Here is a 56,319-nt window from a genome sequence, read left to right as displayed (position 1 = left end):
CCTCGGCGGAGCCGATCGAGACGAAGGAGAAGGTCGAGAGCTCTTCGTCCGGGTAGTACTTGTGGATCATCTCGCCCCACGGCTGCATCAGCGGGCCGTCGAGATTGTCGACGTAGGAGTGGATCACGTAGTAGTTCTTCACCGTGTCGAAATCGCCGGTGCGCTTGAGCGTGTTCTCGAGGTCGGTGCCCGCCGTGCCCATGACCGGGATGTCACCCATGCCGTATTTCTTCAGGTCCCGCAGGAAGATGGCGGTCTCGGCCTCGTAGAGCGCCGCGATGATGAAATCGGGCTTCTCCTGCCGCAGCTTCAACACCTGGGCGGTGGCGTCGGTCTGGCCGCGCTCCATGGTCAGCTCGAGCGAGGGGGCGACGCCGTTCTCTTCAAGGTATTCGCGTGCCGGGTTCGAGTAGGAATGCGCCCAGTCGTTCGAGTGCTCGATGATCGCCACGTTGCTGGTGTCGGGCTTCGAGAGCACGAAGGCGGCCATGGCGCGCCCGTTGGCGCCGCCGGTGGGCACGCCGTGGAAGATGTTCGCGGCCAGCGGATCGGAGATCGAGTCGCTCACCGCATGGGCGACGATCCACGGCAGGCCCGCCTCCTCGATGGTCGGCCGCAGCGCCAGGGCCACGCCCGAGCAGGAGTTGCCCTGCAGCATGAAGACCTCGTCCTGCGAGATCAGCTTCTTGGCGGCGGCGAGCCCCTTGGCGCTGTCGCAGGCGGTGTCTTCCTGCACCGCCACGAGCTTGCGCCCGTGCACGCCGCCCTCTTCGTTGACCTTGTCGTAATAGGCCATCATGCCGATCAGCGCCTTGCTGTAGGACGAGGCGTTGCCCGAGAACGGCCCCATCACGCCGATGGTGATGGCATCGTCGGACAGGCCCTCGGTTTCCCACTCCGCGTCCTGCGCAAGGAGCGGGCTTGCCGCGAGGCCGGCCGCGGCCAGTAGGGAGATGTACTTCTTCATCGTGGTCTCCTGTTGGATCTCAGTTGGGGTGGTGCGATCTGACGCCGCATTGGGGCAGGATATGCCCGTATAAATAAAACCGACTGGCTTGTTTGTTTTTGTCTCAGCCGTTTTCCGCCGGTCGGACGTGCACCGCGATCACCGCCTTCAGCGCCGCGAGCATCTCGAGGAAATAGGCTTCGTCCCGGCGCAGAACCGCCTGCACCGCCATGCCGCGGAAGACGTTCATCGCGAGGTTCAGCGCGACCCGCGACGACACCACGGCGGGATCGACCGCCACGAAGGTGCGCGACCACGTGGCCTCGAAGCGCTCGTGCAGGTCGAGGATCAGAGGCGCGAGCTGGCGACGCAGCTCGTCATCGCCGCGGGCGGCAACGATGATCTCGAGCGAGGAATAGAACCAGTCGCCGTTCACAACGCCGTCCCAGATCGCATCGAAGAAGGCATCATAGCTCAGCCGCCCGGCCCGCAGCTCGCCGGCGAGGGTTTCGAGGCCGGTGGCGAAATTCGCGAACATCTCTTCGGTGGCCGCGACAATGAGGTCCATCTTGCCGGGATAATGATGGGTCTGCGCCCCGCGCGAGACCCCTGCCCGCTTCGCGATCCCTGCGGTGCTGGTGTTGGCATAGCCAACCTCCATCAGCGACTGGATCGTCGCATCGAGCAACAGCCTCCGGGTCTTGGCGCTGCGCTGATCCTGGGTTCTGCGTGTGGTCACGGTCATGTTGCCTCCATATACAAACAGGTCGGTTTGTTTTTATGATTCTGTCAAGTGTGGCGTACGCTCTCCTGCAAGGGAAGACCGTCAGCCCCCCGGCATGCCCAAGAAAACGGCACCGGACACGGAAATCCCTGACGATCCGGCGTGTGACCCGCGTCAACACCCTGCGCCGGCCGAACGCAGCGGCACCCATGCCCAGCTATCGCCTCGGCCCCTGCCGGCAGCTTCCATCGGCTCGTGATCCGGAACATCGTGCAGCGTCTCGAAGCCGAAGGCCACGAGACGCCGATCGGTGCTCAGCTAGGCATAAGGCACCCCGCAACGGCGGCTGCGGGGATCTGACCCCATCAGTCCGGATCCGTGCAGCCGCCCGGTCAGCTGGCGGCAATTCCCCTCGCCGAAAATCTCTTGCAGCGAAATTGCCAAGCTCTTCTCACCGGGGAGAACCAAGACCAAGCGCGCCGCATCAGGCTGTCATGTCTGCAGCATAGCCCTGCCGGCGGTCAAAAGCGTCCGCGGGGGCCGTTCGCACTGAGCTGGCGGAGGGCTGACAAAGTCGCCGACCAAACACGACAGTGATCTCAGCTGACCCCGCCAAGAGGCCCGAGCACCACGATTTGGCGGATCTCGGCCATGTCGGCGATGCCCGCAAAGACCGTCACGCTCTCCCTCAGCGATCAGACCGCGAGGAAGCCGCCATCAACAGGCACCACCGCGCCGGTCATCATCTTCGCGTCGTCCGAGAGCATCATGGCGATCGTCTCGGCCACCTCGTCTGCCTCGGCGAACCGCGCCATCGGGTGGCGCACCATCATCGGCTGCGACTTGACCGGATCGGACCAGGCTTCGGCCGCAAGCTCGGTGAGGGTGATCGTGGGCGCGACGCAATTGACCCGAATGCCATGCGGACCGAACTCCTTGGCCATGACCCGGCTCGCGCCTTCCAGCCCCGCTTTGGAGGCGGCGTAGCAGAGATGTTCGGCAAAGCCGCGATGCCCCGCGATCGAGGTGATGTTGACGATGGCCCCTCCGCCGCCCGCGTCGACCCGCTTGCGGGCGAACTCCTGGCAGGTGATCAGCGCGGCGCGCAGGTTGATCCCCATGACCGCCTCGTAGCCCGCCTCGGTCATCTCGAAACTCGACTCGAGTACGTTGATGCCCGCGCTGTTGATCAGCAGCTCCGCAGGTCCGGCCTGGGCCATCGCGGCGCGCGTCGCGGCGGCATCGCCGAGGTCGGCCTGCACGGTGGCGCAGCCGATCTCGGACGCGAGGCTGTCGAGGTCGGCCTGGGTGCGGGTGATCGCAACGACATCGGCGCCACGTGCGGCCATGACACGCGCGCAGGCGTGCCCGATGCCCTTGCCCGCGCCAGTGATGATGACGGTCTTGCCAGTGAAATCCATCGCGGTTCTGTCCTTGTGTTTGCGTCTCTATTCGGTGAGCGCCGCCATCCGCGCGCGGCTCTCCCGCGCGAGCGTCTGGAAGGCGAGGAACGTGTCGTAGCGCGCGCCGTGCAGCGTTGCGGTCCGCCCTCCCGAGGGGGTGGAGCGGGTCGCGACGCGCGACATGGCGGTCATGGCGGTGGGCAGGTCGTCAAAGCCGCCGGCGGCCACGGCACCCAGCATTGCCGAGCCCAGCAGAACCGGCTCCGTGCAGGCGATGATCTCAACCACGCGGCCGGTCGCATCGGCCAGCATCTGCCGCGTGAGCGCATGCGCCCCGGCACCGCCCGAGACCGAGATCGTCAGCGTCGGCGCGCCGTTGGCGTCCTGCGTCTCGATGATCTGCCGCAGCCCGTAGCACAGCCCGCACAGCCCCGCGACATAGAGCGCCACGAGCGCGTCAACGCCCTGCTCCATGCCCTGCCCCACGATGATCGCGCGCGCCTCGGGGTCGGCAAACGGCGCGCGGTTGCCGAGAAACTCGGGCACAACGTGCAGATCGTCAGCCAAGCGCAGCGCGCCCCCTGCGTCGCCACCAAGCGCCAGCGCGCGGTCGGCGAGAAAGGTCATCAGCCCCTTGCCCTCGGCGCGCGCCATCCGATCTGCATCGGCATGGGCGGGATGCAGCGTCACGAGATGCGCGAGCGCGGCCCCGGCGGCACTTTGCCCGCCTTCGTTGAGCCACATGCCCGGGACCATCGCGGAATAATAGGGCCCCCAGACCCCGGGCACGAAGGCCGGCTCGGCGGTCGTGGTCATGGTGCAGGACGAGGTGCCGAAGACGTAGCCGAGGCATGCTGTCGCCTCGCCTCCCCCGCCCTCGGCGGCGACCGTGGCGATGCCGCCCGCGTGCGCATCTATCAGCCCCGCCGCCACGGAGGTGCCGGGCCGCAGCCCCATCTGCCGAGCCGCTGCCCCGGTCAGCCCCTGCCCGAGCGCCGTGCCGGGGGTCACCACCGACGCCCCGATCCGGGCAAAGCCCTGCTCTGCGAGATCGCCAAGCCCGATGGCATGAAAATAGGCGGGGTCGAAGCGCCCCTCGTGGGCCAGGTAGGTCCATTTGCAGGTCAGCGTGCAGGACGAGCGGTCAAGCGCTCCGCTGGCTTTCCAGGTCAGGAAATCGGTCAGGTCGAAGAACTGCTCCGCCGCCGCGTAGGTCTCGGGCCTGGTCTCCTTGAGCCACAGCAGCTTCGGTGTCTGCATCTCGGGCGAAATCCGCCCGCCGACATATTTCAGGACGCCGTGGGAGCCCGCGTTGATGCGCGCCGCCTGATCCGTCGCGCGATGGTCCATCCAGACGATGATATCGCGTTCGGGCGCGGCGTCGTCGCTGACCGGCAGCCCCCCCTCCGGCCCCATCACAACCAGCGAACAGGTGGCGTCGAAGCCGATGCCCTTCACCCGCGCCGCGTCGAAACCCGCGGCTGCCTCCTGCACCGAGGCGCAGACCGCGTCCCAGACCTGCGCCGAGCTCTGCTCGACGAGGCCGGCGTCGTCGCGGTGCATGGCGATTTCGCGCTTGGCGGTGGCCAGAAGCGCGCCGTCGCGGTCGAAGACGCCCGCCCGTGCCGAGCCAGTGCCCACATCGACGCCGATGAAGAGATCCGTCATGGTCATTCCTTCCCTTCCGGTGCCCGGTGAAGAGCTGATGCGGCGGCCCCCATGGGAGGACGGGCGCCGCCGCGCTTGCTCACATCCGCTCGAAGGCCGACGGCATCACGATCAGGTCGCGCACCGTCACCTGCCGCTTGCGGGTGAGCATGTATTCCAGCGCGTCGGCGACCTCCTCCGGGTCCATGAGCGCGCCGGCTTCCTTGGCCTTGCGCAGGTTTTCTTCCGGCCAGTCGGCCAGCAGCGCCGAGACCACGGGCCCGGGCGAGACCTGCGCCACCTTCACGCCGTAGGGGATCATCTGCCGGCGAACGCCCTGCATGAAGCTGGTGATTGCCCATTTCGAGGCGGAATAGACCGGCTCCCAGTAGGCCGGGTAATGCCCGGCGATGGAGTTCGTCACCACGATGTCGCCGGTCCGGCGCTCCATCATGTGGGGCAGCACGGCGTGAATGTTCTTCATCACCGCGTTGACGTTGAGGTTCAGCATCCGGTCGATGGTGGCCGGATCGCTCTCCCACAGGTCACCGCCGATATAGCTGCCCGCGTTGCAGTAGAGGATGTCGATCTGCCCGGTCTTGGCGAGGATCTCGGGGACCATGGCGTCGCAGCTCTGCGGGTCCAGGAGGTCTGTCACCTGCGCCACGGCCTTGTCGCCGTATCGGGCGGTCAGCTCGGCGAGGGCCGCCTCGTTGCGGTCGGTCATGACCACGGTGCAGCCGTTCTGCAGCAGCATCTCGGTGGCGGCAAGGCCGATGCCCGAGGCCGCGCCGGTGACGACGGCGACCTTGCCGTTCAGCTTCTCAGACATGTCTGTCTCTCCTTGGTAGGTGCGGGGACGGCGGAGGTGAGGGCCCTGCGGCCCGTCACCATTCGCGGCCGATGTAGATGGCGAGCAGGATGATCAGGCCCTTGATGACGTCCTGAAGGTACGGGTTGATCCCCATGAGGTTCAGACCGTTGTTGAGGATGCCCAGGAGCACCGCGCCGATCAGCGTGCCGAGGATCAGCCCGCGCCCTCCGGCGATGGCGGTGCCGCCCAGCACGACCGCCGCGATGGCGTCGAGCTCGAAGCCGACCCCGGCATTGGGCTGGCCGGACATCAGGCGTCCGGTGAGGATCAGCGCGGCGAAGGCCGAGGTCAGGCCCGAGATCGCGTAGACCGTGAGCTTGACCATCTGGGTCTTCACGCCGGAGAGCTTGGCCGCCAGCTCGTTTCCGCCGATGGCGTAGACGTGACGCCCGAAGGGGGTGCGCTGAAGCAGAACCCAGGCGAGGGCGTAGATGATGACCATCGCGATGACGGGCACCGGCACGATGCCGATGCGGCCGATGCCGAACCACGAGATCCACGACGGGATGCCCGAGATCGGGTAGCCGCCCGAGTAGAGCAGCCCGAGGCCGCGGGCGATGCCCATGGTCGCCAGCGTCACGATGATGGCGGGCATCCGGCCCCAGGCCACCATGACCCCGTTGAAGATGCCGAGCCCGACACCGACCCCGAGCCCCGCCAGCAGGCCGACCCACCCGGACAGCCCCATGTTGACCATGAGCCCCGCCGCGATGGTGCCCGACAGCGCCATGACCGCGCCGACCGACAGGTCGATGCCGCCGGTAAGGATCACGAAGGTCATGCCCACGGCGAGGATCGCCACGATGGACACCTGCCGCAGCACGTTCATGATATTGCCCACCGAGAAGAAGTTCTCGGACGCGAAGCCCATCAGGATCGACACCACGATCAGGCCGATCAGCGGCAGCGCCAGCGGCGAGTGCAGCACCCAGCGCAGGCTGACCCCGCCACCCTGCTTGCCGTCCTCTGCGGTGTTTGTTGCGTTATGCGACATGACGAACCCTCCCGGTCGTGGCGTGTGTCATGATCTCCTCGGCATTGATCGCGTCGCCCTCGACGGTGGCGACGATGCCGCCCTGCCGAAACACGCAGACCCGGTCGGACATGCCGATGACTTCGGGCAGCTCCGAGGAAATCATGATGATGGCGTAGCCCTGCGCGGTGAACGCGCGCATCAGCTGGTAGATCTCGGCCTTGGCGCCGACGTCGATGCCCCGCGTGGGCTCGTCGAAGATCAGCACCTTCATCTGGTGGTTCAGCCAGCGGGCGATGACCACCTTCTGCTGGTTGCCTCCCGACAGCGTGTCGACCCGCGCCATCGGCCCCTGCGCCTTGACCCGGACCTGCCCCATGGCGGTCTCGGTGTCCTGGCGTTCTTTCTTGAGGTCGATGAGCCAGTGGCCCTTGCGGTACTTGCCGTAATTGTTGAGCGAGATGTTCTGCAGGATCGAGAAGCTGGTGATCAGCCCCTGTTCCTTGCGGCTTTCGGGCAGCAGGCCGATGCCGTGGGCCAGCGCCTCTGCAGGCTCCTTGAAGCGGGTCTCCTCGCCGTCGACCATGACCTTGCACCTGGCCGCCGGGTAGGCGCCGAGCATGGCCAGCGCCGTCTCGGTGCGGCCGGAGCCCACGAGCCCGGCAAAGCCGAGGATCTCGCCCTCGCGCAGCACGAAATCGGAGATCGGCCCGCCCTTGCGCAGCTGCACCTCCTCGCATTCGAGCATGACCCTGGCTCCGGGGCGAGGGCCGGGCTTCTCGGGGAAGCTGTTCTCGATCCGGCGTCCGACCATCATCTCGACCAGCCGGTCATTGTCAGTCTCGGATACCAGGCAATCGCCGACATATTCCCCGTCGCGCAGCACGGTGATGCGGTCGCAGATCTCGAAGATCTCCTCGAGGTGGTGCGAGATGAAGATGATGGCCACGCCCTGCTTGCGCAGCTCGCGCATGACCTTGAAGAGATGCTCGACCTCCGATGGGGTGAGCGTGGCGGTGGGTTCGTCCAGCACGAGGATGCGCGCGTTGAGCGACAGCGCCTTGGCGATCTCGACGAACTGCTGCTCGGCCACCGAGAGCTTGGCAATCGGCACGTCGAGCGGCACGTTGACCTCGAGCCGGGCGAGGATCTCCCTGGCGCGCTTGCGCATGGCCTTGCGGTCCAGCAGGCCGAACGGGCCGCGGATCTCGCGGGCGAGGAACATGTTCTCGACCGCCGTCAGGTAGGGGATGAGGCTGAATTCCTGGAACACGATGCCGATTCCGGCCTCGATGGCCTCGTCGTAATCGGCGAATTGGCGGGTCTCACCCTCGATGGTGATGGTGCCCTCGCTGGGCTGCAGGATGCCGGTGAGGATCTTCATCAGGGTCGACTTGCCGGCCCCGTTCTCGCCCAGCAGCGCGTGGACCTCGCCGGCGCGCACGTCGAGGTCGACCCCGTGCAGCACCTGGATGGTGCCGAAGCGTTTCTTGATGCCGGTCAGTTGCAACATGGGAACGGTCCTTGGTCCTGAGGGGAAGCCCCGGGGGCTTGGTCCGGCCAACCCCGCGCGGGGATGGCCGGGAAAGCGGCTTACCAGCTGAAGTCGGCGGCGTTCTCGGCGTCGATCACGCTCACGTCGATCGGCACCTCGGAGGGCACCACGCGCGCGCCCCACTTCTGCGCCAGCGCCATGGCGAGGCCGACGCGCACCTGATCCCGCGGGAACTGGGCCGTGGTCTCGATGAACGGACCGCCTTCCGCGATCGCGGCCACCGCTTCGGGGGCACCGTCGACCGAGGTCAGCTTGATGTCGCGGCCGGAGCCCTGGATCGCGGCCAGCGCGCCCATCGCGCCACCGTCGTTGACCGAGAAGATCCCGGCGAGATTCTGGTGCGACTGGATCATGTTCTCGACCACGCCGAGTGCCACCGAGCGGTCCTGACGACCGTTCTGGGTGTCGACGAGGGTGACGCCGTCGAACTCGTCCAGCGCCGCCTTGCAGCCCTCGACCCGCTCGAGGATCGGCACCACCGGGATGCCGTCGAGGATCGCCACCTCGCCCTCGCCACCGATGGCCTCGGCCAGGTACTTGCAGGACTGGTAGCCGGCGTCGCGGTTCTTCGAGCCGACGAAGGTGTCAACCGGGCCGTTCGCGTTGGCATCCACGGCGACGACGATGACGTCCTGCGCCTTGGCCATGTGCACGGCGCTCTCGATGCCGGCGCTGTCAGTCGGGTTGAGCAGCAGAATGTCGATGCCCTGGGTCAGCATGTCCTCGACATCCGAGATCTGCTTGGCCACGTCATGGCCCGCATCGGTCACCACGACCTCGGCGCCGAGATCCTCGGCGGCGGCCATCAGGGCCTCCTGCATCGAGACGAAATAGGGGTTGTTCATCTCCTGGAAGGTCATGCCGATCTTCAGCCCGTCCTCCTGGGCAGTGGCTGGCACGGCCAGGGCGAGGGAAAGTGCGACCGCGGATGCGGCTCCGAGCAGATGTTTCATCAAAGGGTTCCTCCCGTTTTAATGTGACAGGCAAGGCCTGCCCGTTTCCAGACGGCAGCACGCCGTCCGAATTCCTGAAATTCTGATTGTCCGCCGGGGATCAGTCCGCTTCGGAGAACACTCCGTTGGCGGCGAATGTCGCGCGGAACTGCGAGGGCGACATGCCCTTCAGCCGCACGAAATGTCGGTTGAAGTTCGAGAGGTTGGAGAAGCCGACATCAAAGCAGATCTCGGCCACCTTGGCCTCCGGTTGGGTCAGGAGCATCTGGCAGGCCAGATCCACCCGAAGCTGGTTCTTGTAGCGCACGAGGGTCGAGCCAGTATGCCGCTTGAACGCGCGCGAAAAGGCACTCGGGCTTTGATTGACCATCTCGGCCAGGTCCTTTTCGTCGATGTTCTCGGTCAGGTTCTCGCGCAGATGCGCGATCGCCTTGTTCACGCCGACATCCTTGAGCGCGTCGAGGTCCAGCTCGTAGCTGAGGCTGGCCAGGACCTCGGGCTCGGGCGCAGTGGCGAGCTGGTCGAGAATGTCCCAGAACAGCGCCAGGCGGCGCAGGCCGCGGGCCTCGAAGAGCTCGGTCATCAGCGGCTTGACCGCCTCGGCGGTGGCGGCGCTGAACAGCAGCCCGCGGTGGCTGCGCTCGAGCAGCGGGCGGATCGCGTCCATCTCGGGCATCGCGGCGGCGGCATCCTCGATGAACGCTTCCGGAAACTGGAGCACGAAGGACCGCGCCGGTACGATCTCGTCAGGCGCGATGTCCGAAATCCAGTTCTGCGGCAGGTTCGGCCCGGTCATGATGAGCTGGCCGGGGCCAAACTCGCCGATGTGGTCGCCGATGTAGAAGGTGCCGTGGGTGTCCACCACGAGATGGATCTCGTACTCGGGATGATAGTGCCAGCGCACCGTGCGGAACGGGTAGCCGTGCATCCAGGCAGCGAAGCTTTCGCCCTTGCGGATATGGACCAGTTCCAGGTCGGGTTGCATGACAGTCTCTCCTCCGTGCGGTGCCCCCTCCCGTCTCCACCCGGAAGTGCCGCTTTTCCTGACGCTACCCTGCGCCGAAGTGGCGCTCTACCTCAGATCGGGTTTTTGACCGATACTTTTTTGACGCGCTGCGCGCCGCGAGTGCAAAAAAGATCCGCGGGAACACGCTGCAGCGCGGAGATGACGGCGCCGCAACGCAGCATCATCGGCCATGTATACGTGGCTTCATTGGCGCAAGCGCACGGAAGCGCTCAGAATTCCGGCGGTTTGAGAGCGGTATATCCGCGCATCCAGGCATCATACTTTTTCGCATATGAAGCGGCCAGATCGGTATCGGGGAGGAGCGCCTCCGCCCACTTCAGGTTGTGCAAACACGGCTTGCCCGTTGTCGACCCTTGCTGCCGCCACGGCGAGTCGCGCGGGCCCGAACGCCGTCGCGCCGGGGCGCGCGCAAAGCGCGTCCGGCACCGCCCAGGTGGCGGCAATCCGGTCTGTTAGGTCCTGTTCTGAGCAGCATGACTGCGGGTGCGAGGCGGTACGCGGCTCAAGCGCCATGGCGGCGGCAAAGCCGTCGTCCACCGGCATCGCCTCGATGCCGGTGGTGCCGGGATCGATCCCGGGAGACGCGGCTTACTCGGGCATCACGATCTGAAGCTTCACGTCCGTGTCCCGCGCCTCGACCGCGCGGTCAAACCCCGCAATGCTGTCGGCAAAGGGGATGCTGGCCGAGATCAACGGCTTGAGATCCACCTTGCCCGACGCCATGAGGGCAATGGCGCGGTCATAGACATTGGCATAGCGAAACACGGTCTCGACCCGCAACTCCTTGGCCTGCAAGCCGACGATGTCGACGGGAACCGGATCAACCGGCATGCCGACCAGCACGATCGTGCCGCCGGGCCTCGCCAGTTGGTGCATCCCCAGAACCGCAGGCGCGGCCCCGGAGCATTCGAAGACCACGTCCGCGCCCCATCCGCCGGTGCTCGCTGCCACGGCTTCGGCGACGGGCGTCTCACGGATATTGACCACCTCGACCCCGTCGTATCCGGCGATGATGTCGAGCTTCTGCTGGGCCAGATCCGCGACGATCACCTTGGCGCAGCCCCCGGCGAGCGCCGCAAGCGCCACCATCATGCCGATCGGCCCCGCCCCCGTGACCACGGCGATATCGCCCGGCTGGATGCGGGCGCGCAGCGCGGCCTGCATGCCGATGGCGAAGGGCTCGACCATGGCGCCCTCGGCAAAGCTCACATTGTCCGGCAACTTGTAGGTAAAGGCGGCGGGATGAATGACCTCCGGCGTGAGGCAGCCATGCACCGGCGGCGTCGCCCAGAAGCGCACCGCCGGATCGACGTTGTAAATGCCCAGCTTGCTGGCCCGGCTCTCGGGGTCGGGAATGCCCGGTTCCATGCAGACCCGGTCGCCGGGATTGAGATCGGTCACCTTGGCGCCGCACTCGATCACGACCCCCGACGCCTCGTGGCCGAGAACCATCGGTTCGTTCACGACGAAATGGCCGATCTTCCCGTGCGTGTAATAATGCACGTCAGAGCCGCAGATGCCGACCGTGTGCGTCTTGATGCGCACGTCACGCGGCCCCAGCTCACCGGGAATGTCGAACTCGCGCAGGGCAAGCTTGCCCTTCTCTTCCAGAACCAGCGCCTTCATCTCTTGCTCCTCCATCGGATGACCGTTCCTCTGCAGACCTCCCTTGGCCCGGCCTCTGTGCTGTGCGCGCCGAAAGGCGAAGTAAATCAAAACCTGTAACTCGGCCTGCATTTGGCGCTACGGCGGAAAAATAGTATCGGCCTCCTGTCGGGAACCGCCCGAACGCCAGGATATGCTGACGCTCACGCCGAACTCCGCGAAGCGCAGCGCAGCCGATTCGGACGCCCTCCAGGGCACGGCGATCGACGGCCGTCTCGTAAGCTGGGGGCTCGGAAGGTCCGTCAGCATAGGCCTGACGCCCTGCCCGATCGGGCTTCGCGACCAGTGCGAAACGTGCTGACACGTCTGCTTTGCGGCGCCAGTGCGATTACAACGCAGCAGCACCGCCTGCCGCGACGCGCGCGTGCGGTGGCTGCGCAGCCTCCTCCCGGCCCGCCTCGCGCCCGAGGACAGGCCGCCCCCGGCGATCAGGCCGGCGGCAAGGGCGCCGTGCTCTGCCGGATCACCAGCTCGACCGGCAGGATCAGCTCTTCCTGAAGCTTCGGCGCGGCGCGGTGCTTCAGCAGCATCTCGGCGGCGCTGCGTCCCAGATGTGCCCGCTTCTGGCGGATCGTGGTCAGCGGCACGTTGGCATAGGCGGCGATCTCGATATTGTCGAAGCCAACGATCGAGATGTCGTCGGGCACCCGCAGCCCGCGCGCCTGCAGGCCGGCCATCAGGCCGATCGCCATCTCGTCATTGTCGCAGAACACCGCGGTCGGCCGCTCCAGCTCGGCCATCAGCGCCGCCGCCGCCGCGTGGCCCGAGGCCAGGGTGAAGGCCCCCTCCATGCGCGCCACCGGCGCAAGCCCCAGGGGTTCGAGCGCCTGCGCCACGCCCGCGGCGCGCGATTGCGACAGGGTGTTCTCCATTGGGCCGGTCACATGCATGATCCTGCGGTGCCCGAGCCCGAGCAGATGCTCGACCGCGAGCCGCGCTCCGGCCTCGTTGTCGGCCAGCACCCGCGGCCCGGCCAGCCCGTCGATCCACTCGCAGGCCTGCACCACCGGCGGGCAGGAGGGCTGGCTGAACAGCTCCGGGTCGAGGCTGCCGTCGAGCACGATCAGCCCGTCGGCGCGCGAGCGCGTCAGGTAGGAGCGAATTCCCCCGGTGGCGGAGCCGGTATCAGCGCGACGGGTGTCGAGCACCAGCAGGCTCAGCCCCTCCTCGCGCAGCGCGTCAGCGATGCCTGCAAGGATCGCCGAGAAGAACGGGTTGGCGAGGTTCGGCACCAGGGCCAGCACCCCGCCGACCTGCTGCTGGCGCAGGTTCCGCGCCATGACGTTGACCGTGTAACCGGTTTCCGCGACGGCCTTTTCGACCGCCAGGCGGGTGCGCTCGGCAACGATCGACGGGTTCGACAACACGCGGCTGACGGTCGCCACCGACACCCCGGCCAGCTTGGCGACGTCGTGGATGCGCGGGGCCTGATCGGGATCTTTCAACGCATCTCTCCTCTCATTCAGATGCGACAATACGACTTTGAAACGGTATTGAAAACCTTTTCAGAGTGTGTCAGCAATGCATGTAACCGATTACATCGACAATCGGCGACCTGGGAGGGCACATGCGGACATTGAAAGGCCCCGGCCTGTTTCTTGCGCAATTCGTTGGCAGCGATGCGCCGTTCGACAATTTCGACAACATCACCAAGTGGGCCGCCGGCTGCGGCTACCTCGGGGTGCAGGTGCCGACCGGCGAGGCCGGGCTGATGGATCTCGATCTCGCCGCCACCTCGCGCGACTACTGCCAGGAGCTCGCCGGCACGGCGACCGCCAACGGCGTCACGATCAGCGAGCTCTCGGCCCATATCCAGGGCCAGCTCGTCGCGGTCCATCCCGCCTATGACGAAGCCTTCGACGGCTTCGCCCCGGCGGCGCTGCACGGCAATCCCAAGGCGCGGCAGGAATGGGCGGTCGAGCAGGTGCTCAAGACCATCGACGCCTCGGCCAATCTCGGCATCGACCGCATGGCGGCGTTCTCGGGCGCGCTGGCCTGGCCCTATCTCTACCCGTGGCCGCAGCGCCCCGCGGGGCTGGTGGAAGCGGCCTTCGACGAGCTCGCGAGGCGCTGGCGCCCGATCCTCGATCACGCCGCCGAGAAGGGTGTGAAGATCTGCTACGAGATCCACCCCGGCGAAGACCTGCATGACGGCGCCAGCTTCGAGATGTTCCTCGACCGGGTCGACCAGCACCCGGCGGCGATGATGCTCTACGATCCGAGCCACTACATCCTGCAGCAGCTCGACTACATCGCGCATCTCGACATCTACGCCGAGCGCATCGGCATGTTCCACGTCAAGGATGCGGAGTTCCGCCCCACCGGGCGGCAGGGCGTCTATGGCGGCTTCCAGTCCTGGGTTGACCGGGCGGGCCGTTTCCGCAGCCCCGGCGACGGGCAGGTCGATTTCAAGGCGATCTTCGCCAAGCTCGCGGCGATGGATTTCGACGGCTGGGCGGTGGTCGAGTGGGAATGCGCCCTCAAGCACCCCGAGGACGGCGCCCGCGAAGGCGCGCAGTTCGTCAAGGATCACATCATCCGCGTCACCGAGCACGCGTTTGACGATTTCGCGGCGGCGGGCACCGATCACGCCGCCAACCTGCGGATGCTCGGGCTGGAGGGCTGACAGAATGACCCACACCCCCATCAGGCTTGGCATGGTCGGCGGCGGCAAGGGCGCGATGATCGGCAACGTTCACCGCATTGCGGCGCGGCTCGACAACCGCTTCGCACTGATCGCCGGCGCGCTGTCGACCACGCCCGAACGCAATGCCGAGAGCGCCGCCGAGATCGGCATCGCGCCGGAGCGGACCTATGACGACTTCGCCGTCATGGCGCGCGAGGAAGCCGCCCGCCCCGACGGCATCGAGGCGGTGTCGATCTGCACGCCCAACCACGTGCACTTCCCTGCCGCCAAGGCGTTTCTCGAGGCCGGCATCCACGTGATCTGCGACAAGCCGATGACCTCGACCCTCGAAGACGCCCGCGCGCTGGCGCGGATCGCCGAAGAGGCCCGCGCGCTCTTCGTGCTGACGCACAACTACTCGGCCTATCCGCAGCTGCGGCTGGCGCGCGAGATGGTGGCGCGCGGCGATCTCGGGCCGATCCGGCTGGTGCAGGTGGAATACGCGCAGGACTGGCTGGCCAAGCCCAGCGACAGCAAGCAGGCGGCGTGGCGCGGCGATCCGAAGAAGGCCGGTGCCGGCGGTTCGATCGGCGATATCGGCACCCACGCCTTCCAGCTCGCCCGCTTCGTCAGCGGCATGGCGCCGGAGCGGCTGGCGGCGGACCTGACCAGCTTCGTCCCCGGCCGCGCGGTCGACGACAACGCCCAGATCATGATGCGCTATGCCTCCGGCGCCAAGGGCGCGCTCTGGTGCAGCCAGGTGGCACCGGGCACAGAGAACGGCCTCAAGCTGCGGATCTACGGCGAAGAGGCCGGGCTCGAATGGGCCCACGAGACACCCGAAACGCTGTGGTTCACCAAGCTCGGAGAGCCTGCGCAGAAGCTGCGCCGCGGTGCCGAGACCATGGCAGGAAGCCGTGTTCCGCCGGGCCATCCCGAGGGCTATCTCGAGGGCTTCGCCAATATCTACGCCGAGGCCGCCGACGCGATCCGCGCGCATCAGGCGGGCGCGCCGCAGCAGACCCTGCTGCCCGGCATCCGCGACGGTGTCGAGGGGCTCGAGTTCATCGACGCCTGCATCCGCTCGGCGGCAGCCGACAGCGCCTGGGTGGAGCTGCGCCATGGCTGACCCGATCCTTGCACTGCGCGGCGTCGACAAGTCCTTCGGGCCGGTCCAGGTCCTGCACGGGGTGGATTTCGAGCTTCGGCCCGGCGAGATCCACGCCCTGATCGGCGAGAACGGCGCCGGCAAGTCGACCACGATGAAGATCATCGCGGGCTATTACGACGCCACCGCCGGCGAGACGCTGTGGCAGGGCAAACCGATCCGCTTCCAGAGCTCCGACGATGCCGAGGCGCTGGGGATCGTGATGATCCACCAGGAGTTCAACCTCGCAGAGCATCTCGGCGTCGATCAGAACGTCTTTCTCGGGCGCGAGCTGAAGCGCGGCTGGCGCCTCGATCACAAGGCCATGCGCGCCCGCACCAGCGAGCTGCTCGACCGGCTCGAATGCAATATCGACCCGTCGGCGCAGGTGTCGCGGATCTCTGTGCCGTCGAAGCAGATGGTCGAGATCGCCAAAGCGCTCTCGCGCGACCTGCGGGTGCTGGTCATGGACGAGCCCACCGCCGTCCTGACCGAGCGGGACTGCGAGATCCTGTTCCGCCAGATCGAGCGCCTGCGCGACGAGGGCGTGGCGATCCTCTACACCTCGCACAAGCTCTCCGAGGTCAAGCGCGTCTGCGACCGGGTCACGGTGCTCCGCGACGGCGCCATGGTGCGCTCTGAAATGGTCGCCGATATCACCGAGGACGAGATGGCCGCCGCCATGGTGGGCCGCGAGCTCTCGGATCTCTATCCGGCCAAGGCGGTGCCGCAGGACGAGGTCATGCTCGAGGTCGAGGGGCTCTCGGTGCCGGGCATCATCGAGAATGCCAGCCTCACCCTGCGCCGCGGCGAGGTGCTGGGCATCGGCGGGCTGGTGGGCTCTGGCCGCACCGAGCTGGCCGAGGCCATCGCCGGGCTACGCCCGCGCACCGGGCAGGTGCGCCTGATGGGCGAGCCGCTGCCTGCGGGCGAGGTCCGCACCGCGATGGAGCGCGGGCTGGTCTATCTCACCGAGGACCGCAAGAACGCCGGGCTGCTGCTCGACAAGGGCGCGCGCGAGAACCTGACGCTGGCGCTGCTCGACCGCTTCGGCAAGCTGCTGATCGACCGCAAGGCCGAGGAGGCCGCGCTCGACCGCGCCATCGAGGAGTTTGCCATCCGCATTCCCGAGCGCGGCATGCCGGTGGGCAACCTCTCGGGCGGCAACCAGCAGAAGCTTCTGCTGGCCAAGACGCTGCTCAGCAAACCGCAGGTGATCCTGATCGACGAGCCGACCCGCGGCATCGACATCGGCACCAAGCAGCAGATCTACGGCCTGATCTCGCGGCTCGCCGCCGAGGGCCACGCCATCATCATGATCTCCTCCGAGATGCCCGAGCTGATCGGCATCGTCTCGCGGGCACTGGTCATGCATGACGGGCGCGTGGTCGGCGAGTTGCAGGGAGACGACGTGAACGAGGGGGCCATCGTCCGGCTGGCGATGGGCCTCGGGGAGACCAGTACAGAGGCGGTAGCATGACCATGGCCACGGCATCGAAATCCACTTCGCAGGGCGCGGGCCGCAAGATCGACCTCCAGGTGATCGGCCCCGTCGTTGCGCTCATCGCGCTGATCCTGATCGGCATGGCGCTCAACTCCAACTTCCTGAGCTACGCCAACATCACCAACGTGCTGGCGCGCTCGGCCTTCATCGGCATCATCGCGGTCGGCATGACCTTCGTGATCACCGCCGGCGGGCTCGATCTGTCGGTCGGCTCTATGGCGGCCTTCGTGGCGGGGCTGATGATCCTGACCATGAACACCCTGACCGAGAACATGGGCGTCAGCCTTCCGGTGATCCTGCTGGGCATCGCTCTGGCGCTCGGTGCCGGGCTGATCGCCGGGATCATCAACGGCGTGCTGATCACACGGGTCGGCATCGAGGCCTTCATCGTGACGCTCGGGACAATGGGCATCTACCGCTCGCTGATCACCTGGCTGGCCGATGGCGGCACGCTGAGCCTCGGCTTCGAGATGCGCGAGCTCTACCGCCCGGTCTATTACGGCGGCATCGCCGGCATCAGCTGGCCGATCATCGCCTTCGCCGTGGTGGCGATCATCGGCGAGATCGTCATGCGCCACACCGCCTTCGGCCGCCATTGCGCCGCCATCGGCTCCAACGAGCGCGTCGCGCGCTATTCCTCGATCGCGGTACTGAAGGTCCGGCTCGCCACCTATGCGCTGCTCGGGCTGCTGGTGGGCTTCGCGGTGGTGATGTACGTGCCGCGCCTCGGCTCGGCCTCGGCCTCCACCGGCCTGCTCTGGGAGCTCGAGGCGATCGCCGCGGTGATCATCGGCGGCACCCTGCTCAAGGGTGGCTTCGGCCGGGTCTGGGGCACCGTGGTCGGCGTCCTGATCCTCAGCCTGATCGGCAACATCCTCAACCTCACCGATTTCGTGAGCCCCTACCTGAACGGAGCGATCCAGGGGGCTGTCATCATCCTCGCGGTGGTCATGCAGCGCAAGAGCGCCAGCGACCGCTGAGAGACCGCCTGACTGCAACGTCGTCTTTTCCATGGGAGGTACCACCAGATGACGAAGACCTTTTTCGCAACCACCGCGCTGATTGGCGCACTGGCCTGCACCGCGCAGGCCGAGACCATCGGGATCTCGATCCCGGCGGCGACCCACGGCTGGGCCGGCGCGCTCAACTACCACGCCGAGCGCACCGTCGAACGCCTGCAGGAGGTCTATCCCGAGCACAGCTTCGTGCTGACCACGACGCCGGATTCCGCCACCCAGGTCTCGGATCTCGAGGACATGGTGGCCACCCGCGGCATCGATGCGCTGGTCGTGCTGCCCTTTGAATCCGAGCCGCTGACCGGCCCGATCCAGCGCATCGCCGAGAGCGGCACCTGGGTCACCGTGGTCGACCGCGGCCTGGCCGTGGACGGCATCGAGACGCTCTACGTCGCCGGTGACAACGACAGCTTCGGCCGCACCGCCGGCCAGTATTTCGCCGATGCGCTCGACGATGGCGGCAAGGTCGTGGTGATGCGCGGTATCCCCTCCACCGTCGACAACGAGCGCGTCGAGGGCTTCGAGGCGGCGATCGAGGGCTCCGGCGTCGAGGTGCTGGCGATGGATCATGGCAACTGGAACCGCGACACCGCCTTCACCCTGATGCAGGACTGGCTGTCGCGCTTCCCTGAGATCGACGCGGTCTGGGCGGCGGATGACGACATGGCCGTGGGCGCGCTGGCCGCCATCGAGCAGGCCGGTCGCACCGACGAGATGATCGTGGTCGGCGGCGCCGGCATGAAGGAGATGGTCGACCGCATCCGCAACGGCGACAAGACGGTGCCGGTCAACGTGACCTACCCGCCCTCGATGATCTCCACCGCCATCGAGATGACCGCCGTGGGCATCACCGGCGCGGCCCCGATGAGCGGCGAGTTCATCATCGCCTCCGAGCTGATCACGCCCGAGAACGCTGACGACTTCTACTTCGAAGACAGCCCCTACTGAGGGTGCCGCCGGCACGCCGGCAGATCCGCAAAGGCGCCCCCGCGGGACATCGCGGGGGCGTTCTCATGCCTGCCGGACGGTGGCGCAGGATGAGTGAGGCATGGCCCGAACCCAGCGCTAGAGACAAAGCCCGCCCCGCACCAGCAGCAGCGACAGCGCCTGTTCGGGCCGCTGCGTGCCCAGCCTCTGGCAGGCGGCACTCAACAGCAGATTGACCTCGGAGAGCGGCCTCAGGAGGCGGTCGGCGATCTGCTCGCGATCGAGCCCCTGCCCGAGATAGCACAGCACGTCTCTCTCGGGATTGCTGAGCCGCGACCAGGGGGCATCGAAGGCGCGGTCCTCGAGATACACCACCCCGGGCGCGCGCATCGCCATCGACAGCACCGCAGAGATCGCGCCGAAGGCCCGCGCGGTGCCGCGTCCGAACAGCTCAGAGGGATCCCCGTCACAGGCCAGCGCGAAGGTCTGCTCGCTCGTGTCCTCGACCCAGGTGTGGTTGAGGTAGTGCCGGAAGCCATGTTCGAGCGCCAGCGCATAGAGGTCGCGGGCACGCGGATCCTCTTCCGAACGCAGCGCCGCAGCGACATCGATCGTGCGCGCCACCCTTCCGGCAATCGCGCCTGCCTGGATCGGATCGACCTCGTAGAGTTTCGCCTCGCTGAAGATCTCGAGAAACCCGCTGTTCATCGAGCTTCGCACCCAGGCGACGTTGCGGCTGTCGCGCATCACCGCGCCACAGGTCAGGGCGCGGGCGCCGATCTTGTTGGCCACGAAGGCGGCCGCCTCCCAGGTCTGATCCGGCCCCTCGGCCTCGGCCAGCCGCGAGACCGTGTCCATCAGAAGATCTGCGTATCGTGTCGTCATCCCCCTCTCCGCGCCACCGCGTCCGTCTGCAATTTTATGATCCGGAAAGCGCGGACAGGCCAGCCATGACATCGCTTCATCGCTGTCTTCTGAGGGATCTGGACGCGGCATATCTCGCGTCGCTTGCAGAGAGGTCGCGCGGCGCAACCAGCAGGGCAGCCCCCCTGCCGGACCTGCCTCGCCCGACCCCGTCAGACGGCAGGCGCGGCTAGGTCTCGCCCCGGCCCTCGACCTCTTGCTGCATCTCGAGCGCGCGCCGCGCGGCGCCCCAGCCCGATAGGTGATGCGCCCGCAGCATCTCGCGAAGCAGGGCACCTTCCCGGCGCCGCAGCGTGTCGAGGATGCGGGCATGCTCCTCGACCGCCCGCGCCCACCGCTCGGGATCGCGATTCCCGGCGAAGCGAAAGCGTCTGATCCGGGCAGATTCGCTGGCATAGACCCGCGACAGCGCCTGGTTCTGCGCCGCATCGACGATCTTCTGGTGGATCGTCTGGTTGAGGTGGAAATAGCTCATCAACGCACCGTCGCGCCATGCCTGCGTCATGCGCTCATGCAGATCCGTCAGCGCGTCGAGCTCCGCTTCCGTCGCGTTCCGGGCGGCGCGTTCGGCGGCGATGCTTTCGAGGCCGATCAGCACCTCGATCGAGGCTTCGACATCCTCCGTCGAGAGGACGACCACGGTCGCGCCCGCATTGGGCCGAATCGTGATCAGCCCCTCGCCCTCGAGGATCTTGAAGGCCTCGCGCAGTGGCGTCCGCGAGATATTCAGCCGCTCCACCAGCACACGCTCGTTGATCCGGCTGCCCGGCTCCAGCTCGCCGCTGGTGATCATGTCGCGCACCTGCTGCGTGACAAAGGCAGAGCGCGTGCCCCGCCGCGGCTCGACAGTCTGATCCTTCATGCGGCCTCCCGATTGCATGCAAAAACCTACACCATGCGACGACTTTGTGAAATTTACATTTGACGACTGCAGTATTGCATGCAACACATGCTGAAATCGACCCGCAAAGTCGAAAATTTTGGGAAAAGCTCCGGTTTTGCATGCAAAGAGGGGCGCCCTGCAGGAGGACCGCATGAACCATCACGCCTATTTCGACCGCGGAACGCGCAGCGTCGAGTGCACCATCATCGGCACGGGTGGCTTCGGTCGCAGCTTTCTGGCGCAGGGGCAGGTGGTTCCGGGGCTTTCCGTGCGGGTGGCGGTCGACCGCGACAGCGCCATCGCCGCCGAGAGCCTGCGCTCGGTCGGCGTGGCCGACGCGGACATCCGTGAATGCAACAGCGCAGAGCAGGCGCGGCAGGCCTGGGAGGCCGGGGCGTTCATCGCGGCGAGCGATTATGCCACCGTCGCGGCGCTTCCGGTGAATGTCGTGGTCGAGGCCACCGGCGCACCGGAACCGGGGGCCCGCCACGCGCGGCTCGCCATCGAGAATGGCTGCCACGTGGCGATGGTCTCCAAGGAGGTCGACAGCGTCATAGGCCCCGGCCTCGCAGCGATGGCGCGCGAGCGCGGTCTGATCGTCTCGCCGGTGGATGGCGACCAGCCCAGCCTGCTGATCGGCCTGATCACCTGGGCCGAGGTGCTCGGGCTCGAGATCATCGCGGCCGGGAAATCCAGCGAATACGATTTCGTCTATGACAGCGCCGCCGGTACTATGAGCGTCGATGGACGGGTTGCCGAAGTGCCCGAGTTCGCCGGCCTCGAGCGGCTGGGCGAGGGCGATTGCGCCGAGCTGGTCGCGCGCCGCGCCGCCGCCACCGCCATGCTGCCGCAGCGCGCGGTGCCCGATCTCTGCGAGATGACACTGGTCGCCAATGCCTGCGCCATGCTGCCCGACCGTCCCGACCTGCACTGCCCCATTGCCCGCATCGACGAGGTCGCGACGATCCTGTGCGAGACCTCCGAGGGCGGCATCCTGTCCCGCGCCGGGGTGCTCGACGTGTTTCACTGCCTGCGCCAGCCGGGCGAGGTCAGCTTTGCCGGCGGCGTCTTCGTCGTGGTGCGCTGCCTGCATGACGAGACGTGGGAGATGCTGCGCGGCAAGGGCCACGTGGTCAGCCGCAGCGGCCGCACGGCGATGATCTACATTCCCCGCCACTTGCTCGGGATGGAAGCCGCCACGACGATCTTCGAGATCGGTCTCAAAGGCGTCTCCTCGGGTGCGGCCCAGCCCGGTCACCATGTCGATCTCGTGGCCCATGCGGATCGCGATTTCGCCGCCGGGAGCCTGCTCGAGATGGGCGGCCATCACCATTCCATCGAGGGCGTCTCCTCGCGCATGCTGCCGGGCCGCCCGCTCGATGCGCAGGCCCCTGCGCCGTTCTACATCGCCTCGAATTGCCGCCTCGCCCGAGACGTGCGTGCAGGCGAGCTGATCCGGATGGGCGACCTCGTCCTCGACCAGGACAGCGCGCTCCTTCGCCTACGCGAAGAGCAGGATCGACGGCTTGCCGAACAAAGGCTGTCTGCCTGACGGCAAACGACATTTTCCGGTGTCACCGCACCGGGGAAACGAACTACACGTTCAAACCACAGGGAGGAAACCATGAACGTCACCTACCGCTCCTTCGCGACGGCCGCAGCCTTCGCACTGATCACCGGCCCGGCCTTCGCGCAAGACGGCTACAGCCCCTCCGCGATCACCGCCTTCGTCGCCGCGGGTGCCGGTGGCGGCACCGACAACTTCGCCCGCACCGTCCAGCCGATGCTGGAAGAGCGGCTCGATACCAACGTGACGATCATCAACCTGCCCGCCGCCTCCGGCGCCGTCGCCCATCAACGCACCGCAACGTCGGAGCCGAACGGCGAGTCGATCGAGTTCGCCTCCTCGACCCTGATCACCAGCCTCGCCGCCGGCCAGAACCCGATCGGACTCGACCTGCTGACCCCGGTCGCGCGGATGCAGTCAGACGTGCTGATGCTGGTCGTGAACCCCGAGAAATACGACAGCTTCGAGGCCTTCATGGCCGCCGCCGAGGAAACCCCCGGTGAACTGATCATCGGCGGAACCCACGCCGCCAGCATCGACCGGATGGCCTTTCTCGGGCTCAATGCCGAGGCCGGGCTCGATCTCAACTTCATTCCCTACGACAATGAAGGCGCTGCCTCGGCCAACCTGCTGAGCGGCAATATCGACGGCATGTTCAACGAGATCAGCGCCATCCAGGGCTACATGGACGCCGGCGAGATGATCCCGGTGCTAGCGCTGGCGGACGATCGGCTCGAGGCCTATCCCGACATCCCCACAACAGTGGAAAACGGCTGGGATCTGACCTTCGGCAACGAGCGCGGCGTGTTCATCAACGCCGAGACCCCGCCCGAGACCATCGGCGCCATCGAGGCGGTGTTCGAAGACATCTTCGGCTCGGAAGCCTATCAGGACTACGCCGCACGCACCTTCCTCAACGTGCGACCGGGCTGGCTTGGCAGCGAGGAATACCGCGCCGAGCTCGAGAAGAACCTGGCGTATTTCCAGGAGCTCATGGCCGACAACTGATCCCTGCGCGCGGGCCCGCCATGAACCGCGGGCCCGCGCCACACCGGCCGGATACAGACAGGAGGCTCCGCCTTGACGATACGTCTCTCCATCTTCGTCGCCGTCACCTTCCTCGCCGGGCTCGGCTTTCTCTGGCAGGCGGCGCAGTTCCCGGCGAGCCACGAGGTCTCGACCCTGATCGGCCCGCGCACCTGGCCCTTCGGCGTCCTGGTCCTGATGCTCGGGCTGCTCGCCGTCATGGCACTGCTGCTCTGGACGAAGGGCCCTGAGCCCTTCACCGGCTCGCAAGACGCATCGAGCCCCGCGAGCGAACCCGACGCCGCCGTCCAGCGCGACCACCTCGCGGGCGGGCGCTGGCGCCACCTGATCATCCTCGGGCTGACGCTCGGCTACACGCTGACCATGACACTGACAGGCTACCTCGTGGCAACCGCGCTCTTCGCCGCGCTGGCCACGGTCGTGCTTGGCGAACGCCGCCCGCTGCGGGTGGGGCTCAACACCGCGATCGCCGTTGCCATCGTGGCCCTCGTCTTCGACCGGCTTCTCAACATTCCGCTGCCCTGACGGACGGCTGAAAGGACATCCCATGCTTAGCGACCTGATGGGCGGCTTCGGAGTCGTCCTCCAGCCGATCAACCTGCTGATCCTCGCCTCCGCCGTGCTGATCGGCTTCGTCGGCGGCGCCCTGCCCGGCATCAGCGGCGTGATCCTCGTGGTCATCCTGCTGCCGGTGACCTATTCGATGGAGCCCACCGGCGCCTTCATGCTGCTGACCGCAATCTATGCCTCGAGCGTTTTCTCGGGGCTGATCACGGCGATCCTCTACCGCGCCCCGGGCACCCCCGAGGCAGTGATGACCGCGATCGACGGCTACCCGATGACGCAGAAGGGCGAGGCCGGAAAGGCGCTCGGCGTCGGCATCCTCTCCTCGGCGCTCGGCGGGGTTCTGGGCACCGTGGTGCTCATCGTGGCAACGCCCCTGCTCGCCGACATCGCGCTGCAATTCTCCTCGCCCGAGTTCTTCGCGCTCGCCGTGCTCGGCCTCACCGTCGTGGCCTCACTGGGCGGCAACCTCATCATGGGGGTGATCGGCGTCTGCATCGGGCTGATCATCGCCTCGGTCGGACTCGATCCGCTCACCGGCACCCAGCGCTTCACCTTCGGCAATCTCGAACTGATGAGCGGCATCAACCTGATCCCGGTGATCATCGGCCTCTTCGCGATCTCCGAGGTGCTCAAGCGCAGCCAGGAGGGCGATGTCCACCTCGCCAGCAAGAGCTTCAAGATCCGCATCTTCGACTGGCCGGTGATCCGCCAGATCCGCGGCGCCATCCTGCGCTCGTCGATCCTCGGCACCGCCATCGGCATCCTTCCCGGCATCGGCGCCTCGACCGCGGCGATGGTGGCCTATTCCGAGACCGTGCGCTGGTCGAAGGACCGCTCGCGCTTCGGCAAGGGCGCGCCCGAGGGCGTCGCGGCGCCGGAGGCCGCCAACAACGCCGCCGCGATGGGCGCGCTGGTGCCGCTCTTCGCGCTCGGCATTCCCGGCTCGGGCACCACCGCCGTCATCCTCGGCGCATTCATCGTCCATGGGCTGACCCCGGGCCCCACCTTCATGACCGGCAACACCGATCTGATCTACGCCGTCTTCGTCGGGCTGCTGATCGTCAACGTTCTGATCCTGGTGTTCTCGAAGCCGTTCATCGCGCTGCTCTCCAAGCTGCTCGACGTGCCCTACTCGGTGCTCGGCCCGATCATCGTGATCTGCTGCGTGGTCGGCACCTACTCGGTGCAGAACTCGCTGATGGATGTCTGGCTGATGCTCGGCTTCGGGCTGGCCGGGTTCCTGCTCGAGAAGGTCGGCTTCCCGCTGGTCGCAATCATCCTCGGGGTGGTTCTCGGGCCGATCGCCGAGAGCGAGCTGCGCCGGTCGCTGGCGATGTCACGCGGCGACTGGTCGGTGTTCCTCGACCGCCCGATCAGTGCCATCCTGCTGGCAATCGCCATTCTGCTGGTGCTGGTGACGGTGCTGGTGCCGCTGCTCCGCCGCCAGCCCGAGACCGCCCAAGCCCACGACTCGTGACATCAGCCGCACGAGACCGACACGACAGGGAGCCAGACCATGAAACTCGGATGCATCGGTGACGATTTCACCGGATCGTCGGACCTCGCCTCCATGCTCGCCAAGAACGGCATGCGGGTGATCCAGTTCTCCGGCGTGCCCGACGGCGACGCGCCCGCCGATGTCGATGCCGGCGTCGTGGCGCTCAAGACCCGCACCATGCCGGTGGAAGAGGCCGTGCGCCGCTCGCTCGAGGCGCTCGACTGGCTGCTGGCCCAGGGCTGCACGCAGATCTTCTTCAAGTACTGCTCGACCTTCGATTCAACGCCCGATGGAAATATCGGCCCGGTGACCGAGGCGCTGATGGATCGGCTCGGCGCCGAGACGGCGATCGTCTGCCCGGCCTTCCCGGCCACCGGGCGCACGGTCTACCAGGGCCATCTCTTCGTGCACGACAAGCTGCTCTCGGAATCGGGGATGGAGCACCACCCGCTCACCCCGATGACGGATCCCGACATCCGGCGCTGGCTAGCGCGGCAATCGACCCGTGCGGTTGGCCACGTCCCCGCCGCCACCGTCGCCGACGGCCCTTCGGCCATCGCGACCGCGCTTTGCTCGGAAACCGGGGCCGGACGCCCGCTCGTGGTGATCGACGCGACCAGCGACGCCGACCTGCGCGCCATCGGCGCCGCCGCCAAAGGCCAGCCACTGATCACCGGCGGATCGGGTGTCGCGATGGGGCTTCCGGCCAACCTGCTGGGCGCCGAGGCGCTGCACTCGGTCGAGGAAGACTGGCGCGGCGAGGCCGGCCCGGCGGCTCTGATCGCGGGCTCTGCCTCGACCATGACACGGGCCCAGATCGCGCGCTGGCGCGAGCGCAATCCGGCCCGCGAGATCACCGCCGACGAGGTCATGCAGGGCCGCGTGACCCCGGACGAGGCCGCCCGCGCCGCGCTCGACAGCGACAGCCCGCTGCTGCTCTATTCCTCCGCCGATCCGGAGAGGGTGAAGGCCGCGCAGGAGACCTACGGGCGCGAGATCGTCGCCGGACGGCTCGAAGCCTTCTTCGCCGAAACCGCGCGCCTGCTCGTCGCGGGCGGCGTCCGGCGCCTGGTGACCGCCGGGGGCGAGACCTCCGGCGCGGTCGTCGAGGGGCTCGGCCTGACCGCGCTTCGCATCGGCCCGGAAATCACTCCCGGCGTCCCCGCGGTCGCCGCCGAGGGCCAGCCGCTCGTGCTGGCGCTCAAGTCGGGCAATTTCGGCGATGTCGATTTCTTCGAAACCGCGCTGGCGATGCTCGAGGCCCGGACATGAGCGATCTTGCACGCCTCCGCGAACAGGTCTGCGCCTCAGCCGCGGCCCTCTACGAGCAGGGGCTCACCCATGGCTCGACCGGCAATATCTCGGTCCGGACCCCGGACGGAGGCCTTCTGGTGACGCCCACGGGCTCGTCCTTCCTGACGCTCGACCCGGCGCGGCTGAGCCTCTTCGATGCCAACATGCGGCATGTCGATGGCGACAAGCCGACCAAGGAAATGCCGCTGCACAGCGCATTCTACGAGACCCGCAGCAAGGCCGGCGCCATCGTGCACCTGCACTCCTGCCACTCCGTCGCGCTGTCGATGATGCCCGATACCGATGTAGACGATTTCCTGCCCCCGCTGACCCCCTACCCGATCATGAAGCTCGGACGGGTGAAGCTGCTGCCCTACTTCATGCCCGGCGACCCCGCCATCGGCGATGCGATCCGCGGCCTCGCCGGAAGGCGCTCGGCGGTGATGCTGGCCAATCATGGCCCCGTTGTCGCGGGCAAGGATCTGGAGGGGGCGGTGCACGCCATCGAGGAGCTCGAGGCCGGCGCCAAGCTTGCGATGATCACCCGCGGCCTGTCGCCCCGGCGGCTCACCGACGAACAGGTCTCCGCCCTTGTCACCAAGTTCGACGTGGACTGGTAGCAGAGGCTTTTGCCCGCGCGCCCGCCTTCGGTCGGCCCATGCCGCGTCACGCGGGGCCGGTTTCGAATGGCACCCGCCCGGCCCGAGGTTTGCGCGCCGCCCGTAATGCCTTCGCGGGCCAGCCGCTTGGGTCGGCAGAGGCGGCTCCCAGACCGATGCGGAGTCCGACCTCTTGGGTGAAGGTCCGAAGCGCAGTGCAAAGCAGGCTGGCAAATGATCAGAGAGAGGTGCCGGCCCCGCGCCTTCCAGCGATCACGAAGCTCCGCCTTCCGAACCGCAAGACGATGCGAGCGGCCACGTCCTGACCTCAAGATCCGAAGACGCCCGTCTCCCGCTCCGCAGCTGTCCCATGCGCGGGGGTCCGCAAAAACGCGCCTCCTTCGAGCCGCGAGTTGATATGTTATATCATAGTTACAATTCTCCTGTTAAACCTCCCGGCAAGGACGCGAAAGGACCCATGATGAAGACACTCCGGATCACCGCCATCGCCGCACTGCTGGCGACGCCCCTCTTCCCCGCTCTGGCGCAGGAGCAGCGCGCGCTCGGGGCGCATGAGCACGGCGTCGGGACGCTCGACATCGCGATCGAAGGCGGCCGGATCGAGATCGCGCTGCGCGCGCCCGGGGCCGATATCGTGGGCTTCGAACATGCCGCGGCCTCCGAGGCGGATCGTGCCGCGGTGACGGCGGCGCTGGCCAAGCTGGAAGATCCGCTGCAGCTCTTCGCCCTGCCCGAGGCGGCGGGTTGCTCTGTGGTGTCGGCCCATGCAGAACTGGAATCCGACGCGTTTGAGCATGAGGACGAGCATGACGAGGACCACGGGCATGAGAACGAGGACGCGCATGACGATCATGGCCATGACGACCACGCGGAAGAGCACGACGACCACATCGCAGGTCACAGCGAATTCCATGCCGAGTATGCGCTCGACTGTACCGCACCCGCCGCGCTGTCGCAGATTGGCTTCGGCTATTTCGAGGCCTTTCCGAACGCGCTCGAACTTGAGCTGCAGCTGCTGAGCGATCAGGGTGCGCAGGCGATCGAAATCACCCGCGAGGCCCCGGTGCTCGACCTTGCCGGTCGGCTCTGAGCCTGCCGCCCCGGCGGTGCGCATCGACGGGCTGCGCTTCCACTGGGAGCGCGGCGCGGGCTTCGCGCTGTCGGTGCCCACGCTCCGCATCGCGCCGCGCGAGAGCGTGTTGCTGCTTGGCGAGAGCGGCTCGGGCAAGTCGACGCTCCTGTCGCTGATCTGCGGCATCGTCACCGCGCAGGACGGCACAGTCGCCATCGCCGGCACAGATCTTGCCCGCCTGCGCCCCGGCGCGCGCGACCGCTTCCGCGCCGAGGAGATCGGCGTGATCTTCCAGCAGTTCAACCTGCTGCCCTATGGCAGCGTCATCGACAACATCCTGCTGCCGCTGCGCTTCGCGCCAGCGCGCCGCAGCCGCGCCGCGGCGCCCCGCGCCGAGGCCGCGCGGCTCTGCACCGCGCTCGGCCTGCCGTCCGGGCTGCTCGAGCGTCCGGCGGGGCGGCTCAGCGTCGGCCAGCAGCAGCGCGTCGCGGTGGCCCGCGCCCTGATCGGGCGGCCGCCGCTGATCGTCGCCGACGAGCCGACCTCGGCGCTCGACGCCGCCACGCAGGACAATTTCCTGCGCGTGCTCTTCGAGCAGACACAGGCGGCCGGTTCGGCGCTGATGATGGTCAGCCATGACGAGCGCCTCGCGCCGCGCTTCGACCGGGTGCTGCGGCTCGAGGACATCGCCCACACCGAAAGGGCCTCCGCATGATCCTGCGCCTCGCCCTCGGCTCGCTGCGCGCCCGCGCCCTCACCGTGGGGCTCACGGTGCTGGCCATCGCGCTCTCGGTGGCGCTGTTTCTCGGGGTCGAGAAGGTCCGCACCGGGGCGCGCGCCAGCTTTGCCGACACGATCTCCGGCACCGATCTGATCGTCGGCGCCCGCTCGGGCTCGGTGCAACTGCTGCTCTACTCGGTGTTCCGCATCGGCAACGCCACCAACAACGTCACCTGGCAGAGCTACCAGGATCTCGCCGCGCGCGACGAGATCGACTGGATCGTGCCGATCTCGCTCGGTGACAGCCACCGGCAATTTCGCGTCATGGGCACCACGCCGGCCTTCTTCGAGCACTACAAGTATCGTGGCGGACGCGCGCTCAAGATCGCGCAGGGTCACGGGCTGGGTGATCTTTACGACGCGGTGATCGGCGCCGATGTGGCGGCGACGCTGGGCTACGCGGTCGGCGATCCGATCGTGGTCTCGCATGGTCTGGCCTCCTTCACCGCGCATGAGGATCAGCCGTTCCGCGTGGCGGGCATCGTCGCCAAGACCGGTACGCCGGTCGACCGGACGGTGATCGTCAGCCTCGAGGCGATCGAGGCGATCCATGTCGACTGGCAGAGCGGCGCGCAGGCTCCCGGTCATGCGACGCCGGTCGAGCGCATCCGCGAGATGGACCTGACCCCGAAAGCGATCACCGCCGCGATGGTCGGGGTCACATCGCGGTTGCAGGTGTTCAAGCTGCAGCGCTGGATCAACGACTACCCCGAGGAGCCGCTGCTCGCGGTGCTGCCGGGCGTGGCGCTGCAGGAGCTTTGGCAGATCGTCGGCATCGCCGAGACCGCGCTGGTCGGCGTCTCGGGCATGGTGGTGGTGACCGCGCTGCTGGGGATGACCGCGATGATCTTCTCGAGCCTCAACGAGCGCCGTCGCGAGATGGCGATCTGGCGCGCCATGGGGGCGCGTCCGAGGGTGATCCTCGGGCTTCTTGTGCTCGAGGCAGTGTTGATGGCGGCGCTCGGCGCGGGGCTCGGCATGGCATTGCTCTATGCCGCGCTGGCGCTCGCGCGGCCCCTGATCGACAGCGCCTTCGGGCTCTGGCTGCCGCTCGAGGCGCCGGGGCTGCGCGAGCTCTGGGGGCTGCTCGCGGTGGTCGGCGCCGCGGCGCTCGCCAGCCTGCTGCCGGCGCTCAGGGCCTACCGCCTGTCGCTCGCCGATGGCATGATGGTCCGCGTATGATGCGCTTTCCTCCGACCCGATAGCAGAGGCTCCCAGATGCCCGTTTCCCTCTCCCGCCGCGACCTCGCCCTTGGCCTCCTCGCCGCCGCCGCGCTGCCCGGCGCGCGGCTCCACGCCGCCGCCACCACGGTACTGGAATGGCGCGACCTGATGCCCGAGGGCGAGCAGGCGCTGCCGCCGGCGCTGCAGGGGCTGGTCGAGCACGACCAATCCGACCTCGCCGCGCAACAGCCGATCTCGACCGGCGTGCGCACCGACTGGAACGGCGAGACGGTGCAGATCTCGGGCTTCATCATTCCCCTCGATTACGAGGGCACCGGCGTTACCGCCTTCATGCTGGTGCCGTATGTCGGCGCCTGCATCCACGTGCCGCCGCCGCCCGCCAACCAGCTGATCTTCGTCACCACCGAGACCCCATACGAGGCCGATGGCCTGTTCGAGGCGGTGACCGTCACCGGCATGTTCGGCACCGCCGCCACCGCGACGCAGCTCGCCGATGTGGGCTACGCGCTCTCCGCCGACCGCATCGAGCCCTACAAGCGCTGAGCCCCCGCCCGCGATGGCGGCGTCGCAAACCACCGCATGGACAGAACGCGGGGATCGGCGCAGACTGGACGCAACCGAAGGGAGTTTCGCATGGCCCTGTCCAAGTCTGACCGTCTTCTCCCGCGCATCGTCGGCGCCGCGCTGGCTGCCGTGCTTGCGCTCATCCCCACGGCCCCGTCTCTGGCCTGCGCCTTCCACACCGACCTGCCCGAGAAGAGCGTCGCCGACTGGCTGGTCGACGGCATCGAGGTGGTGCTGGCCCGCCCCGCCGCCGACAATCCCTATGCCTTCCACATCACCGAGGTGATCCACAGCGCCGGATCGCCACCGGAGGTCGATCTTCTGGTCAGCAGCGATCTGCGCCGCAAGCTGCAAGCCCATCCCGAGGACGAGGTTTTGCTGGCCAATGACGGCTATGGCTGGACCATCCTGAGCTATGTCAATCCGGTGTTCCGGCCGATCATGCGCGAGGTTCTGGCCCGCGCGCCCGGCTGGACCGATGATTACGGCGCCGAGCGGCTGGCGATCTTCGCGGCGCTCCAGGACAGCGCCGATCTCGAGCTGCGCCAGATGGCCCTGACCGAGATCGACAAGGCGCCCTACACGCTGCTGCGGCAGATGGAGCTGCGCCTGACGCCCGAAGAGCTGCTGCGCGGCCTGTGGCTGCCGCAGGCCTATGGCTACCAGCCGATCCGCGTCCTGCTGCTGGGGCTCACCGGCAGCGATCTCGCCCGAGATGAGGTGCGGGGCTTCCTGACGCGCGTCTCGGACTGGGAATGGGCCAACAACCTTGGCCCCTACGCCACCGCCGCGATCGAGCTCGATGGCATTAAGGGCGTGCACCTGCTCGAGCAGCAGTTTCTCGCCAAACCGTTGCAACCGCTCGCCAATCTCGAGCAGGTGGTCGAGGCGCTGGCGATCCAGCACGGCGTCGCACCGCCCGAGGTCCGGGCCGAGATCGCCGCGACGCTGCAGCGCTTCGTCCGCGCCCGCCCGCAGGGGGCCGCTTTGGTCGCCCGGCAGTTCCTGCCCCGCGAGGACTGGTCGCAGGGACCGCTGCTGGCGGAGCTGATGGAGGCCAAGGCGCTGTCCTCGGCGCAGGATCTGCTGAGCGTGGCGGTCTACGTGGCGCAGGCCCGCGGCGCGGGCGCCCTTTCGGAGCAAGTGGCGGGCTCCGACGGCTGAGGCGCCCGGGGCGCGTTGCCTGCCCATCGCGCCCTTCGAGGCAAACGGGGCGCCCGGCGGACCGGGCACCCCGTCCTGATCAGGCCAGTGCCCGGCGACGATGCCGCAGATGCACCGCGATCTCGACCGTGACCAGCACCAGCATCGACAGACCGACGAGCGGAAAGAACACCCCCGCCGCCACCGCCATCAGCAGCAGCGTGCGGGGAATGCGCCAGTCCGTGGGCACCTGCGGCACGCCGAGCGCCCCCGACGGGCGGCGCTTCCACCACATCACGGCCCCCGAGAGACAGAGCCCGACCATCGCGAGACAGGCGAGCAGCAGCACGATCTGGTTCACCAGCCCGAACTCCTGCCCCATATGCACCGAGATCCCCCACTCGGCCCAGCGGCCCAGCGTGCCGAGATCCGCGAGCCCGGCATCGTAGAGCACCGCGCCGCTATACTGGTCGAGGTGGATCACCCGCTCATAGGTGATGTCGTCGGGGTAGACCGAGGCGGTAAAGACCCCCTCCGCCCCGCGCGGCATCGCCACCGCGTAGCCCGGCACGATGCCGAGGCGCTCCACCGTGGCGACCACCTGATCGAGTGTCTGCGGCACGCCCTCCGCCACCGAGGAGCGCGGCACCGGTTGCTGCTCGATGATCCAGGGCGCGCGGTCGGTGGCCTCGGAGAGCGGCACCGTCGAGAGCGGCAGGCCGGACCAGTAGCCCTCGGGCATGCCAAGGCCCAGACCGTTGGCATAGTCGTAGAACTTGCCGCCCCAGACCGACGACCACGGCAGGCCCGTCATCGCGAGAAACACGATGAACCCGGCGGTGTAGATCCCGGTGACGGCGTGCAGATCGCGCCACCACGGCCGTCCGCGCCTTGCCTTGATCGACACCGTGCCGAACGTCTTGCCACGTGGCCACCAGAGATAGGTTCCGCTGGCGGCAAGCAGCACCATCCAGCCGGCGGCCATCTCGATCAGCCGATTGCCGAGCCAGCCGACATACTCGAGCGAGTGCAGCTTGCGCACCACGTACATCGCCGGGCTCCCGGCGGCGCCCGCATCCCAGAGCGTGCCGAGCACGGTGCCGGTATAGGGGTCGACATAGACCGTGTTCTTCAGCCCGTCGGGGCCGAGAATATCGACCTCGGCGCTGCGATCGGCGGCCGCCGCCGGCGTGTAGGCCTTGATCTCGCCGGGATGCGCGGCGAGCGCGGCACCGGCGATCTCCGAGGCGGCGAGCTGGCTGGCTGCCGGTTTGACAAAGCGCAGACGGGCGTGGGCGGCGTCGTTGATCTCGTCCTTGAAGAGATAGATCGCGCCGGTGATCGCGAGGATCAGGATGAAGGGCAGGATCAGCAGACCTGCGATGAAATGCCAGCGCCAGACGGCGCGGTAGAGCGCGGCAGAGCCCGCGCGAGGGGTGGTATCCGTCATGAGACATGTCCGATTGGCCCGACGATCCGCCGGGCACAGCAAAAGGGAGCCGGGCGGGCGCGCCGCCCCGGCGTGATGTCTGGAGAGAAGACGGCGCAGCGCCGTCAGACGGAGACCGGTGGCGCCCTCGGGGAATGGCAAAGGTTGCGCGCCTGCGCGGCGCGGTGCAGATCGTCCCGCCGCTGCCAGGCCTCATGCGGCTCGAGCAGGGTCTGACGTTCTGCCCGGGCGCTCTCGGGCGCGTCGGGGAGGCCGTGGCACAGCGGGCAATGGTGATCGTGCCCGGCGTGGCCGGCATGATCGCCGCAAAGATCGGCAGGGTCCGCGCCGAAGGTGAGCGCATAGGACTCGTATCCGGCAGCGGCGCGGTCGGGCGACATGAGCATGGCGGAGACAACACTCGACAGTGCCAGCAGCACGCCGAGAGAAAGAACCACCGCCAGAGCCGCCCGTTTCCGCATGACAGGCTTGTGGCACGGGCAGGGCACGGGCGGAAGCCGCGAAATGCCGGCGCGTCATCTGGACGCTGGCTGACCGGCGATGGCGGCGCCTCCGCGCACCCGCCTACCCGCACATCTTCAAGCGCCCAGCGACCGCTACTCCCTCACGAGCCCCCTCGCCCCGTGTCCCGGATAAAGGCGTCAGAACCCGGCGATGCGCTCGATCAGCCAGAAGGCCGAGATGCTGCCGATGGCGTAGCCCGCGCCGCGCCGGAAGCGTTCGGCATGGCGCGCCAGCAGCGGCAGGATCAGCCGAAGCACCGCCCCCACCAGCAACACGATGGCGATGAAGAAGAGCTGCCCCAGCTCGACGCCAAGATTGAACGAGAACAGCGCCAGCGGAATATCCCCCTCGGGCAGCCCGATCTCGCGCAGTGCGCCGGCAAAGCCCAGCCCGTGGATCAGCCCGAAGGTAAACGAGACCAGCCACGGCGCCCGCATGGTCAGGGGGTCACGGCGCTCGGCAGGCAGGCAGAGCTCGTAGGCGAGAAACACGATCGACAGCGCGATCACCGCCTCGACCGGGGGCGACGGGATGCGCAGGAGGCCGAGCGACGATGCCGCCAGCGTCAGGCTGTGGGCCAGCGTGAAAGCGGTCACCGCCCAGAACAGGCGCTTGTAGGTCGGCACCAGCAGCAGCATTGCGAAGACGAAGAGCAGGTGATCCAGCCCCTCGAGGATATGGCTGAAGCCAAGCGAGACATAGCTCGCGAGGATCTCGACCGTTCCCGCCTGCGCCGGGACCTCGAAAGCCGTCGCCGCTGCGGTCAGCCGCTGCATTCGGGTTTGTCCCGGCGTCAGCTCGTAGCGCACCAGCGTGTCGGTCGCGGTGGCCTCCAGACCCTCGATGCGGATCGTCCCGCCGGCGAGCCCCTCGGGGCAGCTGGCGATCCAGCCGCTCACCCAGGCCCGGCCATCGAAGACCGGCGCCGCGGCGGGGGCGCCGCTGCAGCTCTCGGGCAGGCGCACCGTGAGCGGCATCGGATGGCCCGAGACATCCGGCGCGCGCCACGTCACGCGCCAGCTGTCCTCGGAGAGCGGCGTCAACTCGAGATAGCCGGGATCGAGCGCGTGGGCCTGCGCCAGCCCCGGCAGGAGCGTCAGCGCGGTCAGCAGCGCGAAGAGCAGCCGGATCATTGCGCGAGCACCTCCTCGGCACTGGGCAGCTCGACCGAGTAGCGCGCGAGCAGCGCCTCGGCGAAGGCCTCCTGGCTCTTGCGGCCCTGCTCGGCGCGCCAGTCGGCCGCGACCGTCTCGCGGATCCTGTCCAGCGCCGGCAGGCCGCCCTCGGCGTAGGCGGTCACCTCGACGAGATGCAGCCCGAAGCCGCTCTCGACCGGCCCCTGCCAGCCGCCGCGCGGCAGCTCGGCCAGCGCCGCGGCAAAGCCGGTGCCGAAGCTGCGGTCGATCACCGGCGCAGGGGTCGGCTCGAAACGCACGGGCAGCAGGCTCGAGTATGCGAGCGTTTCCGGCGCCGCACCACCATTCAGCGCCTCGCGCGTGGCCTGCGCCGCGTCGGCGCTGACCGGCACCTGCCGGAAGGCCAGCGTGGCCGGACGGCGGAACCTGTCGGGGTTGGCCTCGAGATGGGCCTGCAGCGTCTCGTCATCGACCTCGGCCACGGCGCTGGCGCTCTCCGCAAGGAAGCGCATCTTCAGGCTCAGCCGCTGCCGGATCACCGGATCGTTCTGATCGAGCCCGAGCGCGGTCGCCTCTCGCACATAGGCTTCCTCCAGCGCCCAGGCCCTGAGCATGCCCTCGAGCTCCGGCGGCGACGGCGGACGGTTCCAGGTCTGCTCGAAGCGCCCGAGGATCCGCCCGGCCTCCTCCGGGCCGAGCACGATGGCGTCCGGCGCGGCGGCCTCTGGCGTGTCATCGAGCAGGGCGAAGGCGGCGAAGATCGCGCCGCCGAGCACGAAGAAATGCAGGAGCGGCGAGCGGAGGAGAGAGGTCAGGGTCATGGGCGCCTCGATGTGCTGCGGGCAGGCGCGCCCCGGTTGGCAGCCGGAGCACGCGACTACCGCTAAGGGTGCAGGGTTTGCCGCTCGGCGCAAGGCCTCACTCGGCGGGATTGTCCGTGACGGGCTGAAGCTCCGACCGAAACCCTACGCAACGATGACGCGCGTCCCGGCGTCCTTGCAGGCCGAGATCAGCGTTTCCGGGAGCGCGCCGCCGCAGACCACGGTATCGAGCTCCGACAGCTGCCCCATCGCGACACCGGCGGCCCGGCCGATCTTCGCGTGATCGACGACGAGGATGCGATGGCCGGCGCAGCCGGCGATCGCCCGACGCGCCCGGACCTCGTCCATGTTGAAATCCAGGAGGTCGCCCTCGAGCGACACGCCCCCGACGCTGAACACCGCGTATTGCAGGCGCAGGTTGCCGTAGAACTCGCTCGCCTCGGCGCCGATCAGGTCGAGATCGCGCATCCGCACCCGCCCGCCAGCCAGTGAAACCGAGATCTTCGGGGCCGCGCGCAGGGCCAGCACCGCGTGGAGGTTGTTCGTCGCCACCGACAGCGCCTCGTGCCCGGCAAGCGCCCGGGCGACGGCTTCTACCGTGGTGCCGGTGCCGAGCGCGATCGACGCACCATCGGGCACAAGCGCGGCAACCGCCGCGCCGATCCGTTCCTTCTCGCTGCGCGACACCGCAAGGCGCGGCTGGTAGCCGATATTCTCCTGCGGGATCGCCAGCCGCGCGAGGCCGTGGCGCCGTCGCACCAGCGCCGCGTCATCCAGCGCGCGCAGGTCGGAGCGGATCGTCTGCACCGTCACCTGCAGCATCTCCGCCATCGCCTTGGCGGACAGCTCCCCATAGGCCGACAGCAGGTTGACGATCTGATCCCGACGGCGGGCGGCCTCATCGCTGGACATTTTCGTTCGAAACCCGAATTTCCTCTATCCCTGCACCCAGACTTGGTTGGTGCGCGCCGCCATGTCCAGCACCAATCGGCGCAAACACCCTTTAATCAGCAAAATCACAAAAGACGGGAAAACCGTCACACCGCTGTCATGCGTCGAGACTAACAGGGCGACAACGAATGGCTCGTGGCCAATCGTTTTCGAACGAAAAGCAAATCCCTCAGGAGTGCTCCATGCTTCGCCCTCTTCTCTCCCTGTCCGTCGCGCTGGCGCTGCCGGTGGCCGCGGGTGCTGAAACCCTCACGCTCTACACCTCGCAGCCCAATGCCGATGCCCAGTCCACCGTGGATGCCTTCATGGCCGCCAATCCCGAAGTGGACGTGGAATGGGTGCGCGACGGCACCACCAACCTGATGGCCCGCCTGCAGACCGAGATCGCTGCCGGCGATCCCCAGCCCGACATCCTGCTGATCGCGGATACCGTGACGCTGGAAGGCCTGGCGCAGGATGGCCATCTCGCCGCCTATCGCTCGCCCGAGGCCGAAGCCTATGACGCCGCGCTCTACAGCGCCGATGGCTACTATTACTCGACCAAGCTGATCACCACCGGCATCGTCTACAACACCGGCGCCGCCGAGGTCCCGACCTCCTGGGCCGATCTCGCCAAGCCCGAGATGGCAGGCATGGTCGCGATGCCGTCGCCGCTCTACTCCGGCGCCGCGCTGATCCACCTCGCGACGCTGACCGGCGACGCGGAGCTGGGCTGGGACTACTACCAGTCGCTCGCGGCGAATGACGCCCGCGCCGAGGGCGGCAACGGCGGCACCTTCAAGGCCGTGGCCGCGGGCGAAAAGCCCTACGGCGTCCTGGTCGATTTCATGGCGCTGCGCGCCAAGGCCGACGGCTCGCCGGTCGATTTCGTCTTCCCCGAGGAAGGCGTCTCCTACGTCACCGAGCCCGTCGCCATCATGAAGAAGGCCGAGGGCAACGCCACGGCGGAGAAATTCGTCGATTTCCTGCTCTCCGAGGACGGTCAGCAGCTGGTTGTCGAGCAGGGCTACATCCCCGCCCGCAACGGCATCGACAGCCCCGAGGGCTTCCCCTCGCGCGACGAAATCACGCTGATGGCCTTCGACCCGGCAAAGGCGCTGGCCGACACTGACGCCAACAAGGACCGCTTCGCCGAGGTCTTCGGCGTCGAATGAGCCTGTCCGACGCGACATACAGCAGCAGCCGGTCGGAAGGCCGGCTGCTGTCCTGGCTGCTGCTGCCGGTGGCGCTGATCGCGCTCGGTCCGGTGGTGCGGCTCTTGCTCGAGGGCGTCGGGTTCGGCAGCGGCCTGACCGGCGCGCATCTCGCCGAGGTGTTGAGCGCCGACAGCACGCACCGGGCGCTGCTGCACTCGCTGGTGACCGCGGCGGGCGGCACCCTCCTGTCGGTGCTGATCGGCGGCAGCTTCGCCTTCCTCGTGGCGCTGACCAACGTGCGGGCGCGCGGCGCCCTGGTGTTCTGCCTGATGGTGCCGATGATGATCCCGCCGCAGATCACCGCGCTGGCCTGGATGCAGGTGACCGGTCCGTCCTCGGTGCTGCTGAAGATGCTGGGGCTCGCGCCACCGCTTGGCAGCCCGCAACCGCTGCACAGCGCCGGTGGCATCATCCTGCTGCTGGGCATCCAGCATGCCTCCATCGTCTTTCTCACCCTGCGGGCCGGGCTGCGCCAGATCCCGGCGGATCTCGTCGAGGCGGCGCGCATGTCCGGGGCGCGCGGCCTGCGGGTCTGGGCGCAGATCGTGATGCCGCTGACCCTGCCCGCGCTCGGCGCCGGTGCGGCGATGGCCTTCGTCACGGCGCTCGGCAATTTCGGGATCCCCGCGATGCTGGGCATTCCCGCACGCTATTCCACCCTGCCGACCCTGATCTACCAGCGCCTCGTGGGCTTCGGGCCCTCGGTGCTGTCGGAGGTCGCGGTGCTGGCGCTGCTGATCGGCACCGTGGCCATCGCCGGTGTGCTGCTGGCGCGCTGGCTGCTGGCGCGCAAATCCTACGGGCTCGTGGGCCTCTCCGGCCAGCCGCTGTCGATCTCCCTCGGCCGCGCGCGGCTGCCGATCGAGATCGCGCTCTGGACCTTCATCGCCGCGATCCTCGCGCTGCCCCTGATGGCGCTGCTCTTCACCTCGCTGATCCCGGCCTACGGCGTGCCGCTGACATGGGCCAACATGACCCTCGAGGCCTGGACCGAGGCGCTGCTGCGGCAGCCGATGACCCGGCGCGCCTATGTCAATTCCCTCGGGCTGGCCCTCGGCGCCTCCGCGATCCTGATGGCGGTCTGCCTGCCGCTGGCCTGGCTGATCGCACGTCGCCCGAGCCGCGCCACCCGCGCCATCGATGCGCTGGTGGATCTTCCCTACGCCCTGCCGGGGGTGGTGCTGTCCATCGCCTGCATCCTCGCCTTTCTCGATCTGCCATTCACCGACCTGACCCTCTACGGCACGATCTGGATCATCCTGCTCGCCTACCTGGCGCGCTTCCTCGTGGTGATGCTGCGTCCGGTGCAGGCCTCCGTCGGCCAGCTCGACCCGTCGATGGAAGAAGCGGCCAGCGCGGCGGGGGCGCGGCTTGGCCGACGCCTGCGCACCATCGTTCTGCCGCTTGCCGCACCGGCGGCGGCGGCCGGCGCGATCCTGGTGTTTCTGACCGCGGTGAACGAACTCACCGTCTCGGCCCTGCTCTGGGCGTCGGGGACGGAGACGCTGGGCGTGGTCATCTTCAATCTCGAAGACAGCGGTGAGACGGTCATGGCATCGGCCCTGGCGATGTCGATCGTGCTGCTGATCGTTTGCCTCATGGCGGGGGTGCAGCTGCTGGCCCGCCGCCTGCCGAAAGGAGTGGTGCCGTGGCAGAGCTGATCTATTCCGGTCTGACGAAACAGTTCGACGGCGCCGCCCGACCGGCGCTCGACGGGATCGACGCCCGGATCGAGAGCGGCGAGTTCGTGGCCCTTCTCGGGCCCTCCGGCTGCGGCAAGACCACGCTGCTGCGCCTGACCGCCGGGTTCGAGGAACCCACCCACGGCGAGATCCGCATGGGAGCGACGCAGGTCGCCGGGCCGGGGCGCTTCGTCCCGCCCGAGGACCGCGGCGTCGGCATCGTCTTCCAGAGCTATGCCCTCTGGCCGCACATGACCGTGGCGGGCAACGTGTCCTACCCGCTGGAGGTGCGCGGTCTGCCGCGGGCAGAGCGTGCCCGGCGGGTCGACGAGGCGCTGGCGCTGACCGGGCTGACCGAGTTCGCCGACCGCGCCCCAGCGCAGCTGTCGGGCGGCCAGCGCCAGCGCGTGGCCCTCGCCCGCTGCCTGGTGGCCGAGCCGCGCGCGGTGCTGCTCGACGAGCCGCTGGCCAATCTCGACCTGGCGCTGCGCGCCTCGATGCAGGACAACTTCACCGCCTTCCACCGGCGCACCGGCGCGACGATGCTCTACGTGACCCACGACCAGGGCGAGGCGCTGGCGCTGGCGACCCGCGTGGCGGTGATGGAGGGCGGACGGATCCGCCAGTTCGCCGCGCCGGAAGTGCTGTATTCCGAGCCGGTGGATTGCTTCGTCGCGGGCTTCGTGGGCGACGGCGCGGTGGTCTCCGCCCGCGCCGCCGGTCCGCTCGGCCCCGGCGGCCTCGAGGTCGAGACCATGGGGCTGCGGCTGACGGCGCGCGGCCGCGCCGCCCTGCCGACGCATCTCTGCATCCGCCCCGAGGATGTCCGACTGACCGATGAGGGCGGTCTGCGCGCGCGGGTCCGGGGCTGCACCTATCAGGGCGGGCGGTTCCGTGTGGCGCTGGATACCGGCGGCGAGGATCTCGTGGCCTTCTCGCGCACGCGCCTCAACGTCGGCGCGCAGGTCGGCCTGCGGATCGACCGGCCCTGGGCCTTCCGCGAGCCCGGCATGCCCGCGCTTGCCGTGCAGGAGACCGCCCATGTTTGACGCCAGCCGGACCCGCGCGCCCTGGGTCGAGGTTCTGTCGGGCCTGGGTGAAAAGGGACCGGCCTGCATCCGGGTCTGGACCGGCCGCGAGCTCTGGCTGCTCGACGTCGGCGCCGGCCCCGAGGCCTCCTCGCCGTTCAATCCGGCCTGGCTGGACGGCGCCGACCGGGTTCTGATCACCCATGACCACGTCGACCATATCGGTGGCGCCGGCTTCGCGGTGACCGCCGGTCTGCCGATCCACTGCACCGCCGAGACCGCACGGTCGCTGCCGCCGGGCGCCGCGCTGCACCTGCTACCGCGACAGGGCCGGACCGAGATCGCCGGCACGGCTCTGAGCACCGGGCCCAACGGCCATGCCTGCGGCGGGGTCTGGTTCCACGTCGCGCTCGGGGAGGGCCTGTTCTTTTCCGGCGACTGGTCGGAGGAGTCGGACTGGTTCGCCTATGCGCCGCCGCCCGAGGCCACGGTGGCGCTGATCGACTGTTCCTATCATCTCGACGATGTCCCGCAGGCGGTGCGCCGGGCCCGCCTCGACGCCGCGCTCGACGCGAGCCCGCATCGCCAGCATCTCTTCCCGGTGCCGCCCTCCGGCCGAGCCGGAGAGCTGGCGCTGCACCTGCTGCCGCGCGGGGATGTCTCACTCGATGATACCTGCAGCGCGGCCCTGCGGCAGATGCTGGAGAGCGGCAGCGTGGCGCCGGGCGCCGAGGCCCTGTGGCCGCTGATCGAGGCACCCTTCGACCCCAGCGCGCGCCACCTGATCTGCGACACCCCCAATGCCGATGCGGGCGCCGCCTGGGCCATCGTGCAGGACTGGCGCGACAGCGGGCGGCTGGCGCGGGACGCGACGGTGATCTTCACCGGCCACATGACCGCCCATGCCCGCGCCATCATGGGCCATGGCGGCCAGTTCCTGCGCTGGAACGTGCATCCCCCGCTGCGCGACCAGATCGCGATGATCCGCCGCCTCGGCGCGGCGCGGTTCGCGCCGCTGTTCTGCGACCGCCCGGAAGACTACCTGCTCGAGACCCGGTTCGGCGCCGCCCTGATGCTCAACGAGAGGCTGTTCCTGTGAGCGCCCTGCCGCAACGCGCCTTCCTGCTGATCCGCCACGGCCAGACCGACGCCAACCGCGATGGCCTGATCGCGGGCCGGACCGAGGCCGAGCTGACCGATGCCGGCCGCGCCGGGGCCCGCGCGCTCGCACCCTGGAACTGGCCGCGCATCGCGCTCTACGTCTCGCCGCAGAGCCGGGCGCGTGAGACCGCGGCGCTGGCCTTCCCAGAGCTGCCGGCAACGGTGATCGAGGGCTTGCGCGAGCGCGACTGGGGCCTCTTCGAGGGTCGCCCCGTCAGCGACTTGCCTCCGCGCGAGGCGACCCCGGAAGCCGGCGAAGGCTGGGCCGATTTTCTCATGAGGGTCCAGCAGGCGCTCACCGAGGGCATCGCGGCCGCGCCCGCGAGCTGCCTGCCGGTCTTCGTCGCCCATTCCGGGGTGATCCGGGCCACCCGCAGCTTGACCGGCGGCACGCCGCTCGGCCCCTCGGCCCGCAACACCACCCCCATTCTCTACAGCCCCGACCCCGCGGGCTGGACCGAAACAGACCTGACAGGAGCGACACTTCCTTGGATTGCGTGATCTTCGACATCGACGGCACCCTGGCCGAATTCGACAGCGAGCGGCTGGGGCACCTTGTGCATGGCACCGAAAAGCACTGGGACGCCTTCCACGACGAGATGGCCGCCGCCGCCGTCATCGCGCCGGTGGCCCGGCTGCTCTCCCGCCTGCAGGCGCAGGGCGAGGCCATCGTCCTGTGCTCCGGCCGTCCCGAGGGCTGGCGTCACCGGACTCGCGACTGGCTCGACAAGGCCGGCATCGCCCACGACGCGCTCTACCTGCGCCGACCGGAAGAGGACAGCCATCCCGACCCGGAGGTCAAGCGCACCGCGCTCGACCGCATCCGCGCCGACGGCTACAGCCCGTGGCTGGTCGTGGACGACCGGCGCTCCGTGGTCGATTTCTGGCGCGCGGCCGGGCTCACCTGCCTGCAATGCGCCCCCGGCGAGTTCTGAGGCAGCGGCCCCTGCCCTCGCTCCGCATGATGCCGGGCCGCTAGGCCAGGAAGGCCTCGATATCCTCGGCCAGCGTCAGCGGGTCGAACGGCTTCGGGATCACGCCAAGCGCGCCCAGCTCCATGAGCTCCGCCACCTGGTGGGTCTGGGTGCGCGCCGTCACGAAGACGATCGGGATATCGGCCAGGGCCGGATCGTTGCGCGCCGCGCCGAAGGTCGAGATGCCGTCCATTCCGGGCATCATCACGTCGAGCATCATCAGATCGGGCTGGAAACTGCGCGCCAGCTCGAGCCCGGCCTGACCCGAGGCCGCGGTCCGGACCTCGAAGCTCTCCTCGAGCTCGAGCGCCATCTCGGCGATCTCGCGAATGTCGTTCTCGTCGTCGACGTAGAGAATTTTCGGCATCGTGCTTACCTTGCTGCGCCCTTCGAGGCGAGAAGCGCGTGGATCGCGGAGACGACATCGTTCTCCGCCGACCTGGTCTTGGTCATCACCGCGCAGACCTTGTCCCGCACCGAGGTCTCGACCTCGGCGGCAGAATACACCAGCACGGGCGTCGTGTCGTCGATCTCCGACAGCAGCGCCGTGCCCTCGCCATCCGGCAGCGCCAGATCGAGAATGACCGCGTCGAAGCGCTCGCTGCGCAGCTCCTCGCGCGCCGTGGCAAGGCTGTGCGCCCGGCGCACGTCGATCTCGTCGCCAAGCCCGGTGGCCACGACCTCGAGCACCCCCCTGTCATCCTCCACATGCAGGATACGGGGCCGCGCGGCCAGCCCGTCGTCGGGCGCCGCCTCGCGCAGACCGGCCTCGATCTGGGCCGGATCGATCGGTTTCGCAATCAGCTCGACCGCCGGCAGCATCGCTTCTGGGAAGGCGCGCTCCGCCCGGCCGCCATCGGCGGAGATCACGAATGTCTTGCGATGCGCGCGTTCGACGAGGCCTTGCAGCTCGCCCAGCCGGTGATCCGCCACCCGGTCGAGATCGATGGCCAGCGCCGCGTGGGCTTCAGACTCGAGCATCGCCGCAAGGCGCTCGAAGCTGGAGGCATGATCGAAGCCGTAGCCGGCGGCCGCCAGCTGCTCGACAATGACGAAGACGTCCTCCGGACCGAGCCCGTAGGACAGCAGCCGTGGCCGCCCGTCGATCTCTTCCCCGAGCCGCTGCGGCTCCGCCATGCCGGCGAGCGGCAGGGTCACTGTGAAGGTCGCGCCCTTGCCGGGCTGGGTCTCGACGCTGATCGAGCCCCCCATCTTCTCCACCAGCGCCTTGCTGATGCTGAGCCCGAGCCCGGTGCCGCCCTCGCGCCGGGTGTTCGAGCTGTCAAACTGCTCGAACTTGCCGAACAGTCGGCCCTGGAATTCCTCCGCGATGCCCGGACCCTGATCGATGACTGAGATCTTCGCCGTGCCCTCGGCCGGATCGGCAGACATCCAGAGCTGCACGAAGCCCTCGCGCGGCGAGAACTTGATGGCGTTGGAGAACAGGTTGCTGACCACCTGGTGCAGCCTGTCCACATCGACCTCGACCCGCGCCCCGGGCGCGTCGTCGACCACGATGACCTTCACCAGCCGGTCCGGGAGATAGGCCCGCGCGGTCTCGAGCGCCGGGTCGAGCGCCGCGCGCAGCGATTGCTCCTGGAAATCGAAGATCATCTTGCCCGACTCGATCTTCTCCATGTCGAGGATGTCGTTGATCAGGTGAACCAGCCGTTCGCTGTTGTTGTGCGCGATGCCGATCAGCTTTGACGCCTTGCTCGAGAACTCCCCCGCCTTGCCCCCGGCCAGGAGCCCGAGCGAGCCCCGGATCGAGGTCAGCGGCGTGCGCAATTCGTGGCTCACGGTCGACAGGAAGGCACTCTTCGCGGCGCTCGCCTCCTCCGACAGCGCCTTGGCCTGCCGCAGCCGCTCCTCGAGCCGCTTCTGCTCGGCCAGGTAGGCCGAGAACACCAGCGAGATGAACACGCAGGTGCCGAGGAAAAGCTGCAGGATGATCATCTGCTCCGACAGCGGCGCATCCACCAGCAGGATCGGCCCGGTCCGGCTGACCGTGGCGGCGATCGCGATGACGGTGATCGTCAGGTTGGCGATCACCGTTCCCGCCATGCCCGACCGCACCACCACGAGCAGCAGCGGCGGCACCGCCAGGAACAGCAGCGGCAGCCGGTCCTGCCAGAAGATCGCCGACACCGCGATCGCATTCATCAGCAGCAGCGTCAGCACGTCGGGCCGCCCCAGCGACGCAAACTCGAAGCGGCTGTTCTTGTAGCCCAGCCCCATCGCGAAAAGCGGCACGAAGACCAGCAGCCCCAGCGCATCCGCGGCGTACCAGTTTTCCAGCACCTGCCAGAACGGAGCCCCGACGAACTGGTGCAGGAAGGCCGAAGCCACCAGCGCCGAGGCGAAGGGCGCGATGCCCCCCGCGACAATGACGAACAGCGCCAGATCCCGCAGGACGGTGAAATCGATATTGGGCCGGAAGCGCAGCAGCAGCGCGGTCACCAGGCCGATCTCGATGGTGTTGCAGGCCGACAGCACGAGGGCGATCGGCAGCGGATCCCCGGCGACGAGATTGGCGCAGATATTGCCCAGGTAGGCGGCGGCAATCACGTAGACCGAGCTGTCGCGCGCGCGCACCAGGATGAGCGAGAGGATGGCGGCGTTTGCCACCCAGATCGAGGCGATCCTGCCACCCTCCCGCGTCAGCCAGATCCCCCCGGCGGCCAGAACGAACATCGCGATAGCTGCGACGACGAGGATAACGAGACCGGGTCTGCGCAAATCCGTGATTCCTTCTTCTTCCCGGCAACTTTGACGAGATTTTTTCTTTCAAAAACAGACAATTTTGACGAGATCGTGGCACTCGAAGCGTCTTTGTCGGGGCTGTGGCAGCGCAACCATAGCCGTCCGGGCACGGGCCGGGCCCGCCGGGATCACGGCGCCAAGCTTTCGCGCGCACGCGGCCAAGGCGCTCTCACCAGGGGATTTCTGCACCGGAATAATCGAAGAACCCGCCGGTCTTGCCGGCGTCGAGCGCGGCGATGACCTCGAAGAGCCGCCGCGCCGCGGTTTCTGCGCTCACCGTCGGATGGCGGTCCTGGTAGCCCTCGGTGAAGCGGGTCTCCACGGTGCCGGGATGCAGGCAGACGCAGCAGAGCTGCGGGTATTTCCGCGCCAGCTCGATCGCGGCGCTGTGCACGAGCTGGTTCACCCCCGCCTTCGCCGCGCGGTAGCCATACCAACCGCCCAGCCCGTTGTCGCCGATCGAGCCGACCCGCGCCGACAGCACCGCGACCACCGCGGGCCGATCCCGCGGCAGCAAGCGGCGGGCGTGTTTCAGCACCAGCAGCGGCCCGATCGCGTTGACCCGGTACTGGTCGAGCAGCGCCGTCTCCGAGATCATGTCGAGGGATTTCTCCGGCACCGCGCCGTCGATGCGCAGCGCCCCGGTCGCGACGAAGATCAGATCGAACGTCCCCTCGAGCGCGCCGAGCGCCTCGGCGACGCTGGCCTCATTGGTGATGTCGAGCCCGTGTTGCGAGCGCGACAGCCCCACCGCCTCGATCCCCTCCAAGTCGAGCCGGTCGAGCATCGCCCGGCCGATGCCGCCGGAGGCCCCGATCACCAGCGCCCGTTTCATGCCGGCACCGCCCCGGCCGCCGCGCTCGACCCGCACCGCGGTACGGCAGGCTCCGCGACGCCCCTCATTGCGCGCGGAACAGCTCGTTGACGATGGCGCGGGAATAGGCCGTCATCGGGTGGATGTTCTGCCAGGTGGTCGAGAACCAGACCACCACCGTGTCGGTCTCGGGCGAGACGTAGAGCCCCTGCCCCAGCAGACCCGACTTGTAGAGGTCGCCATCCTCGAAGACCGCGTCCCACTGGTAGGAGCCGCCGATCGGCGCATCCTCCTCGCCAAAATAGGAGACCATCTTCCGCCCGAACTCGCTGTCGAGATAGATCGACGGCTCCGCCGCCGCCTGCACCGCGTCGAAATAGCCTTCCGAGACGACGCGCTCTTCGGCCACGGTCTGCCAGCTCGGCGCAAACAGCAGGCCGTAGCGCGCGAAATCCATCAGGCTGCCGGCGAAGATGCCACCGCCGAGAACCTCGCCCCGCGGCGACAGCGCCACCAGGCCGTCGCCCTCCATGCCGGCCTTGGTCCAGATGCGGTCGCTCACCACCCAGTTCCACGGCTTGCCGGTGACCTCCTCGATGATGAAGATCAGCGTCTCGGTATTGAAGGTGGAATAGCCGTAGACGGTATCCGGCGGGTCCGAGGCCGGGATGTCGACCATGATCTCCTTCAGGCTCGGGCCCGCCGGCACGCCACGCTCGGAGAGGGCGGCGGCAAAGGCCCAGGAGACCGGGTGGTCGGGATCGGTCCGGTTGGCCTGGTTTTCCTCGTAGTCGATGCCGGTGCGCATGTGCAGAACGTCTTCGACGAGGATCTCGCCGATCGGCGACCCGGCGGTGAAATCGAGATAGTCCGAGACCTTGGCCTGCAGATCGATCAGCCCTTCCTCGGCAAGCTGGTGGGTCAGCAGCCCCGAGATCGTCTTGGCCGAGGACGACCACAGGTGGCGCATGTCGCTCGGCATCCCGGGATAGCTCTCGTAGACCACCTTGCCCTCGTGGATCACCGCGAGCGCCTGCACCCGCGACCGCGGATCGGCCATCAGCGCCCCGAGCGGCATCTCGCCCAGTTCGGAGCTCGCGACGATGTCCTCGACCCCTTCCATCGGCGCCCGCTCGAGCGGCGCGATCGGACCGCCGCGCGGCACGACACCCGTCGGCACCACCTCAGAGAGGTTGAGAAAGGCAAAGGCGGTGCGGTCATTGCCGGTGAAGATGTCGGAGGCCTGGTAGCTCTGCCTGAACGCCTCGGCCTGTTCCGCGCTGAATCCCGACTGCCATTCCGAAACCGGGGTGAGATCGTCGGGGATCGTATAGGCCTCCTGAGCCGAAAGCGCGGCCCCGGTAAGGGCGGCGATGCCGGCGGCGGCAAGGAAGGGAAAGAGCTGTTTCATGCGATCATCCTCTGAAGCCGTCTCAGAATGCGCGGACCAAGCCTTGGCGAATTGGCCTTCGCTCGGCGGGTAACCTGATCCAATCCAGAGTTGTGGGCAAGGCTCATCGCGCCCCGCGTCGGGTTACGTAACGAGAGCCCCCGCGCACGGCACCTGCCGTCGCCCGCCCCTGCGACCAGACGCGGCAAAGCGCCGTCTCGCAGCGCAGGCCCTGCCCCACCGTCGCTCACTCGGAGCAGCACCACAGCGAGACGAGAGACCGGTCCGCCCTCACCCCTCGCGCACGTCGAGCTCGAGCCCCTGCGCCGCCCCGCGCAGGATCGCCGCGAGCTCTCCGGCGAGCCGGTCGGAGCGGTCCGCGGGCACCAGCAGGCTGATGGTCCGGTCGGCATCTGGCATCGCCAGCGGCATCACCCGCACCTCGCTACGGTGGACACCCTGACGGCGCGCGAAGAGGTCGGGCAGGATGCCGATGCCGGCGCCGGTCGCCGCCATCAAGACGATGGAATCGAGGCTTGTGCCTTCGTAATCATCCGAGACCAGCGCCCCGCTCGCCCCGGCGATGCCGTAGACGATGCGCGCCAGCCGGTGCCCGGTGTCGAGGGTCAGGAGCCGCTGCCCGGCGAGATCCGCCGCCGACAGCGCGTCGCGTTCCGCCAGCGGATGATCCCGCGCCACCGCCACCCAGAGCGGCTCGACGAAAAGCCGGTGCTGGAAGCTGTTGGGGTGGTCTTCCGGGGTCGAGATGATGGCGTCGAAGCGCCCGTTGCGCAGGCCCTCGTCAAGGTTCAGGGTGTTTTCCTCGCGCACGATGACGCGCAGCTCGGGCTGCGCCGCATGCAGCGCCTTCATCGCCTGCGGCAGCAGGTAGGGCCCGATCGAGGGCAAGGCGCCGAGCCTCAGCCGCCCGCCGAAGGGCAGGTCCGACAGCATCGTCGCGCGCAGGGCCGCGACCTCCGACAGGATGCGCCGCGCCCGGGTGACGAATTCCAGCCCGCGCGCCGTGGTCTGCGCCCCGGTCCGGCCGCGCTCGAACAGCCGCACGCCAAGCTCGGCCTCGACCCCGGCCACCTGGTTCGACAGGCTCGGTTGGCTGACGTTGAGCGTCTCCGCCGCGAGGCTGAAGCTGCCAAGCTCGTGGACCGTGACGATATATTCCATCTGCCGCAGGGTCGGGCGCATGCATATCCTCAGGCTATGCAAAGATCATATCATTTGTATTTAAGCTATGGCTGATTTCCGGGCAACAGGCGCAAAACCTGTTGCGGAGACCTCAATCATGCAGATGTTCGATAGCCTGGTGGGCAACCTCATGGTGCCCACCATACTGTTCTTTGTCCTCGGCCTGCTGGCAGCGGTGCTGCGCAGCGACCTGTCGATCCCCGAGGGAGCGGCGAAATTCATGTCGCTCTACCTGTTGCTCGCCATCGGCTTCAAGGGCGGCCACAGCCTGGCCGATAACGGGCTCGACGCCGAGGTCTTCGCCGCGCTTGGCGCCGGGCTGGTGCTGTCTTTCCTGATCCCCTTCCTCGCCTACGGGCTGCTGCGCGCCATGACCCGGCTCAACCCGCTCAACGCCGCCGCCGTCGCGGGGCATTACGGCTCGATCTCGATCGTGACCTTCGTTGCCGCCTCCAGCCTGCTCGAGCTCAGCGGCATCGGCGCCGACGGCTACATGGTCGCGGTGGCCGCCGCGATGGAGGTCCCGGCGATCCTCTCGGCGCTGTGGATCGCGCATCGCTTCGGGCGCGAGGGCGCGACCGGCAGCGTGCCGATGCGCGAACTCTTCGCCAACGGTTCCATCGTGCTGCTGGCCGGCGCCTTCGTGATCGGCGCCCTGACCCAGGACAAGGGCATGGAGATGATCGCCCCCTTCGTGGTCACGCCCTTCACCGGCATTCTGTGCCTGTTCCTGCTCGACATGGGGCTCTCGGCCGGGCGCAGCCTGCTGCGCAACCGACACCTGCTGAGCCCCGGCCTGTTCGGCTTCGGCCTGCTCATGCCGGTCATCGGCGCGGTGCTGGCGCTCGGGCTCGGAGCGGCGATCGGCCTGCAGACCGGCAGCCTCTTCCTGCTGATGGTGCTGGCCGCCTCGGCCTCCTACATCGCGGTGCCGGCGGCAATGAAGATCGCGTTGCCGCAGGCCGAGGCCGGGATCTACCTCACCCTGTCGCTCGGCGTGACCTTCCCGTTCAACGTCACCATCGGCCTGCCGCTCTACCTCTGGCTCGCCGGGCTGGTGTGATCGGGCACCGCCGCCGGCGGCGGCTTGCGCGCGCGGATCGGTTCGGTCGCCCGGATCGGCGCGCGCGGCCCGCGTGTCTCAGCGGCAGCCGTGGCGGTCGAGAAACGCCAGCATCGCCTCGGCGATCGCCTGCGCCGCCGCCGGGTCGAGATGGGCATGGTGATCGCCGGCGACCTCGGCCGCCTCGTATTGCGCCACCAGCGCCCCGGCCCGCCGCGCCAGCTCTGCCACCATCGGGCGCCTGCCCTTGATGCCGTCATCCGCCCAGACGTTCAGCACCGGGCAGCGGAGCGCGCGCAGCACCTCCTCCACGTCCGCCAGCTTCAGCTTCACCGCCGACCGCGCGAAGAGCCGCGCGTCGCCGCGCATCCGCACGCCCTCCGGATGCGGCTCGAGCGCCCGGCCTGCCAACGCCTCGGAGGTGGCGCGGGAATTGCCCTGCGCCGCCCGCCGTGCGACATACTCCTCCGACGAGGCGAAGAGCCGCGGCGGCCGCGCCTTCTGCTTGCGGGTCTGCTCGATGAAGGCCTGCAGCGTCGTGACGATGGTCTCGTCTGGATCGGGCTCCGGCACCAGCGAATCGAGCGCCACCAGCGCCCGCACCCGGGCGGGCTGGGCGGCGGCGAAGAGCGCCGAGATATTGGCGCCGCGCGAGTGGCCGAGCAGCACGCAATCCTGCCAGCCGAGCCGGTCGAGCAGCTCGGCGATTTGCGGCAGGTCATCCCAGATGTTGTAGGTCGCGTGCGGGGCGCGATGGGCGCTCAGCCCCTGCCCGCTCAGATCAAGCGCCACCACCCGGCAGCCGTCGAGGCGCGGCGCAAGCGCCCGGAAGCTGTCAGCATGGTCCATCCAGCCGTGCAGCGCCAACACCGGCGTACCGTCCTCCGGGCCCCAGGCCAGCCCCGCATAGCGCAGCCCGTCCAGCTCCCAGCTGCAGTCCTGCGCCATGCCGCCCGTGTCATCCGTCATCCGTCCGCCTCCCGCAGCCCTGTCAGCGTGATCGCCCGGAGCCCGCCGCCCGCTCCGGTCCTCGTGCCAGGCGCCGATGATCCCGAAACCCGCATCGCCGCCTGCACCCCCGCGTCAGGCATCGGCGACGAGCAGCGCCGCACCCGCCGATGCGATCTGCTCGCACGTAGTCTCGGCGGGCGCCGCGTCGGTGACCACGGCGGCAAACTCCGAGACATCGGCCAGAACGTGCAGCGCGGTCTGGCCGAAGCGCAGGTGGTTGATCAGCAGCACCGATTGCGCCGCCGCATCCATCATGCCGCGCTTCACCCGGGTGATGTCGTCATCCATGTGATAGACCCGCGCGCCATCCGCCGCCGGGGTCGAGATGAAGGCGAGGTCGGCGCGCAGCTCCGACAGCGCGCGCTCGGTCACCCGGCCGACCCAGGCGTTGTATTTCGGTGAATAGCGCCCGCCGAGCGCAATAACCGTCATCCCGGCCTCGCCCTTCAGCGCCGCCATCACCGCGTCGTTGTTGGTGATTACCGTCAGCGGCCGCTTCTCGATCAGCATCTCGCCCAGCACCGTGGCGGTGGAGCCGTCATTGATCATCACCGTCATCCCCGGCTCGACCCGCTCCAGCGCGGCGCGCGCCATCCGGCTCTTGAGCTCCTGCCCCTGCAGGTGGCGGAAGCGGAAATCGCTCTCGAACTGCGAGCCCGGCTCGATGGTGGCGCCGCCGCGGATCTTGCGCAGCAGCCCCTCGCCCTCGAGATCGTCGAGATCGCGGTGGATGGTCATCTTCGACACGGCGAACTGCTCGGCCAGCTCGTCGAGCTGCACCGCCCCGTTGCGCACCAGCGCATCCAGAATCTGCTGCCTGCGGTCGTCCCGTTTCATGCGCGGCGGTCCCTCGGTCCATGCGTCGCGACGCGTGGATCGCGTCAGTCCAGAAGCGCGCGCGCCGTCCGCTCGTCGGTGATCAGCCCGGTGACGCGGCCCGACCGCAACACCGCCCGGATCGCCTCGACCTTGTCCGGCCCGCCCGCGACCGCAACGATATCCTCTTCGCGCTCGGGATCGTAGCCCACCGCCAAGGTTCTCGCCGACAGCGTGGTTTCCACCACATTGCCCCCGGCGTCGAAGAAATCTCCCAGCATCTCGCCCTGCGCGCCGGCCGCCGCGATGGCGTCGATCTCCGCCGGCTCGATCATCCCCGAGGAGACAAGCTGCGCATCCGCCGTCGCGGTGCCGATGCCGACCACCTTCAGCGTCGCCGCCTGCGCCATGCGGAACACCTCGTCGACGCCGCGCTGCGACAGCAGCACCTCGCGATCCTCGACGGTGTTGGCGAAGAACGGCACCGGCATCACATAGGCCCGCGCGCCGGTCTTTTCCGCCAAACGGTGCATGACGTCATGCGGGTTGGCCGAGAAATTCCGCGTCAGCCCGCCGAGCAGCGACACGAAGTTCAGCCCGCTGGCATCGATGCGCGGCAATTGCCGCGTGATCTCGGCCAGGGTACGGCCGTGGCCGAGCCCGATCACCGAATGCTCGCCGGCCTCGAACTGGCGCTTGAGATAAGCGGCGCCCGCCAGCGCCAGCGCCCTGAGCGGCAGGCCTTCCTCGCCGATATCGGGAGCCACCTCGCAGAGCTTGAGGCCGTAGGCCTCGAAGAGCTGCGCCTCGAGCTCGACGCATTCGACGATATCGCCCTCGATCGAGACCTTCACCCGTCCCTCTGCGACCGCCTTGGCGATCAGCCGATGCGCCTTGACCGAGGGCAGCCCGAGCCGCTTGGCGACCTTGGCCTGCGTGAGCCCGCCCACGTAGTGCATCCAGGCGGCGCGGATCGCGAGGGTTTCGTCGGTGTCGTTCATGGCGCCCTTCGGTCGGGGTCGGCGCGGGCCGACGGCGTGGTTCGGTCTTGATACGGCTGGGGCGCGTCCGGGAAAAGCCCCGGTTGCGCTACCCTGTCAGAGTTTCAGCTCCGCCGCGCCGGTGTCGATATGTGGCGCCCAGAACGCAACGCTCTCGGCGATCTGCGGGATCACCTCGCGGTCGTTGGGCTCGCGCTCCTTGAATGACAGCTCGAGGCAAATCTCGTTGTCCTCGGCCCCGCCCTCGGCAAAGGCCCTCAGCAGCGGTTCGGGCTGGATCTTGCCCTTGGCGTTGAACTCGGCGGTGAAGGGGCGGTGGCCGCCCTTGTCCATCAGGCTCTGCTTGATGTGGATGATCGGCGACACCTTCGGCACCGCACGGGCCCAGGCATAGGGATCATAATCCGCAGGATCGTCGGAGGTGACATCGCCATGGTCGATATCGGCCATCATCCACATCGGGATCGCGAGCCCCGCCGCGCTCAGGCGCCGCTGCAACGCAAGGCATTCGGGGATCGTCTCGCCGAACTCGCGCGCGATGCTCATCGGCTCCCAGAACACGTAGTCCAGCCCCGCCGCCTTGCCGTGCTCAGCCACCTCGGCCCAGCACTCGATGGCGATGTCGATCATCTCCTCGCGCCGCGCCGCATCGTCCTGCTCGCGATAGGTGAGGATGGCAAACTGGGTGCCGACCGAGCTGCCGCCGAGATCGGCGATGATGTCGGCGAAGCTCTTGAACCAGTCGACATAATAGCGCCGCACGTCGCGGTCCGGATGGCCGAAATGGTTGAGACGCCCGTAGGGCCCGGTCATTCCCGAGGTCACCCGCACGCCGGTGCGGTCAAGCGCCGCGCCCATCTCGCGGGTCAGACGCCGGATCACCGGTGCCGGCCAGGACGGGTTGATGAACTCATGCGTCAACTGTAGGTCGCGGACCCTGAGATCGCGCGCCACGCAATCGATCAGGTCGGCCGGCTCGGCGAAGCGGTTCACCAGCGGGTTGGTATTCAGCGAAAGCCGCAGCGCCATCACGCGGCCTCCGCGTGGGCACGGTCGAACCACTCGGTGAAGGCGGCGATCTCCGCTTCGGTCAGATCAAGCCGGTGCTTGGTGCGGCGCCAGAGGATGTCTTCGGCGGTGATCGCCCATTCGTTCTGCACCAGCCAGCTGACCTCGGCCTCGTAGAGATGCGCGCCGAAATGCCGGCCCAGCCCCTCGAGCCCCTCCGCCCCGCCGGCGATGCGCCGGGTCAGGGTGCCGTAGCGGCGGCCGTAATACTCGCGCAGGTCGCGCGGCATCCACGGAAAGTCTGCCTTCAGAGTCTCGCGGAAGGCATCGTAATCGGCGCCGGGCATGTCGCCGCCCGGCAGCGTCGCGCCCTCTGTCCAGTCGCCGCCCATCGTCGGGAAGACATGGGCAATCTCGTGCATGCCACGCTCGGCGAGCTCGCGGAAAGTGGTGATCTTGCCGCCGAAGATGTTCAGGAGCGGCGCACCGCCGGTCTCGTCGAGATCGAACACGTAATCCCGCGTCACCGCCGAGGGGTTGCCCTGTCCGTCATCGAAGAGCGGCCGCACCCCGGAGAAGGTCTCGAGAATGTCCTCGCGGCGCAGCTTCTCCTTGAAGTAGCGGTTCACGCAGCCCAGCAGGTAGTCGATCTCGCCATCATCGATGGCGACATCCTCGGCGCGGCCCTCGTAGGCGATGTCGGTGGTGCCGATCAGCGCCTTGTCGCCCTCGTAGGCGTTGATGAAGATCACCCGCTTGTCGTCGTTCTGCACGAGGTAGCTGTGCGGCCCCTCCCAGAATTTCGGCACGATGATGTGGCTGCCCTTGACCAGCCGCACGTTGCGCGTCGAGTTCGCGCCCGCCACGCGTGTCAGAACGTCGGTCACCCAGGGGCCGGCGGCGTTGACCAGGCACTTGGCGAGGAACTCGCGGGTCTCGCCGGTCAGGCTGTTCTGCGTGGTGATGCGCCAGCGCCCGTCCTCGCGCCGCGCCGAGACGGCGGGCGAGCGGGTCAGCACCAGAGCGCCGCGCTCGGCGGCGTCGAGCGCGTTGAGCGCCACCAGCCGCGCGTCGTCGACCCAGCAGTCGGAATATTCGAAGCCCCGGGTGTAGCGGTCGAGCAGCGGCGCCCCTTCCGGATCGCGCCGCAGGTCGAGCGTCCGGGTGCCCGGCAGCTTGCGCCGCCCGCCGAGGTGGTCGTAGAGAAACAGCCCCAGCCGCACCAGCCAGGCCGGGCGGTCCTGCGGCGAGTGCGGCAGCACGAAGCGCAGCGGCCAGATGATGTGCGGCGCGGCGTTCATCAGCACCTCGCGCTCGATCAGCGCCTCGCGCACCAGCCGGAACTCGTAATATTCCAGGTAGCGCAGCCCGCCATGCACCAGCTTGCCCGAGCGCGACGAGGTGCCCTCGGCCAGATCGCCCTTCTCGCACAGCGCCACGCGAAGGCCGCGCCCGGCGGCGTCTCGGGCAAAGCCCGCCCCGTTGATGCCGCCGCCGATGACGAACATGTCCAGCTCTTCAGGGGTCATCTCACGCTCCTCCCTGCGCCGACTTGGGCGCGTCCTTGGTCTCTGTGGGGGCGGCCAGCGCCGCGCGGTGCTCGGCCAGCCCGTCCCAGACCGGCTCGAGCGCCTCGCGCGCGCCGGCATAGACCGGGTAGAGCGAGGCATAGGTGGCGCTGAGCGCCTGGTCCGGCGCCTCGGCGTCGCCAAGGAGCGGCGTCACCCACTCGGCGACGCAGGCCGTCATGTCGGGATAGGCACCGATCGCCACGGCGGCCATCATCGCGCAGCCCGCAGCACCGGCCTCCTCGCGGGAGGAGACCCGCACCGGCGCACCGACGGAGGCGGCAAGGATGCCGCGCAGCGCCGCCGAACGCGCCGCCCCGCCGGTGAGCCGCAGCTCCTGCGGCAGCTGGCCCATGGCGCCGTAGCAATCGCGCGCCGCCATCCCCAGCCCCTCGCAGACCGCGCGGATCATGTCGGGATAGCGGTGATGCGCCGAGAGTCCCACGAGGCCCGCTCGGGCATTGGCATTGACCATCGGGCCGCGCTCGCCGGCCTCGGAGACATAGGGTTGATAGAGGATCTGACCCGGCTCCGAGCGCGCCAGCCAGCCGTCGATCCGGGCCACGAGGTCGGCGTAATCATGCGGATGTCCGGTCTCGCTCATCAGGTCGGCGGCGACGCGCAGCGCCCAGTCGATGTTGAGCGTGGC

At 68.3% G+C, this 56,319-nt stretch carries 52 protein-coding genes (2 of these 52 cut by a window edge); 23 read left to right on the top strand and 29 right to left on the bottom strand.

Features of this window, described 5'->3' with window-relative positions:
- The 11 genes from KUV62_RS19755 to KUV62_RS19705 all read right to left on the bottom strand — a co-directional run.
- A protein-coding gene (locus KUV62_RS19755) for an ABC transporter substrate-binding protein (protein WP_222605458.1) crosses the window boundary here: on the bottom strand, positions 1–967 show its 5' portion. 212 nt of this gene lie to the left of the window's left edge; only the first 967 of its 1,179 coding nucleotides appear in the window; it begins with the start codon at positions 965–967; its stop codon lies beyond the left edge, outside the window.
- Between the two features lie 103 nt (positions 968–1,070).
- A complete protein-coding gene (locus KUV62_RS19750) occupies positions 1,071–1,691 on the bottom strand; it encodes a TetR/AcrR family transcriptional regulator (RefSeq protein ID WP_222605457.1) in 621 nt (206 codons plus the stop codon).
- 674 nt (positions 1,692–2,365) lie between these two features.
- Positions 2,366–3,091, bottom strand: coding sequence for an SDR family oxidoreductase (locus tag KUV62_RS19745; protein WP_222605456.1), 726 nt, complete (start codon positions 3,089–3,091; stop codon positions 2,366–2,368).
- A gap of 27 nt (positions 3,092–3,118) precedes the next feature.
- Positions 3,119–4,747: an FGGY-family carbohydrate kinase gene (locus tag KUV62_RS19740; RefSeq protein ID WP_222605455.1), complete on the bottom strand. Its 1,629-nt coding sequence runs from the start codon at positions 4,745–4,747 to the stop codon at positions 3,119–3,121.
- 73 nt (positions 4,748–4,820) lie between these two features.
- On the bottom strand, positions 4,821–5,552 hold the full coding sequence (locus tag KUV62_RS19735; RefSeq protein ID WP_222605454.1) for an SDR family oxidoreductase: 732 nt from the start codon (positions 5,550–5,552) through the stop codon (positions 4,821–4,823).
- Positions 5,553–5,607: 55 nt separating this feature from the next.
- Positions 5,608–6,588 carry an ABC transporter permease gene (locus KUV62_RS19730; RefSeq protein WP_222605453.1) on the bottom strand — a complete coding sequence of 327 codons (981 nt, stop codon included), beginning with the start codon at positions 6,586–6,588 and terminating at the stop codon, positions 5,608–5,610.
- Positions 6,578–8,080 (bottom strand): sugar ABC transporter ATP-binding protein, encoded by a 1,503-nt coding sequence (locus tag KUV62_RS19725; protein ID WP_222605452.1) that lies wholly within the window; start codon positions 8,078–8,080, stop codon positions 6,578–6,580. The genes KUV62_RS19730 and KUV62_RS19725 overlap by 11 nt, the downstream gene beginning before the upstream one ends.
- Before the next feature lie 80 nt (positions 8,081–8,160).
- On the bottom strand, positions 8,161–9,075 hold the full coding sequence (locus tag KUV62_RS19720) for an ABC transporter substrate-binding protein (RefSeq protein WP_222605451.1): 915 nt from the start codon (positions 9,073–9,075) through the stop codon (positions 8,161–8,163).
- A gap of 100 nt (positions 9,076–9,175) precedes the next feature.
- Entirely contained in the window at positions 9,176–10,060 is an 885-nt protein-coding gene (locus KUV62_RS19715) for an AraC family transcriptional regulator (RefSeq protein WP_222605450.1), read from the bottom strand.
- 630 nt (positions 10,061–10,690) lie between these two features.
- Positions 10,691–11,728, bottom strand: a complete 1,038-nt coding sequence (locus KUV62_RS19710) for an NAD(P)-dependent alcohol dehydrogenase (RefSeq protein ID WP_222605502.1) — start codon at positions 11,726–11,728, stop codon at positions 10,691–10,693.
- A 467-nt stretch (positions 11,729–12,195) separates the two neighbouring features.
- The gene (locus KUV62_RS19705; protein WP_222605449.1) at positions 12,196–13,212 is read right to left on the bottom strand and encodes a LacI family DNA-binding transcriptional regulator; all 1,017 of its coding nucleotides are present in this window, start codon (positions 13,210–13,212) and stop codon (positions 12,196–12,198) included.
- Between the two features lie 122 nt (positions 13,213–13,334).
- Here KUV62_RS19705 and KUV62_RS19700 point away from each other — a divergent pair, with 122 nt between their 5' ends.
- The 5 genes from KUV62_RS19700 to KUV62_RS19680 are packed head-to-tail and all read left to right on the top strand — an operon-like array spanning position 13,335 to position 19,008.
- Positions 13,335–14,393 (top strand): sugar phosphate isomerase/epimerase family protein, encoded by a 1,059-nt coding sequence (locus KUV62_RS19700; RefSeq protein ID WP_222605448.1) that lies wholly within the window; start codon positions 13,335–13,337, stop codon positions 14,391–14,393.
- Between the two features lie 4 nt (positions 14,394–14,397).
- Positions 14,398–15,522, top strand: a complete 1,125-nt coding sequence (locus tag KUV62_RS19695) for a Gfo/Idh/MocA family protein (protein ID WP_222605447.1) — start codon at positions 14,398–14,400, stop codon at positions 15,520–15,522.
- Positions 15,515–17,020 carry a sugar ABC transporter ATP-binding protein gene (locus KUV62_RS19690; RefSeq protein ID WP_222605446.1) on the top strand — a complete coding sequence of 502 codons (1,506 nt, stop codon included), beginning with the start codon at positions 15,515–15,517 and terminating at the stop codon, positions 17,018–17,020. The genes KUV62_RS19695 and KUV62_RS19690 overlap by 8 nt, the downstream gene beginning before the upstream one ends.
- Positions 17,017–18,024, top strand: a complete 1,008-nt coding sequence (locus tag KUV62_RS19685) for an ABC transporter permease (protein WP_222605445.1) — start codon at positions 17,017–17,019, stop codon at positions 18,022–18,024. The genes KUV62_RS19690 and KUV62_RS19685 overlap by 4 nt, the downstream gene beginning before the upstream one ends.
- A 48-nt stretch (positions 18,025–18,072) precedes the next feature.
- Entirely contained in the window at positions 18,073–19,008 is a 936-nt protein-coding gene (locus KUV62_RS19680) for an ABC transporter substrate-binding protein (protein WP_222605444.1), read from the top strand.
- 117 nt (positions 19,009–19,125) lie between these two features.
- Here KUV62_RS19680 and KUV62_RS19675 read toward each other — a convergent pair whose 3' ends face one another.
- The gene (locus tag KUV62_RS19675; RefSeq protein WP_222605443.1) at positions 19,126–19,872 is read right to left on the bottom strand and encodes a helix-turn-helix transcriptional regulator; all 747 of its coding nucleotides are present in this window, start codon (positions 19,870–19,872) and stop codon (positions 19,126–19,128) included.
- A gap of 208 nt (positions 19,873–20,080) precedes the next feature.
- Positions 20,081–20,773, bottom strand: coding sequence for a GntR family transcriptional regulator (locus KUV62_RS19670; protein ID WP_222605442.1), 693 nt, complete (start codon positions 20,771–20,773; stop codon positions 20,081–20,083).
- A gap of 172 nt (positions 20,774–20,945) precedes the next feature.
- On the opposite strand from KUV62_RS19670, the gene KUV62_RS19665 reads away from it, so the two are divergent.
- The 11 genes from KUV62_RS19665 to KUV62_RS19615 all read left to right on the top strand — a co-directional run bounded on the left by KUV62_RS19665 (position 20,946) and on the right by KUV62_RS19615 (position 32,151).
- On the top strand, positions 20,946–22,346 hold the full coding sequence (locus KUV62_RS19665; protein WP_222605441.1) for an NAD(P)H-dependent oxidoreductase: 1,401 nt from the start codon (positions 20,946–20,948) through the stop codon (positions 22,344–22,346).
- Positions 22,347–22,418: 72 nt separating this feature from the next.
- Positions 22,419–23,369: a Bug family tripartite tricarboxylate transporter substrate binding protein gene (locus tag KUV62_RS19660; protein WP_222605440.1), complete on the top strand. Its 951-nt coding sequence runs from the start codon at positions 22,419–22,421 to the stop codon at positions 23,367–23,369.
- A 72-nt stretch (positions 23,370–23,441) separates the two neighbouring features.
- Positions 23,442–23,933 (top strand): tripartite tricarboxylate transporter TctB family protein, encoded by a 492-nt coding sequence (locus KUV62_RS19655; RefSeq protein WP_222605439.1) that lies wholly within the window; start codon positions 23,442–23,444, stop codon positions 23,931–23,933.
- A 22-nt stretch (positions 23,934–23,955) separates the two neighbouring features.
- A complete protein-coding gene (locus KUV62_RS19650; protein WP_222605438.1) occupies positions 23,956–25,452 on the top strand; it encodes a tripartite tricarboxylate transporter permease in 1,497 nt (498 codons plus the stop codon).
- Positions 25,453–25,491: 39 nt separating this feature from the next.
- Complete coding sequence (gene otnK, locus KUV62_RS19645; protein WP_222605437.1) at positions 25,492–26,745, top strand: 3-oxo-tetronate kinase; 1,254 nt, start codon at positions 25,492–25,494, stop codon at positions 26,743–26,745.
- On the top strand, positions 26,742–27,386 hold the full coding sequence (locus KUV62_RS19640) for an aldolase (RefSeq protein ID WP_222605436.1): 645 nt from the start codon (positions 26,742–26,744) through the stop codon (positions 27,384–27,386). Before otnK ends, KUV62_RS19640 begins: the two co-directional genes overlap by 4 nt.
- A gap of 457 nt (positions 27,387–27,843) precedes the next feature.
- Positions 27,844–28,476: a zinc uptake protein ZrgA gene (locus KUV62_RS19635; RefSeq protein WP_315901603.1), complete on the top strand. Its 633-nt coding sequence runs from the start codon at positions 27,844–27,846 to the stop codon at positions 28,474–28,476.
- Positions 28,460–29,173: an ABC transporter ATP-binding protein gene (locus KUV62_RS19630; RefSeq protein ID WP_410000879.1), complete on the top strand. Its 714-nt coding sequence runs from the start codon at positions 28,460–28,462 to the stop codon at positions 29,171–29,173. Before KUV62_RS19635 ends, KUV62_RS19630 begins: the two co-directional genes overlap by 17 nt.
- Positions 29,170–30,420, top strand: coding sequence for an ABC transporter permease (locus KUV62_RS19625; RefSeq protein WP_222605435.1), 1,251 nt, complete (start codon positions 29,170–29,172; stop codon positions 30,418–30,420). Before KUV62_RS19630 ends, KUV62_RS19625 begins: the two co-directional genes overlap by 4 nt.
- 36 nt (positions 30,421–30,456) lie before the next feature.
- Positions 30,457–30,966 carry a DUF3299 domain-containing protein gene (locus KUV62_RS19620; RefSeq protein ID WP_222605434.1) on the top strand — a complete coding sequence of 170 codons (510 nt, stop codon included), beginning with the start codon at positions 30,457–30,459 and terminating at the stop codon, positions 30,964–30,966.
- 90 nt (positions 30,967–31,056) lie between these two features.
- Complete coding sequence (locus KUV62_RS19615) at positions 31,057–32,151, top strand: hypothetical protein (protein WP_222605433.1); 1,095 nt, start codon at positions 31,057–31,059, stop codon at positions 32,149–32,151.
- Between the two features lie 79 nt (positions 32,152–32,230).
- Here the strand turns inward: KUV62_RS19615 and KUV62_RS19610 are convergent, their stop codons facing one another.
- The 5 genes from KUV62_RS19610 to KUV62_RS19590 all read right to left on the bottom strand — a co-directional run bounded on the left by KUV62_RS19610 (position 32,231) and on the right by KUV62_RS19590 (position 36,953).
- Complete coding sequence (locus KUV62_RS19610) at positions 32,231–33,580, bottom strand: PepSY-associated TM helix domain-containing protein (RefSeq protein WP_222605432.1); 1,350 nt, start codon at positions 33,578–33,580, stop codon at positions 32,231–32,233.
- Positions 33,581–33,684: 104 nt separating this feature from the next.
- The gene (locus tag KUV62_RS19605) at positions 33,685–34,041 is read right to left on the bottom strand and encodes a hypothetical protein (RefSeq protein ID WP_222605431.1); all 357 of its coding nucleotides are present in this window, start codon (positions 34,039–34,041) and stop codon (positions 33,685–33,687) included.
- 180 nt (positions 34,042–34,221) lie between these two features.
- Entirely contained in the window at positions 34,222–35,217 is a 996-nt protein-coding gene (locus KUV62_RS19600; protein WP_222605430.1) for a HupE/UreJ family protein, read from the bottom strand.
- Entirely contained in the window at positions 35,214–36,041 is an 828-nt protein-coding gene (locus KUV62_RS19595) for a peptidyl-prolyl cis-trans isomerase (protein ID WP_222605429.1), read from the bottom strand. Before KUV62_RS19595 ends, KUV62_RS19600 begins: the two co-directional genes overlap by 4 nt.
- A gap of 144 nt (positions 36,042–36,185) precedes the next feature.
- Positions 36,186–36,953, bottom strand: coding sequence for a DeoR/GlpR family DNA-binding transcription regulator (locus tag KUV62_RS19590; protein WP_222605428.1), 768 nt, complete (start codon positions 36,951–36,953; stop codon positions 36,186–36,188).
- Between the two features lie 221 nt (positions 36,954–37,174).
- Here KUV62_RS19590 and KUV62_RS19585 point away from each other — a divergent pair, with 221 nt between their 5' ends.
- The 6 genes from KUV62_RS19585 to KUV62_RS19560 are packed head-to-tail and all read left to right on the top strand — an operon-like array spanning position 37,175 to position 42,994.
- Entirely contained in the window at positions 37,175–38,146 is a 972-nt protein-coding gene (locus KUV62_RS19585; RefSeq protein ID WP_222605427.1) for an ABC transporter substrate-binding protein, read from the top strand.
- On the top strand, positions 38,143–39,849 hold the full coding sequence (locus KUV62_RS19580) for an ABC transporter permease (RefSeq protein WP_222605426.1): 1,707 nt from the start codon (positions 38,143–38,145) through the stop codon (positions 39,847–39,849). The genes KUV62_RS19585 and KUV62_RS19580 overlap by 4 nt, the downstream gene beginning before the upstream one ends.
- Positions 39,837–40,919: an ABC transporter ATP-binding protein gene (locus tag KUV62_RS19575; RefSeq protein ID WP_222605425.1), complete on the top strand. Its 1,083-nt coding sequence runs from the start codon at positions 39,837–39,839 to the stop codon at positions 40,917–40,919. Before KUV62_RS19580 ends, KUV62_RS19575 begins: the two co-directional genes overlap by 13 nt.
- Complete coding sequence (locus tag KUV62_RS19570; protein ID WP_222605424.1) at positions 40,912–41,997, top strand: MBL fold metallo-hydrolase; 1,086 nt, start codon at positions 40,912–40,914, stop codon at positions 41,995–41,997. The genes KUV62_RS19575 and KUV62_RS19570 overlap by 8 nt, the downstream gene beginning before the upstream one ends.
- Complete coding sequence (locus KUV62_RS19565) at positions 41,994–42,560, top strand: histidine phosphatase family protein (RefSeq protein ID WP_222605423.1); 567 nt, start codon at positions 41,994–41,996, stop codon at positions 42,558–42,560. Before KUV62_RS19570 ends, KUV62_RS19565 begins: the two co-directional genes overlap by 4 nt.
- A complete protein-coding gene (locus tag KUV62_RS19560; RefSeq protein WP_315901604.1) occupies positions 42,557–42,994 on the top strand; it encodes an HAD family acid phosphatase in 438 nt (145 codons plus the stop codon). The genes KUV62_RS19565 and KUV62_RS19560 overlap by 4 nt, the downstream gene beginning before the upstream one ends.
- A gap of 40 nt (positions 42,995–43,034) precedes the next feature.
- Here KUV62_RS19560 and KUV62_RS19555 read toward each other — a convergent pair whose 3' ends face one another.
- The 5 genes from KUV62_RS19555 to KUV62_RS19535 form a co-directional block, all read right to left on the bottom strand.
- Entirely contained in the window at positions 43,035–43,400 is a 366-nt protein-coding gene (locus KUV62_RS19555) for a response regulator (RefSeq protein WP_222605421.1), read from the bottom strand.
- Positions 43,401–43,405: 5 nt separating this feature from the next.
- Positions 43,406–45,772, bottom strand: coding sequence for an ATP-binding protein (locus KUV62_RS19550; RefSeq protein ID WP_222605420.1), 2,367 nt, complete (start codon positions 45,770–45,772; stop codon positions 43,406–43,408).
- A 193-nt stretch (positions 45,773–45,965) separates the two neighbouring features.
- Positions 45,966–46,631: an SDR family NAD(P)-dependent oxidoreductase gene (locus tag KUV62_RS19545; RefSeq protein ID WP_222605419.1), complete on the bottom strand. Its 666-nt coding sequence runs from the start codon at positions 46,629–46,631 to the stop codon at positions 45,966–45,968.
- Between the two features lie 64 nt (positions 46,632–46,695).
- Complete coding sequence (locus KUV62_RS19540) at positions 46,696–48,021, bottom strand: serine hydrolase domain-containing protein (protein ID WP_222605418.1); 1,326 nt, start codon at positions 48,019–48,021, stop codon at positions 46,696–46,698.
- A 270-nt stretch (positions 48,022–48,291) separates the two neighbouring features.
- On the bottom strand, positions 48,292–49,203 hold the full coding sequence (locus KUV62_RS19535; protein ID WP_222605417.1) for a hydrogen peroxide-inducible genes activator: 912 nt from the start codon (positions 49,201–49,203) through the stop codon (positions 48,292–48,294).
- Between the two features lie 97 nt (positions 49,204–49,300).
- Here KUV62_RS19535 and KUV62_RS19530 point away from each other — a divergent pair, with 97 nt between their 5' ends.
- Complete coding sequence (locus KUV62_RS19530; protein ID WP_261395781.1) at positions 49,301–50,266, top strand: sodium-dependent bicarbonate transport family permease; 966 nt, start codon at positions 49,301–49,303, stop codon at positions 50,264–50,266.
- 78 nt (positions 50,267–50,344) lie between these two features.
- Here the strand turns inward: KUV62_RS19530 and KUV62_RS19525 are convergent, their stop codons facing one another.
- The 6 genes from KUV62_RS19525 to KUV62_RS19500 form a co-directional block, all read right to left on the bottom strand.
- A complete protein-coding gene (locus KUV62_RS19525; RefSeq protein ID WP_222605416.1) occupies positions 50,345–51,235 on the bottom strand; it encodes an alpha/beta fold hydrolase in 891 nt (296 codons plus the stop codon).
- Between the two features lie 114 nt (positions 51,236–51,349).
- The gene (locus KUV62_RS19520) at positions 51,350–52,114 is read right to left on the bottom strand and encodes a DeoR/GlpR family DNA-binding transcription regulator (RefSeq protein WP_222605415.1); all 765 of its coding nucleotides are present in this window, start codon (positions 52,112–52,114) and stop codon (positions 51,350–51,352) included.
- A gap of 44 nt (positions 52,115–52,158) precedes the next feature.
- Positions 52,159–53,094: a sugar-binding transcriptional regulator gene (locus tag KUV62_RS19515; RefSeq protein WP_222605414.1), complete on the bottom strand. Its 936-nt coding sequence runs from the start codon at positions 53,092–53,094 to the stop codon at positions 52,159–52,161.
- A gap of 96 nt (positions 53,095–53,190) precedes the next feature.
- Positions 53,191–54,123: a sugar phosphate isomerase/epimerase family protein gene (locus KUV62_RS19510; RefSeq protein ID WP_222605413.1), complete on the bottom strand. Its 933-nt coding sequence runs from the start codon at positions 54,121–54,123 to the stop codon at positions 53,191–53,193.
- Positions 54,123–55,631, bottom strand: coding sequence for a glycerol-3-phosphate dehydrogenase (locus tag KUV62_RS19505; protein ID WP_222605412.1), 1,509 nt, complete (start codon positions 55,629–55,631; stop codon positions 54,123–54,125). Before KUV62_RS19505 ends, KUV62_RS19510 begins: the two co-directional genes overlap by 1 nt.
- Position 55,632: 1 nt before the next feature.
- Positions 55,633–56,319: the 3' portion of an FGGY-family carbohydrate kinase gene (locus tag KUV62_RS19500; RefSeq protein ID WP_222605411.1), read on the bottom strand. 921 nt of this gene lie beyond the right edge of the window; only the last 687 of its 1,608 coding nucleotides appear in the window; its start codon lies off the right edge, out of view — the gene reads right to left on this strand; it ends in the stop codon at positions 55,633–55,635.

Source organism: Salipiger bermudensis (assembly GCF_019801965.1).
GTDB lineage: Bacteria > Pseudomonadota > Alphaproteobacteria > Rhodobacterales > Rhodobacteraceae > Salipiger > Salipiger bermudensis_A.
Note: the sequence above shows the minus strand (reverse complement) of the source record. Positions and strands in the feature narration are given on the sequence as shown.

Excerpts from the sequence above, each read along its gene's own strand:
- KUV62_RS19750 (WP_222605457.1), bottom strand. The coding sequence starts at position 1,691 with ATGACCGTGACCACACGCAGAACCCAGGATCAGCGCAGCGCCAAGACC.
- KUV62_RS19745 (WP_222605456.1), bottom strand. The coding sequence starts at position 3,091 with ATGGATTTCACTGGCAAGACCGTCATCATCACTGGCGCGGGCAAGGGC.
- KUV62_RS19740 (WP_222605455.1), bottom strand. The coding sequence starts at position 4,747 with ATGACCATGACGGATCTCTTCATCGGCGTCGATGTGGGCACTGGCTCG.
- KUV62_RS19735 (WP_222605454.1), bottom strand. The coding sequence starts at position 5,552 with ATGTCTGAGAAGCTGAACGGCAAGGTCGCCGTCGTCACCGGCGCGGCC.
- KUV62_RS19730 (WP_222605453.1), bottom strand. The coding sequence starts at position 6,588 with ATGTCGCATAACGCAACAAACACCGCAGAGGACGGCAAGCAGGGTGGC.
- KUV62_RS19725 (WP_222605452.1), bottom strand. The coding sequence starts at position 8,080 with ATGTTGCAACTGACCGGCATCAAGAAACGCTTCGGCACCATCCAGGTG.
- KUV62_RS19720 (WP_222605451.1), bottom strand. The coding sequence starts at position 9,075 with ATGAAACATCTGCTCGGAGCCGCATCCGCGGTCGCACTTTCCCTCGCC.
- KUV62_RS19715 (WP_222605450.1), bottom strand. The coding sequence starts at position 10,060 with ATGCAACCCGACCTGGAACTGGTCCATATCCGCAAGGGCGAAAGCTTC.
- KUV62_RS19710 (WP_222605502.1), bottom strand. The coding sequence starts at position 11,728 with ATGAAGGCGCTGGTTCTGGAAGAGAAGGGCAAGCTTGCCCTGCGCGAG.
- KUV62_RS19700 (WP_222605448.1), top strand. The coding sequence starts at position 13,335 with ATGCGGACATTGAAAGGCCCCGGCCTGTTTCTTGCGCAATTCGTTGGC.
- KUV62_RS19695 (WP_222605447.1), top strand. The coding sequence starts at position 14,398 with ATGACCCACACCCCCATCAGGCTTGGCATGGTCGGCGGCGGCAAGGGC.
- KUV62_RS19690 (WP_222605446.1), top strand. The coding sequence starts at position 15,515 with ATGGCTGACCCGATCCTTGCACTGCGCGGCGTCGACAAGTCCTTCGGG.
- KUV62_RS19685 (WP_222605445.1), top strand. The coding sequence starts at position 17,017 with ATGACCATGGCCACGGCATCGAAATCCACTTCGCAGGGCGCGGGCCGC.
- KUV62_RS19680 (WP_222605444.1), top strand. The coding sequence starts at position 18,073 with ATGACGAAGACCTTTTTCGCAACCACCGCGCTGATTGGCGCACTGGCC.
- KUV62_RS19675 (WP_222605443.1), bottom strand. The coding sequence starts at position 19,872 with ATGACGACACGATACGCAGATCTTCTGATGGACACGGTCTCGCGGCTG.
- KUV62_RS19670 (WP_222605442.1), bottom strand. The coding sequence starts at position 20,773 with ATGAAGGATCAGACTGTCGAGCCGCGGCGGGGCACGCGCTCTGCCTTT.
- KUV62_RS19665 (WP_222605441.1), top strand. The coding sequence starts at position 20,946 with ATGAACCATCACGCCTATTTCGACCGCGGAACGCGCAGCGTCGAGTGC.
- KUV62_RS19660 (WP_222605440.1), top strand. The coding sequence starts at position 22,419 with ATGAACGTCACCTACCGCTCCTTCGCGACGGCCGCAGCCTTCGCACTG.
- KUV62_RS19650 (WP_222605438.1), top strand. The coding sequence starts at position 23,956 with ATGCTTAGCGACCTGATGGGCGGCTTCGGAGTCGTCCTCCAGCCGATC.
- otnK (WP_222605437.1), top strand. The coding sequence starts at position 25,492 with ATGAAACTCGGATGCATCGGTGACGATTTCACCGGATCGTCGGACCTC.
- KUV62_RS19640 (WP_222605436.1), top strand. The coding sequence starts at position 26,742 with ATGAGCGATCTTGCACGCCTCCGCGAACAGGTCTGCGCCTCAGCCGCG.
- KUV62_RS19635 (WP_315901603.1), top strand. The coding sequence starts at position 27,844 with ATGATGAAGACACTCCGGATCACCGCCATCGCCGCACTGCTGGCGACG.
- KUV62_RS19625 (WP_222605435.1), top strand. The coding sequence starts at position 29,170 with ATGATCCTGCGCCTCGCCCTCGGCTCGCTGCGCGCCCGCGCCCTCACC.
- KUV62_RS19620 (WP_222605434.1), top strand. The coding sequence starts at position 30,457 with ATGCCCGTTTCCCTCTCCCGCCGCGACCTCGCCCTTGGCCTCCTCGCC.
- KUV62_RS19615 (WP_222605433.1), top strand. The coding sequence starts at position 31,057 with ATGGCCCTGTCCAAGTCTGACCGTCTTCTCCCGCGCATCGTCGGCGCC.
- KUV62_RS19610 (WP_222605432.1), bottom strand. The coding sequence starts at position 33,580 with ATGACGGATACCACCCCTCGCGCGGGCTCTGCCGCGCTCTACCGCGCC.
- KUV62_RS19605 (WP_222605431.1), bottom strand. The coding sequence starts at position 34,041 with ATGCGGAAACGGGCGGCTCTGGCGGTGGTTCTTTCTCTCGGCGTGCTG.
- KUV62_RS19600 (WP_222605430.1), bottom strand. The coding sequence starts at position 35,217 with ATGATCCGGCTGCTCTTCGCGCTGCTGACCGCGCTGACGCTCCTGCCG.
- KUV62_RS19595 (WP_222605429.1), bottom strand. The coding sequence starts at position 36,041 with ATGACCCTGACCTCTCTCCTCCGCTCGCCGCTCCTGCATTTCTTCGTG.
- KUV62_RS19590 (WP_222605428.1), bottom strand. The coding sequence starts at position 36,953 with ATGTCCAGCGATGAGGCCGCCCGCCGTCGGGATCAGATCGTCAACCTG.
- KUV62_RS19585 (WP_222605427.1), top strand. The coding sequence starts at position 37,175 with ATGCTTCGCCCTCTTCTCTCCCTGTCCGTCGCGCTGGCGCTGCCGGTG.
- KUV62_RS19580 (WP_222605426.1), top strand. The coding sequence starts at position 38,143 with ATGAGCCTGTCCGACGCGACATACAGCAGCAGCCGGTCGGAAGGCCGG.
- KUV62_RS19570 (WP_222605424.1), top strand. The coding sequence starts at position 40,912 with ATGTTTGACGCCAGCCGGACCCGCGCGCCCTGGGTCGAGGTTCTGTCG.
- KUV62_RS19555 (WP_222605421.1), bottom strand. The coding sequence starts at position 43,400 with ATGCCGAAAATTCTCTACGTCGACGACGAGAACGACATTCGCGAGATC.
- KUV62_RS19545 (WP_222605419.1), bottom strand. The coding sequence starts at position 46,631 with ATGAAACGGGCGCTGGTGATCGGGGCCTCCGGCGGCATCGGCCGGGCG.
- KUV62_RS19540 (WP_222605418.1), bottom strand. The coding sequence starts at position 48,021 with ATGAAACAGCTCTTTCCCTTCCTTGCCGCCGCCGGCATCGCCGCCCTT.
- KUV62_RS19535 (WP_222605417.1), bottom strand. The coding sequence starts at position 49,203 with ATGCGCCCGACCCTGCGGCAGATGGAATATATCGTCACGGTCCACGAG.
- KUV62_RS19530 (WP_261395781.1), top strand. The coding sequence starts at position 49,301 with ATGCAGATGTTCGATAGCCTGGTGGGCAACCTCATGGTGCCCACCATA.
- KUV62_RS19525 (WP_222605416.1), bottom strand. The coding sequence starts at position 51,235 with ATGACGGATGACACGGGCGGCATGGCGCAGGACTGCAGCTGGGAGCTG.
- KUV62_RS19520 (WP_222605415.1), bottom strand. The coding sequence starts at position 52,114 with ATGAAACGGGACGACCGCAGGCAGCAGATTCTGGATGCGCTGGTGCGC.
- KUV62_RS19515 (WP_222605414.1), bottom strand. The coding sequence starts at position 53,094 with ATGAACGACACCGACGAAACCCTCGCGATCCGCGCCGCCTGGATGCAC.
- KUV62_RS19510 (WP_222605413.1), bottom strand. The coding sequence starts at position 54,123 with ATGGCGCTGCGGCTTTCGCTGAATACCAACCCGCTGGTGAACCGCTTC.
- KUV62_RS19505 (WP_222605412.1), bottom strand. The coding sequence starts at position 55,631 with ATGACCCCTGAAGAGCTGGACATGTTCGTCATCGGCGGCGGCATCAAC.